Genomic DNA, 55,228 nt, shown 5'->3' with positions numbered 1-55,228 from the left:
GCTGGAAGTACCACTGGGTGCGTTCGCGGTCGTTGGGGGCGGGCAATGCGGCGACCCGGCACACACGGGGGTTGAGGCGCTGGGTAATGCGCTTGATGGCGCCGCCCTTGCCGGCCGCATCGCGGCCTTCAAAAATCACCACCACCTTGTGGCCGGTGGCGACCACCCAGTCCTGCAGCTTGACCAGCTCGCCTTGCATGCGGAACAGCTCACGGAAATAGGTGCGGCGGTCGTTCTTTTGCTCCGCGCTCAGCTCGGGGCTTAAGCCATCGGCCAGCTCGTCCTGGTTGTGGTCGTCGAGCTCCATTTCCAGCTCTTCGTCATAGCTGTCCAACATGTCGCTGCGGATGCGACGGATCATTTCTTCTTCACTGGAACTCACGGGCAACTCCTGAACGGGCAGATTTTTGACACTCTGAGGGTAGGTCCCTCTAATGTCAATTTCATGACAAAACCATGACCACCTCCGGTCGTAAGATGGCTGTATTGCAAGCCGCGCACACTGCGTGCTGCACCCACCCTTATTGATAGAGGAGCCTTGTATGTCCCGTGAAGTCGTCGTCGTCAGCGCTGTGCGCACCGCCATTGGTACCTTTGGTGGCAGCCTCAAAGACATTCCACCTACCGACCTGGCCGCCCAGGTGGTGCGCGAGTCGCTCGCCCGCGCCAACGTCGAAGGCAAGGACGTGGGCCATGTGGTGTTCGGCCATGTGGTGAACACCGAACCCAAGGACATGTACCTCAGCCGCGTCGCCGCCATCAACGGTGGCTGCGCACAAGAGACACCGGCCTACAACGTGAACCGCCTGTGCGGCTCGGGCTTGCAAGCCATCGTCAACGCCAGCCAAAGCATTTTGTTGGGCGATGCCGATGTGGCCATCGGCGGTGGCGCTGAAAACATGAGCCGCGCACCGTTTGCCAGCCTCAACATGCGCTGGGGCGCCCGCATGGGTGACACCAAGATGGTCGACATGATGATCGGCGCCCTGCATGACCCGTTCCACACCATCCACATGGGTGTAACCGCGGAGAACATTGCCGCCAAGTGGGGGATCAGCCGCGAAACGCAGGACACTTTGGCGGTGGAGAGCCACCAGCGCGCCCAAAAGGCCACCGCTGCCGGCTACTTCACCAGCCAGATCACCCCCGTCATGCTCAAGAGCAAAAAAGGCGAAGTAGCCTACGCCACCGACGAGCACTTCCGCCCCGACTGCAAGCTCGAAGACATGACCAAGCTGAAACCCGTTTTCATCAAGGAAAACGGCACTGTGACCGCAGGCAACGCCTCGGGCATCAATGACGCCGCCGCTGCCGTGGTGTTGATGGAAAAAAGCGTGGCCCAGGCCCGCGGCCTCAAGCCACTGGCTCGCCTCGTGGCCTACGCCCACGCCGGCGTCGACCCCCAATACATGGGCATCGGCCCGGTGCCCGCCACCAAGCTGGCATTGCAAAAAGCCGGCTTGACCGTGAATGACCTCGATGTGATCGAAGCCAACGAAGCCTTTGCGGCCCAGGCCTGCGCCGTCACCAAAGATTTGGGCCTGGACCCTGCCAAGGTCAACCCCAATGGCTCGGGCATCTCGCTGGGCCACCCTATTGGGGCAACTGGCGCCTTGATTACCGTGAAGGCTTTGTATGAGCTGGAGCGCATCAATGGCCGCTATGCGCTGGTGACCATGTGCATTGGTGGCGGCCAAGGTATTGCCGCCATTTTTGAGCGCGACCGCTAAGCCGGCACCCGGAGTGTGGACCGCTTAGAACAGGTCCACATCCATCTCGTCGGCGGCTTGCTCGGTGAGCTGGCCCTCGGCCACGAGAAGCTGGTAGTTGCACAAGCGGTTACGGCCATGCTCTTTGGCGTAGTACACCGCCTTGTCGGCCCGGCCGAACGCGCTGCTGGGCGTGTCATTGGGCAGTAACTGCGAGACCCCGATGCTCACCGTGATCGAGCCCACCTGCGGGAACGCGAAATCGCTCACCCGCAATCGCAGGCGCTCCAAGGCGATTTCAGCGTGGCTGGCATCGTCGCAGCGCATTAGCACCACAAACTCCTCGCCACCGAATCGGTAGAGCTGGTCGTAAAACCGGAAGTTGTTGCGCATCAGGCGGGCGAGCAGCAACAGCACTTCATCCCCGATCAAGTGGCCATAGGTATCGTTGACCCGCTTGAAATGATCAATATCAAGCACCGCCAGCCAAACGCCGCCGGCAATCCGGCCCGACTCGCGCCGCTCATCCACGCCCTCAGGCGGGGTGCTGCTGTTATCGGCCGTGGCTTTGAAAAAAGCGCCATCAAAGGTCTTGCGGTTCAACAACTCGGTGAGTGAATCGCGCTCGCCGTAATCCAGCAAGCCCAACAAATTCTGATAGGCCAGCAGTACGCTTTGCAGCAAATCCACGCGTCTGGGGGACAGGGGTTTGGCGGAGGTGACCTCGAGCAAAATACGCAAGCCATCCAGGGTCCCCATCGGCAGTACGGCCACGGGTGCGGGCTGCTCTTCTTGCACCGCACGACCTTTCTCGAAGGCGCGCACACGCAGGGGGAAGTCCATCAAATGAGGCAATTGGGTCCAGTCCGACCACAACACATCATGGGTCGGTTGATCTTGGTCATGTCGCATGGTGGCCAGCGCCAGGCAACGTTGCTCATCGCCATCGCCCAACACGCGAATCAAGTCTGCGCGCGTCACACCCAATCCGGCATGCCGCACGACCAAGCGCACCAGCTCCGTGTCTAACGTATCGCGATCCCGCAAACCGCCCAACGCAGCGAGACCTTGCACCAAAGCATTCATGAGGTTTCAACCCAATTCTTGTAGTTGTCCGGTTCCAACACCCGATCGCACTGCAGTTTGACCCAGCGCAAACCTGCACCAACGCCCAGAACCTAAGCTGCGCGCTTGCAGAACCACCACCATCTTAGACCAGCCCATGAGCAACACCAAGCAGCAAAGCCCTGATATGCCCCCAGAAGCCCTCCACCTGCTGCACCAAAGCGGCCTCAAGGCTTTGCAGATTGCGGGGCGGACGCTGTTGCCCGTGGTGCAGGGTGGCATGGGCATCGGGATCTCCGGCAACCGCTTGGCTGGCAGCGTCGCAGCCGCAGGCGGGGTGGGAACGCTCTCCAGCGTGGATTTGCGCCGCCACCACCCGGACCTGATGGACCGGACCCGCGAGCTGGCGCCCGGTGAAGAAGCCAAAGCCGGCATCAACGCCGCCAACTTGGAGGCCATTGATCGCGAGATCAAAGCCGCCCGCGAGCGCACTGGCGGCAAAGGCCTGCTCGCCATCAACGTGATGCGGGCGGTGAGCGAATACGCCGCCAACGTGACCCGCGCCCTGGAAGCCGGCATTGACGCCGTGGTGGTGGGTGCCGGCTTGCCGCTGGATTTGCCGGACCTAGCCAAAGACCACCCCAAGGCAGCGCTGATTCCCATCCTCTCCGACGCGCGGGGTGTGCAACTGCTCGTCAAAAAATGGGAGCGCAAAAAGCGCTTGCCGGATGCCATCGTGATCGAGCACCCGCGCCTGGCCGGTGGCCACTTGGGCGCTGCCAAGATCGCCGACTTGCAGGACACCCGGTTTGACTTTGAGAACGTGATTCCCCAAGTGCGCCAGTTTTTCAAAGACGCGGGCTACGAGCAACATATCCCGTTGATTGCCGCCGGCGGCATCCGCAGCCATGAAGACATTGCACGCTTGCAGGCCTTGGGCGCCGACGCGGTGCAACTCGGCAGCGCGTTTGCAGTGACCGAAGAGAGTGACGCCCACGCCGAATTCAAGCGGGTGCTGGCCGAAGCACGCGAGGAAGACATGGTCGAATTCACCAGCGTGGCAGGCCTGCCCGCCCGCGCGGTGGGCACGCCCTGGTTGCGCGCCTATATGAAGATCGAGCCCAAGCTGCAGGCTGTGGCCCACGCCAAGAGCCGCTGCACCAAAAGCTTTGACTGCCTGGGCCAATGTGGCCTGCGCGATGGTTTGCCGGGCTGGGGCCAGTTTTGCATCGACAACCAGTTGGCGGCTGCGCTGCGCGGCGATGTGAAAAAAGGCCTGTTCTTCCGGGGTGCCGGCCGCCTGCCTTTTGGCGACCAGATCAAAACGGTGCGCGAGCTCATGCAGCGCTTGCTGACGCCCGGCATGGCAGGCGCAGCGGCATAAGCAGCGATTACGCTATCAATTCAGGAGCTACTCGCGCATTTTCGGCGAGCGCTATAGGACCAAAACCCTTTACGCCTCGCCCTGGAACCCACCGGCGCGCAGGGTCACCACCAAGGTGTCGCGGTAGCCGCCCTCGGCCAAAGGCTGGATCGGTGTGGACTCGTGGATGACACGCTCATCATCCAAGAGCAGCAGTGACCAGGGCTCACTCAGCGTAAAGCGCTGGCCGTTGGGGCCATCGGCCTCAAACACGCGGGTCTCGCCCCCCTTCACACGATCACGGGCCACCATGAACACCGCCACCAGGTCCACCCCATCGCGGTGCGCGCCCTCGGGCGTAGGGCGGCCAATGCCATCGGTGGTGTCGATGCGGAACTGATGCGCCTCGGCAAACCAGGTGTGCGGGCCCTTCAAATCATCTGCCACCCGGCCCAGCCAAGCCAATAGCTGCTGCCAAGGCGCTTGCGCTGTGACGCTGCTGTCCATGGGCTCAAAGTGGCGCTGCATACCGCCGTGCAGCGCGTTGTAAGACAGGGGCTGCCAGTGCGGACGGTGAGGTGCCTGGGTCACGCCATGGCTATCAAGCACAAAGCAGGAATGGCGGCGGCGGCGGTAGCGGCCACCGTCCTTGAGGTAGTTGTCGGGCGGCAGGTCATTCCAGCCGTCGCACCAACCCAGCATGGCGTCCAGCGGCACGCCGGACAAGCCTGCGACTTGCGACGCACCCACTACTGCGTAGCCCTGGCGAAACAGGGTGGCGCCCAGGTCGGCGGGGCGGGCAATCAGGGGAGGCTGGAAGGAAATGGTCATAGCGCAAGATTATCAACCGCCCTGTGATGCCGCCGCCTGATGTGGGTCAATACGTCCAAGGCCTGCGGCCCCTATGCTGGGCCCGATCAAGGAGAAGCCCGATGACCGAAACCCTTACCGCCCCTGCCACCCTCGCCTGGACCGATGCCCTGGTACTCGACATGCCCGTGATGGACGAAGTACACCAGGAGTTTGCAGACCTGCTGGAGCGCGTGGTGCTGGCTGACGATGACATGCTGTTGCCCTTGTGGTCGGCGCTGATTGCCCACACCCAAGAGCACTTCAACCGCGAAGACGAGTGGATGCGCGCCACCGGCTTTGCCGCCAGCAACTGCCACGCCACCCAGCACAAAGTGGTGCTGCAGGTGATGCGCGAAGGCGAAGCCCGAGGACACGGCGGCGACCTCGCGGTGGTGCGGCAGATGGCCGATGAGCTGGGCATCTGGTTTCCGCAACATGCGCAGAGCATGGATGCATCCCTGGCATTGCACTTGCGTTCGGCAGGTTACGACCCGGCGACCGGGGCGCTCGCCCAACCGGACCGTTTGCCGCAAACGGAGATTCATGGCTGTGGCGGCGCTACCTGCTCGGACACCGCCACCGCCTGACTACACTCGCCCGATGCCCCAAACCCCTGACAGCACCACCGACCTGCGTCACCGCCCCACTGAAGACCTGCAAGCCCTTTTGACCGGCACCATTTTTGTGGCGCTGGGGGTCTTGATGTTCAAACAGGTCGGCCTGCTGACCGGTGGCACGGCAGGGGTGGCCTTTTGGCTGCACTACGCCACGGGCTCGAATTTCGGGTTGATCTTTTTCGCGATCAACCTGCCGTTTTACGCACTGGCCTACCAGCGCATGGGGCGGGTGTTTACCGTCAAGACTTTCATGGCGGTAGCCTTGCTGGCGGGCCTGACCAACCTGATGCCGCAGTGGGTGGGCTTTGAGCACCTGCACCCGGCGGCCACCGCTGTCATTGGCGGCCTGCTCATGGGCACGGGCATGTTGATTTTGTTCAGGCACAAAGCCAGCCTCGGTGGGTTCAATGTGCTGGTGCTCTACCTGCAAGAGAAATACGGCTGGCGCGCCGGGCGCCTGCAAATGGCGCTGGACTGCACCATCGTGCTGCTGGCTTTCGGTGTGACTGATTGGCAGCATGTGTTGTGGAGTGTGCTGGGCGCCATCACCCTGAACCAGACCCTAGCGACCAACCACCGCGCCGGCCGCTACATGGCCCACTGAGCGCACGCTCAGGCCACCGGCACCGCAACGCACACCACCGGAGGCCCACATGCCCACTGATAACACCACCCACAAACCGGCAACGGTAGACCAACACCAGCTCGGCCTGCTACGTGAACACCGGCGCAAACACCGCCACAAGCACCCGCCAAAAGTCACCGCCGCGCCAGAGCACTTTGACCTGCCACCGCCCACCCGCGGGCAGCGCATGGCAGACGTGGTGGCGCGCACCGTGGGGTCTTGGCGCTTCATCTTGATCCAGAGTGGCTTGATCGTGCTGTGGATCACCGGCAATGTGCTGACCGGGTCGCACGCGTGGGACCCCTACCCCTTCATCCTGCTAAACCTGCTGCTGTCTTTCCAAGCGGCCTACACCGCGCCGGCCATCATGATGAGCCAGAACCGCCAGTCAGAGCTGGACCGCAAACATGCCGAGAGCGACTACGAGGTCAACGTCAAAGCAGAGTTGGAGATTGAGCTGCTGCACGAAAAAATCGACCTGCTCAAAGACAAGGAGCTCTTGCTGCTGACACAGGCCGTCAAAGAACTGTCGAGCCAGTTGGCCGAGCTGCGCGGCAAGCCCCCGCTTGTCACCTAGGCTACCAAGCTACGCACGGTACGGCGCTACCATCCGCGACCATTGTTGACCCCCTTCCCCCGGAGCCCCTATGACCCAAGCCCTGTCCACCCTGACCAACCACCAGATCCGCCTGGCCGCGCGCCCTGTGGGCATGCCCAAAGCCAGCGACTGGAGCCACACCTCCGAGCCGGTGGCCGAGCCCGCCGAGGGCGGCGTGACCCTCAAAACCTTGGCGCTGAGCCTGGACCCCGCGATGCGCGGCTGGATGAACGAAGGCAAGAGCTATATCCCGCCGGTGGGCATTGGCGAAGTCATGCGCGCTGGCGGCGTGGGCGTGGTGGTGGCTAGCAAGAACGACAAGTTCGCCGTGGGCGACTATGTGAGCGCAGGCTTTGGTGTGCAGGAATACATCACGATTGCCAAAGACGAGATGAAGCGCAACGGCCTGGTCAAGATCGACCTGCGCGCCGGCACCCTGACCCAGTGGCTCAATGTGCTGGGCATGCCCGGCATGACCGGCTATTTCGGCCTGATGGACGTGGGCCAACCCAAGGCAGGCGAAACCATCGTCATTTCTGGTGCTGCGGGTGCAGTGGGCCAAACCGTCGGCCAGGTGGCCAAGATTTTGGGCTTGCGCGTAGTGGGTATTGCCGGTGGCCCCGCCAAATGCGAATGGGTGGTCAAGGAACTGGGCTTTGATGCTTGCATAGACTACAAGGCCGGCCCCGGCGCCGTGCGCGCAGGCCTGAAAGAGCACTGCACGTCCGGCGTCGACATTTACTTCGACAACGTGGGCGGCGAAATCCTGGACGATGTGCTGACCCGCATCAACCGCAAGGCCCGCATCATCATCTGCGGCGCCATCAGCCAGTACAACAACACGACAGCCGTGCAAGGCCCCAAGAACTACCTGAGCCTGCTGGTGAACCGCGCGCGTATGGAAGGCATCGTGGTGTTCGACTACGCCGACCGCTACCACTTGGCCGTGGCCGAAATGGCCGGCTACCTGAAAGACGGCCGCATGAAGAGCAAGGAAGACGTGGTGGTGGGCCTGCAGACCTTCCCCGAGACGCTGCTCAAGCTGTTTAACGGCGAGAACTTCGGCAAGCTGGTGCTGGAAGTCGCCAAGGGCTGATCACGTCGTCGGCAGCAAAAGCGGATTGCTATTATTTTTATAGCTATCTGCGCAATGAAATAGGGGGCTAGAGGCACTTTTTTATAGGTGAATCTAGCCCCGTGAGCTTAGGCTCAGTCGTTCAACGCGGCGTACACCAGGTTGCGGAACAGCGGCCGGTACCAGCTGCGCTGGTTAGGTGCCTGGGTGAGCAGGATCGCGAAGAAGTCTTTGGCAGGGTCCACAAAAAACACGGTGCCGGAGATGCCGCTCCAGTAATACATGCCCTTGCTGCCCAGCTGGCTGCCCAAGCCCTCTTGCAGCCGCACGGCAAAGCCCAAGCCAAAGCCGTGGCCCGGCGGCAGCAGCTCCGCAGCGCGGCCGCTGCGGTTGACCGGAATATCGCCCAGGTGGTCAGCAGTCATCAAGCGCACCGAAGCCGGGCTCAGGATGCGCGCACCGTCCAAGGTGCCTCCACCCAACATGCACTGCAAAAAGCGCGCGTAATCCGCCGCGGTGGAACCTAACCCCGCACCGCCCGCCTGCATGGGCGTGGTTCTGCGCAGATCCATCAAGGGCATTTGCTGGCCACCATCGGGATCGTTGGCAAAGGGCTCGGCAATGCGGTGGTGCTTGTCGGGCGGAACCACAAACGCGGTATCCACCATCCCCAGGGGCCCCAGGATGTGGGCCTGCAAATAGTCGCCCAGCGGCTGGCCGGTGACCCGCTCCAGCAAAGCACCCAGCAGGTCGGTGGCCCGGCTGTATTGCCAGATGCTGCCCGGCTCGTAGCGATAGGGTATGGCGGCCAAAGCGTGCGAAAAGCCGGTGTTGCTGAGCTGGCGGGTGCCTAGCCCGGCAGCCGCATAACGCTGCTGAATGGCGTCGTCGCCCAATATCTCGTAGGTCAAGCCGGAGGTGTGGCGCAACAGGTCTTGCACCGTGGGCTCCCGGGCAGGTGCGCGTGGCGCCGGGGTGTGGCCGTCGTCCACCGGCACCACCGCAAACTCGCTCAAGTGCTGGCCCATAGGGTCGCTGAGCAGCAGTTGCCCGCGCTCGACCAGTTGCATGATCGCCACCGACACCAGCGGCTTGGTCATGGAGTAGATGCGAAAAATACTATCCACAGCCATGGGCGTGCCATCCGCCGGATTTTGCTGGCCCCAGGCACGGTGCAACGCGGTCTGGCCCCGCCGGGCAATCAGGGCCACCGCACCGGGCAAGCGGCCTTTGTCTACCTCGGCTTGCAGCACCCGACCGAGGGATTCCAAGGCAGGCGCGTCAAACCCGGTATCGGGCGTGGTGGCCACCTTCAGGCTCCGTAGCGTTGGCGCGCCAATGCGGCGCCTTGGGCCAGGGCTTCGAGCTTTTTGGTGGCGACCTCACGGCTCATGGGGGCCAGCCCGCAGTTGGTGCAAGGGAAGATGCGGTGGCGCGGCACATGCTGCAGCGCGATGCCGATGGTGTCTGCCACCTGCTCGGGGGTTTCAATCACATCGCTGGCGACATCAATCACGCCCACCATGACGTCCTTGTCTTTGAGCAAAGCCATCAGGTCCGGCGGCACATGCGACTGGTAGCACTCCAGGCTCACTTGTTGGATGCTGCTGGCCGCCAGCGCGGGAAAGACCTGCGCGTATTGGCGCCACTCTTGGCCAAGGGTTTCTTTCCAGTCGTTGTTGGCTTTGATGCCATAGCCATAGCAAATGTGAACCGCCGTGGTGCAGGTCAGGCCGCGGGCCGCAATCTCGAGCGCCTGCACACCCCAGTCAACTGCATCCTGCATATAGACGTTGAAACCCGGCTCGTCGAACTGGATGATGTCCACCCCATCGGCCTGCAGGGCCAGGGCTTCCTGGTTCAGCAGCTCGGCAAACGCAAACGCCATGGTTTTCTTGTCGCCGTAAAAACGGTTGGCCACGGTGTCCACAATGGTCAGCGGACCGGGCAGAGTGAATTTGAGTTTTTTCTTGGTGTGGGCGCGGGCCAATTGGGCTTCAAACGCGTGCACCCGGCCTTTGAGGCGCAGCGCTGCGATGACCTGGGGGACCTGGGCGTCGTAGCGGTTGTTACGGATGCCCATGGTGACTTTGTTGTCGAAGTCGATCCCTTCTACCTGCTCCAGAAAGCCATGCACAAAGTGCTGGCGGCTCTGCTCACCATCGCCTACAACATCAAGGCCCGCGTCCTCTTGGGCTTTGATCCACAGCAAGGTGGCATCTGCCTTGGCTTGTTGCAGGTCGGGGCCGGCCAGTTTCCATTGGGGCCAGAGTTTCTCGGTCTCTGACAACCAAGAGGGTTTGGGCAGGCTGCCGGCAATCGCGGTTTCGAACATGGTGTCTCCTTGTTATGGGGGGCTCAGGGAATGTCGCGGAAATACGGTGACAAGTGTGCCCCACAGTGCAGGCAATAGCGCGCCTCGGGCAAATGCCCCTCCGTCAGGCATTCGTGGCAGGTGCGGGTGGTGGCGGGCGCTGGGGCTCCGCGCAACGAGGCCATCTCGGACGTCACGATGCCAGTGGGCACCGCCAGAGTGCCCCAGCCCAGCAGCATCATGCAAGAGGCGATAAAGCGGCCCAGATCGGTTTTGGGCGTGATGTCGCCAAACCCCACCGTGGTCATGGTGGTCACCGCCCAGTACACCGAGGTCGGGATGCTCGTAAACCCGTTGGCCGGGCCTTCGACGACGTACATCAACGTCCCCATGACCAGCACAATCATCAGCACCGCTGACAAAAACACCGAAATCTTGCGCCGGCTGGCGGCCAATGCGCGGGCCAATGCCTGGTATTCCTGCACATAGGCAGTGAGCTTGAACACCCGGAAGACCCGTAACAAACGCAGCACCCGCACATCAATCAAGGCGGAGACCTCAGGCACCAAGAGCGCCACGTAGGTAGGTAGCAAGGCCAGCAGGTCGATTACCCCGTAAAAGCTCAGGGCATAGCGCATCGGGTGCCGCACACACAGGAGGCGGGCGACGTACTCAGCAGTAAACAGGAGCGTGAACACCCACTCCAGCACCTCAAACCAGATGCCAACCCGGTCAGCCACCGCGCCCACGCTCCCCATGGCCACCACTGCCACACTGAGCAGAATGGCAAAAATGAGGCACTGGTCGAACAGCCGCCCCGCACGGGTATCGGCTTCAAAAATGATGGTGAACAGCTTTAAGCGCCAGCCGTCTAGCGGTTTACCGAGGTAGGAAGAGGTTTCTGTGGGCGTGGTCATGAAACAATGGCAAGTGGCGATGCGTGTGAGGGCTCTACTGTGCCACTGCGCAAAGCCGCTAAGTGGCACGCTTTCTGCTTGCTGCTGTCAGTCATTGGGAGGATTGCGGCGAATTAGGTTATTACTTTTCCGCATACCTTTCGATGGTAAACCCCGATGAGGGCGCGGGCCCACAAAGCTACAGTTCAGCGTCAGAATCGGGGCGCAGACACCAATCTGGTGCACCCTGCTGATTCAATTCTTTGGAGTAATGATTTATGAGCATGAAGAAACTGAAAACACTGGCAACCGTGGTTGCCGCTTTGGGTGCCGTCGTTGCAGCACCCGCCCACGCTGGCAAGACATTGGATGCCGTCAAGGCCCGTGGCCAAGTGGTTTGCGGTGTGAACACAGGTTTGGCTGGTTTCAGTGCTGCTGATTCCAACGGCAAGTGGACCGGTCTCGATGTGGACGTGTGCCGCGCAGTAGCCGCTGCTGTGTTGGGCGACGGCGAAAAGGTGAAGTACGTTCCCCTGAACGCACAAGCCCGTTTCACTGCTTTGCAATCCGGCGAAGTTGACGTGCTCTCCCGCAACACGACTTTCACTCTGACACGTGACGCATCTTTGGGCCTGTCCCAAACTGCCGTGACCTATTACGACGGCCAAGGCTTCATGGTTCCCGTGAAGAGCAAGCTCAAGAGCGCCAAGCAGCTCAAGGGCCAGACCGTGTGCGTGCAGTCCGGCACCACCACTGAAAAGAACTTGACTGACTTCTCCAAGGCCAACGCGCTGAACATCAAGCCTATCGTGTTTGAAAAGCTCGAAGCCGCTGAAGGTGCTTACTTCTCCGGCCGTTGCGTGGCTTACACCACCGACGCATCCGGCCTAGCCTCTACCCGTAACAAGGTTGCCAAGAACCCTGCTGACCACATGATCCTGCCCGAGCTGATCTCCAAAGAGCCTTTGGGCCCTATGGTTCGCCGCGGTGACGACGAGTGGACTGCGATTGTGAAGTGGACCGTGTACGGCCTGTTGGAAGCTGAAGAAGCCGGCATCACCGCCGCCAACGTCGACGACCTGAAGACCAGCAGCCAAGACCCCGTGGTCGGCCGCTTGTTGGGCTCCAAGGAAGACACCGGCAAATTGCTGGGTCTGGACAAAGAGTGGCTGGCACGTGCTGTGAAGACCACTGGTAACTACGGTGAAATGTTTGAACGCAACGTGGGCCCCAAGTCTGCCCTGCAGTTGCCACGTGGTTTGAACAACCTGTGGAACAAGGGCGGCGTGCAGTACGCCCCTCCAGTGCGTTAATGAGAGTAAACGGAAGGCTGTAAACCGGCGTTCCGTGACCGAAAAGGGCAGTCGCATTCACCTTGCGCTGCCCTTTTCACTTGATGAGTGTTTTTCCAGTGAACCCAAGGGCTGACATGTCCACACCCTCCTCCCCTCCCAAAAAGTCCTGGTCCTGGCGCAGCCAGGCATTCCGTGGACTGATGTACCAAGCTATCGCCATTGTGGTGGTGCTGGCTACGGTGCTTTATCTTGCCCACAACACCACCACCAACATGAAGTTGCGTGGCATTCAAAGCGGTTTTGACTTTTTGTCCAACCCTGCCGGGTTCGACATTGGTGAGAGCCTTTTCGCCTTCGACTCTGGTGAGTCGTACTGGCGGGCCTACCTCGTCGGATTTGTGAACACGCTGCGCGTTGCCGTGGTGGGCATCATCCTGACCACCATTCTGGGCACCTTGATCGGTGTCGGACGCTTTTCGCGCAACGCACTGGTCCGGGGCATTTGCGCCGCGTATGTGGAGTTCTTCCGCAACATTCCGGTGCTGCTGCAGTTGCTGATGTGGTACCTGATGTTCACCGAGGTGCTGCCCGCATCCAACGAGCCCTGGGTATTGGGACCCTTCTTTTTGAGCAAGGGGGGTATTAACTTCCCGATTCCTCAGTGGGCGCACGGGCATGTTTGGGGCGCCTGGGGCCTGCTTTTGGGCGTAGCGGCCGCTTGGGCTTACCGCGTGTATGCGCAAAAGTCGTTTGAGCAGACCGGCAAAGCCAAGAGCATGGTGCTGGCTCCGATCGGCATTGTGTTGGCGGTCGGTGTGCTCGGCTGGTTGTTGGGCGGAGCGCCTACTGCGCTCAATATGCCGATCCAAGGTGAATTCGCTATTGAAAACGGCGGCGCCTTGACACCTGAGTACCTGTCTGTGCTGTTGGGCCTGACGATCTACACCGCGGCTTTCGTGTCCGAAGTGGTGCGGGGCGGCATTCAGTCAGTCGCCTTGGGCCAATCGGAGGCGGCTGCCGCTTTGGGCTTGAGCCGTGGCCACACCATGCGCTTGGTGATGCTGCCGCAGGCATTGCGCGTGATTATTCCGCCAGTGACCAACCAGTACCTGAACCTGACCAAAAACTCCTCTCTCGCAGTGGCCATCGGCTACCCGGATGTGGTGTCTATCGCGAACACCGCCATCAACCAAACTGGCCGCGCGGTGGAGTGCATTGCCATCATCATGCTGGTGTACCTGAGCACGTCGCTGTTCACGTCCATCACCATGAATTGGTACAACACCCGCTCTGCGATCAAAGAACGCTAAGGCCTAGTTATGAGCGCAACTACTTTTGAACCTATTCCCGCACGTCCCGCCCCGGTCAAGACCGAAGGTGCGGTGGCCTGGATCCGCAGCAACCTTTTTGGCAGCTGGCAGACCACCATCGGCACCCTCATCATGGGGGCGATCCTGCTCTACATTTTGCCGCCCCTGTTTGGCTGGGCATTGATTGACGCCAAGTGGGCCGCCAACGCCGATGCCTGCAGCGCAGACCGTGCAGGCGCATGCTGGGGCGTGGTGACGGAAAAATTCCGCATCATCATTTTTGGCCGTTACCCCTTTGAAGAGCAGTGGCGCCCTCTGGTAGCCACCCTGCTGCTATGCAGCTTGCTGGTTGCCAGCTGCATGCGCATGTTCTGGAAGGCATGGCTGGGCGCAGCCTGGGTGCTGGTCTTGGGCACCTTCTTTGTGCTGATGCACGGCGATGTCATGGGCTTGTCCCTGGTCGAAACCGACCGCTGGGGTGGCCTGCCACTGACGCTGCTGCTGTCCTCGCTGTCGATGGCCATGGCTTTCCCGCTGGCCTTGATGATTGCCTTGGGCCGCCGTTCCAAACTGCCGGCGATCAAGACCTTCTGCACCATTTACGTGGAGCTGATCCGTGGCGTGCCCTTGATCTCGGTGCTGTTCATGGCGTCCTTCATGTTCCCGCTGCTGATGCCTCAGGGCTTCAACATCGACGTGTTGGTGCGGGTGCTGGCCGGTATCACCCTGTTTGCCGCGGCCTATATGGCTGAAGTGATCCGCGGTGGCCTACAAGCAGTGCCCAAAGGCCAGATTGAAGCGGCCGCAACCCTGGGCCTGAGCTACTGGCAAACCCAGCGCAAGATCGTGTTGCCACAAGCCCTGGCCATGGTCGTGCCCGGCATCATGAACAACTTCATCTCCACCTTCAAGGACACGTCGTTGGTAACCATCGTGAGCTTGTACGAGCTGACCGGTGCCATGAGCCTGGCCCTGAACTCGGACTCCGACTGGCGCCCCTTCAAGATTGAAGGCTACATCTTCATCGCACTCATCTACTTTGTGTTTTGCTTCTCCATGTCGCGCTACAGCCTCTGGATCGAAAAGCAAGTGAACAAAAGCAAACTCCGCTAAGGAACGAATATGTCTGAACCCATCATCACCTTCAACAAAGTCAACAAGTGGTACGGTAACAATTTCCACGTACTGCGCGACATTGACCTGACCGTCACCAAAGGCGAACGCATCGTGGTCTGCGGCCCGTCGGGCTCCGGCAAGTCCACCATGATCCGCTGTATCAACCGCCTCGAAGAGCACCAGCAAGGTAACCTGATCGTGGACGGCGTGGAGCTGACCGACGACGTCAAAGCAATTGACGATGTGCGCAAAAAAGTCGGCATGGTGTTCCAACAGTTCAACCTGTTCCCGCACCTCACCGTGCTGGAAAACCTGACGCTCTCCCCCATGTGGGTCGGCAAAATGCCGAAAAAAGAAGCCGAAGAAAAGGCCATGATCCAGCTGGAGCGCGTGCGCATCGCCAACCAGGCCAACAAGTACCCGCTGCAGCTCTCCGGCGGTCAGCAGCAGCGCGTGGCAATTGCCCGTGCTCTGTGCCTGAAGCCCAAAATCATGCTGTTCGACGAGCCCACATCGGCCCTCGACCCGGAAATGATCAAGGAAGTGCTGGACGTGATGATTGAGATGGCCAGCCAGGGCATCACCATGATCTGCGTCACCCACGAAATGGGCTTTGCCAAAGCTGTGGCTGACCGTGTGATCTTCATGGACCAAGGCCAGATCGTGGAGCAAAACACGCCGCACGAGTTCTTCAACAACCCGCAGAACGAGCGCAGCCGCGACTTCTTGTCCAAGATTCTGGGGCACTAAGGACATGCCATCCGCTGCTGACCTCCACATTGCCGAAGAACAGCTTCAAGCCTTTCAATCAGGTCTGAAGCAGTTTCAGTCAGGGGGGTTGGCGGCGCACGCCTTGTCAGAGATGGCGCGCGGCCAGACAGTATTGCTGACCGCGTTGCCTGAAAAGTTCACCGTCGTACTGCACCAGCTGATGGATCGCCTGGAGTCCAGCGCCCTGTTCAGCGAAGAAAGTTGCTCATTCAGCCAACGTGACTTGATTGACAGCCTTCAGCTGTGGATCGACAAAGCGACCCAGCGCCTCACTCAAAGCTAGAGACCCAGCCTATTGCTTGGCAGCCGCAACAGGGGCCAAGCGGTCGTGGGTCCAACGCAGTAAATCCATCCACATCTGGCGCACTTCTGCGTCTTGGGGCAAACGGCTCGCGCTGGGCAGCTCAATCGTGACCACCGGAATCCGCTGGTGGACGCCGGCATAGTTTCCTAACGACCCCGGAAAGATCCCCACCTGGTCGAGGTAGAGGCGCCCGAGCTTGCTGGGCGGCACCGACGGGCCGTCAAAGTCCAGCACCCCATACGGCGCATGCACGCTCACGATCAAGTTAGGCTTGAAGCTGCCCATTTGCTCCAGCAAAAACCGGGATTCCGGCTCAGACGCCGGTTTGTCACCCGGCCAGCGACGCGGGTCGCGCTTGGTGCGTTGCTCCCAATACACTTTGGCGTCCCGAGCCCAGTTAGGCGTAGGGAAGTTGCGATTCAGGTCCACGCCATCCGCATTGGTGCGCCGAGCCGGTTTGGCAAACAAGCCATCGGGGTTGAGACTTGGGATGAAGCGCCAGTGAATATTCAGCGCAGTGTCGGAGGGAGGGGTCTGCGCCAGCCCCAACCAGTGGTAGACCAGCGACACGGACGACATTTCATCCCCGTGAATGCCCCCCACCACCAACACACGGAAATTAGCGTCCACCGCCGTCACATCGCGGCCCCAAATGACACGGCCTTTATTAGAGCGGGCCTTCAAATCCTGCAGCGAAGCCGCTTCGCACATTGCGGGGCTCACGCTGGGAATTTTGGAAGAATAGTCGCCGCAAGCCCTCTTGACATCTGCATGAGCTGCTATAGAAAATATAGCAAAAACAAAACTAACAATGATTTCCTTGTGCATATCGGGAATTGTAAAGGTCGCCCGTCGCCCATGGTTTTGGGTGGGCCGTCATGGCAAGGCGGTGAAAGCGCGTTAAATTCCAGAGATGACGCCCCCTGCTCGAGCACGATCTGCTATCCCCCCTGATTTTTCCAGCCAAGAATTCCGGCAAGCCCTGGGCATGTTTGCCACCGGCGTGACCGTGGTTACGGCCCAAGCCCACGATGGCACATTGGTGGGCCTAACCGCCAACTCTTTCAACTCGGTGTCGCTCGCGCCTCCGCTGGTACTCTGGAGCCTGGCCCAAAAGGCCGGATCCATGGAAGCCTTCAGCCGCGGCGCACACTATGCGATCAACATCCTGGCTGCTGACCAGCAGGCTTTGGCTATGCAGTTCGCCAGCAAAGACATCGACCGCTATGCAGGCGTCAACTTTAGCCGTGGCGCCCACGGCGCACCGCTCCTGGCCGGTGCGGTGGCGCACTTTGAGTGCTTCAACCGCAGCCAGTACGAGGAAGGCGACCATGTGATTTTTGTGGGCGAAGTGGAGCGCTGTAGCCACCGCGCAGGTGCAGCCCCCCTGCTCTACCATGGCGGGAAGTTCTACACCGAGCACCCGCTCTGAATCGCATGTCACTCCACCTGCCCCGGCCGGTCAAAGCAGCACTCCTTGGATTTTGGGATTTATTCACTTCGGCCAGCCCCTTGCTGTTCGCAGGTGCGGGCCTGATCTGGCTTGCCTATTGGTGGCTGAATCCAATGCCACCCAAACAGCTGACCCTGTTGACGGGCCCGGAGCAAAGCGCCTACGCCGAAATGGGCGATCAATACGCGAAGCTGCTACGCCAGCACGGCATCACGGTCCAACTGGTGCCCACAGAAGGCTCTGCTGACAACTTGCGCCGACTGCAGGCCGGCGAGGCGGATGCCGGTTTTGTGCAGGGGGGGTCTGCAACGGCGCCGACCGATGACGACACGGAAGAACTCCTCACGCTAGGCAACTTGTTTGTGGAACCGGTCTGGCTGTTTTATCGCGCTCAATCTGCGGCAAATATCTCAGAAACGGGCCGGCTGCAGTCCTTGAACCAGTTGAGTTCCTTGCGGATCAACGCGGGAACCGCCGGTAGCGGCGTCCCGCCCTTGATGGACACGCTGCTGGACATGCACCGCATGGATCCCAAGAAAATCAAAATTTCGCACCTGGAGCAAACGCCCGCCACAGTGCAGATGTTGCAAGGCAAGCTGGATGCGGTGGTGTTTGCCTCGGCCCCGCAGGCCCCTATGGTGCAAATGCTGCTGCAAACCCCCGGTATCCGGCTCATGGATTTTCCTCAGAACGAGGCCTATGCACGCCGCCTGCCGTTTATCACCCCGGTCACACTCCCGCGCGGCGTGGTCGATCTGGCGCGCAACATTCCAGCGCAAGATGTACACCTGATTGCCACGACCACCAGCATGCTGGTGCGTGAGAGCCTGCACCCGGGCTTGCGCCAATTGCTGTCTCAGGCAACGGTACAGACGCACGGGCAATCGGGCTGGTTCCAGCGCACCCGAGAGTTTCCCAACGCATCCAACAGCGAGTTTCCGTTGGCACCCGAAGCCGAGCGCACTTTGAAAAATGGCATCCCCAGCCTGCAGCGCTACATCCCGTTTACCTTGGCCAATCTTGTAGAGCGCATGTGGCTGGCACTGGGCATCATCATTGCCGTACTCCTCCCGTTGGGAAAAATAGCGCCTCCGCTGTACGCCTACCGCGTGCGGTCTCGCGTTTTCCGTTGGTATGGCGAACTCCGGGATATTGAAAGCCGACTCGAAGCCCACCCCGAAGACAAAGAAAAATTGTTGGAAGAGCTGAACGAGATTGAAGCCAAGGTGGAAAAAGTCATCCTGCCCCTGTCCTACGCGGATGAACTCTATGCACTACGCAACAACATCGGCCTCGTGAGACAGCGCTTAACTACAGCTTAGCAATCACGCTGTTTTTCATGGCCTGCTGGGCTACCGCGTCCAGCGCAGCATCCAGCACGGTCTGTGCCGATATCACCCGTAATTGACCTGCAGCCACTAACTTGTCATGCGTGCGGCGGGTCATGGACTGTGTAGAGCCCGATGCGCTGGTAAACAAAAACAGCGTTCCATGCGGACTCGCCCAGGTGAGCTGCGTCCGGACCCAATCGTCATTGGACTGCAGCTCCACCCAAGAACCGAGTGGCAAACTGCCCGCGCCGTTGCCGGAGACGGGCACTTCCGCTTCCTGCGCCGTGGACGTCGATGACTCTGGTGCAGTGCTGCTGGCAGAGGACGCGTCGTCGAGCTCCAGCAGATTCGACTCGCTGGCTTCAGAGGGTGCAACCCAAGGGTCGCCATCTTCCACCGGGCGATGAGGCACTGCCAAAGCGACAGCGCGCGCGGGTGTCTCGGGCGCCTCCTTAGAGCGGGTCCAGGGATCCCGGTGTACTGCCCGGAAGGCCGCTTGGTGCAAGCCCATCAGTGCTTCAAAAAATGCACCTACCTTGGTGGCGGGGTATTGGATGGTCTCCAGCCCGTCACGCAAGGTTCCCAGCAAGAGCGGAACCAGCTTGGTGAGTTTAGGAATATTCTTGGGCGCCAGATCCGGATGGGTGCTCCACAACAGCGCCGCGATCAGTGCTTGGTACCGGTCTGCCGCCGCAGAGCGACTGCCGCCTGCGAGTCGCGCTTGCGCAACCACTTGCGCCCAGGGGCCGCATAAAAAATGCAAGACCACTTCGGGTACTTTGTTGGCATCCCGGTGCCCGTCGATTTCCCGGGCAATCTTTTCAGCCAGCAAGTTGCGCTGTTCGGCCTTCTCCAAGGCCCTGACAGCCTGAGCCCTCAAGGCGGCTTGCTTGGAAGCCTCGTCGTCCCAGAGTGACTGCAGATGACTCAGAACACGCTCAAAATTTTCAGGACCCGCGTGCTCGTCCATCAAGGGAGCAATGGCCTCCCGCGCTTCGTCCAAATACGCCAAAAAGCCGGGACTCCCGACCTTCGCGAACGCCAAGCTGCGATGCGTCAATTCTTGGACCAGCATCCGGGCAGCGTGCTCTTTATCGGTAAAAAAGCGCGGATCGGCCAAAGCCAAACGCATCAGAGCGGGCTCCAGCCCGCGCACCAAGCCCTGCACTGATTCCAACAAACGCGGATCGCGCGCTATGTTGTCCACCATCAGGCTCACCACTTCCAAACTCAAAGCCTGCGCAACCCCATTGACGGTACGACGGATTTTTTCACGCACATCGCCATCCACCCCCGCGCGAATTTCGGGCGTAGCACTGCGGCGCTGCTCCAGCCGCTGGACCACACGATCGACTTGCCGCATTTCGGCCAAGGCCTCGAAGGCCGCAGGAACGGTTGCCGCAAAGTCGGTAGGCTCGGCTTCGTGTGCCCGATACCCCGCTTGCGGCGATTCAAAGTCGCGCTCGAACTGTTTTGCAAATGCAGCGACTCTGTGCGTCGTGCCTGCAGAATCCAGTTCACCCGCCAGCAGCAGGCGCAGCCTGTCCAGGGTGAGCAAACCGGGATCAACGACAGGCTTAGGGCGGCTCAACTCTTGGGCTATCAAGGCCTCCCGCTCCGCACTGCCCGGTGCGCCATAGCGGGTGGTCTCCATCTGCGCGGAGCCAGCGCCTTCAGCGCGTTTAAAGCCAGCGGCCCCCACGCCGGGCGTGGCACTTTGCGAGACCGCATAACTTGCGGCCACCACACCTTGCGCGCGCAACCGGACCACGAGATCACGGTACAACGCTTGAAGCTCACTGCCTAAAGCAGTTCCCATGACGGTGAGCCAGTCCAAGCGCATCGACGAAGGAGCGGGCGTGCGCTCCACGGTACTGCGCAATGCCTGGATATAGGCCTCCGGGCGCAAGGGGTTGCGCTCCGGGCGAACCGTAGGTAAGCCCAAAGCTGCACACATCAAGGCATTGAGTTCAGACAGGCTTGCCTCCGCAGCCAGCATGACCATTTGCTGCGCTCGCGCCATGTTGACGCTCTCTTGCACCTGAAGCTCGTCCATCAGCTCCAGTTGATCAAACTGCACATCAGCGATGCTGGGCATCGACGTGCGAGGCGTATCGACCGGCTTGATGAACTGCTCCATCAATGCTGCTTCGAAGCCCTTTTCCAGAATAGCCTCATGAGCAAACAGCTGCCGCAAGGAATCCGCGTGAACTTCCCGCTCCCTGAAGTCACGCGCTGCGCCTTCGCGCAAATGCAAGTCGCGGCGCAGTGCAGCGACCAGTTTGGCCATCAGGGCAGGACCGGCCGCCGCAGCTTCCTTGACGGTCGCTTGAAACAAGGGCGGCGGGGGCGAGTGTCGATTTTGCATGCAGCAGCGTGGACTCTCTCAGTACCAAAGAGGCTTACTTCAAAGCCTTGTAGCGCACGCGCTTGGGCTTGGCACCCTCTTCGCCCAGACGCTTCTTCTTATCGGCTTCGTACTCTTGGTAGTTGCCATCAAAGAAGGTCCACTGGCTGTCGCCTTCGGCAGCCAGGATGTGGGTAGCAATACGGTCCAGGAACCAGCGATCGTGGGAAATCACCAGCATGGTGCCGGCGAATTCCAGTAACGCGTCTTCCAAAGCACGCAAGGTTTCCACATCCAAGTCGTTGGACGGTTCATCCAGCATCAACACGTTGCCGCCTGCGATCAATGTCTTTGCCAAGTGCAAACGACCCCGCTCACCACCGGACAACATGCCTACTTTCTTCTGCTGGTCGCCGCCGTTGAAGTTGAAGCGACCGCAATAGGCGCGGCTGGCCATCTGGAACTTGCCCACGTTCAGGATGTCGAGTCCACCGGACACGTCTTCCCAGACGGTTTTTTCATCCGACAGCGCATCGCGGTGCTGGTCCACAAAAGCCATCTTGACGGTAGAGCCAATGACGACTTCACCCGAATCTGGCTTCTCGCGACCGGCGATCAGCTTGAACAAGGTCGATTTACCGGCACCGTTCGGGCCGATGATGCCGACAATCGCGCCGGCAGGGATGTTGAAGCTCAGGTTGTCGATCAACACGCGGTCGCCAAAGGACTTGCTCACGCCCTTGAATTCGATCACCTGGCTACCCAGACGGTCTGCTACCGGGATAAAGATTTCGTTGGTTTCGTTGCGCTTCTGGTATTCGAAGTCGCTCAACTCTTCAAAACGGGCCAGACGGGCCTTGCTCTTGGCTTGGCGCGCCTTGGGGTTCTGGCGGGACCATTCCAATTCCTTCTTCAAGGCCTTGGCACGGGCTTCTTCGCCTTTTTGTTCGGCTTCCAAACGGGCGCCCTTCTGGGTCAGCCAGTCAGAGTAGTTGCCCTTGTACGGAATACCGGAGCCGCGGTCCAGTTCCAAAATCCACTCAGCAGCGTTGTCCAGGAAGTAGCGATCGTGGGTGATAGCCACTACGGTGCCGGAGTAGCGCTGCAGGAATTGCTCCAGCCAATCCACTGATTCAGCGTCCAAGTGGTTGGTCGGTTCATCAAGCAACAACATGTCGGGCTTGGAGAGCAGCAAACGGCACAAGGCCACGCGGCGTTTTTCACCACCGGACAGCACACCGATGTTGGCATCCCACGGGGGTAGGCGCAGAGCGTCAGCGGCAATTTCGAGCTGGTGCTCGGAATCCGTGCCGGCGGTAGCGATGATGGCTTCCAGTTCAGCCTGCTCAGCAGCCAGTGCGTCAAAGTCGGCGTCTTCAGCGCCGTAGGCCGTGTACACCTCTTCCAAGCGGGCCTTGGCAGTGAACACTTTACTCATACCGCTTTCCACGGCTTCACGCACGGTGTGGGTCGGGTCGAGTTGGGGTTCCTGGGGCAGGTAACCGATGTTCAGGCCGGCCATGGGAATGGCTTCACCCTCAATTTCCTTGTCCACACCGGCCATGATCTTGAGCAGGGTGGATTTGCCGGAACCGTTGGTACCCAAGACACCGATCTTGGCACCGGGGAAGAAGGAAAGGGAGATGTCTTTAAGAATGTGCCGCTTGGGGGGCACGATCTTGCCGACGCGGTTCATGGAGAAAACGTATTGAGCCATTGCGATTCTGGTTATTCAGCGGTAAAGCCATATTATCGACTGCGCGGCAACCAAGCGATCAAGGGTTGCGGTCTGATGGGGTTTCAAACGCGTTTTTTACATCGTTTCGCAGGGCCTCACGAGCCACGGCATCGAGGGCGTTGTCCATGACATGGCCATCAGACACCAGCCGGATCAAGCCCAGCCCCCGCAGGCGGTCCATGGTGCTGCGCGACATGGAATGCGTCATGCCGCTGGCCGACAAAAACATGAACAGGGTCCGGTGCGGGCTCGCCCACGACAGCTGGGCACGCACCCATTCGCTACCCAAGGCCATATCGACCCAAGACCCGGTGCGCAGGCTCTCTGCACTCCAAGCATCGTGTAGCGCTTGGTCTGCCACCTCGGATGGCTCGGCCGTGACCTTGCGGGACACCTGCTGGCCGTTGAAAAAGCCGGAGTCTTCAGCCTCCATCTCGGCGAGCCAAGGATTGTCTTCCGGTGTCTCTGACCCGGTAACGGCCTGTGGGCCTCCGGCAGGCGTTGCGTTCTGTGCATCCCGGTGGGACACGTATTTGGTGTTGTCAAAAGCCTGCTCATGGATATCGATCAGGGCATCAAAAAACGGCGGGATCCGGTCTTCGGGTTGATCCACCAAAGCCAGCCCTTGCCGGATTTTCACCAGCATCAGCGGCACCAGTTCGACCAGGCGCGCCCTGTTTTTACGTACCAAGCGGGGCTGCACACTCCAAATCAGGTCATCCACCAGTGCGAGATAGCCTTCTGCATCGTCCGACCCACCGGCACTCCGCAACTGGTACTCGGCCACCACCTGCGCCCACGGCCCCCGCAAAAATGCCACCACGATGTCCGGTGCATTTTTAAAGGTCATGCGCTGCACAAACTCCTGGGCCAGGCGCTGGGCCAGCATGTTCCGCTGCTCCACGTGCATAAGGCCACGCGCAGCCTCGGCGGCGGCCTGCTTGTGCAGATGGTCTTCCTGCCCCCACGCTTCGTCCAACTTTTGCAAAACTCGCTCAAAAGTGGCGGCACTTCCCTCGCTCCCCAAAAGCGCGGAGATGGCGTTTTCCATGTTTTGCCGGAAACGCGCGTAGCCCGGGGCCTCTTCGCTCTGGAACGCCAGACTCCGGTGCGTCATGCGGTCCAGAAAAACGCGCGCAGGGTGCTTGCGGTCGGCGAAAAAGCGGGAGTCTTGCTGAGACATCCGCTGCAGCAAGGGCTCCATACTCAGCACCAATTGCCGCACACCGGGCAACAGGCGGCGGTCTTGCATCAAATTTTCCAGCATCAGGCGCACGACTTCCTGACCCAACTCCTCGCCCAAGGCCTTGCCTTGCAGCGCCTCCCGCGCTGACGCCCTGGCGCGAGGCCGTGGCTGCCCGGCGCCCGCATCGGCCACGACTGCGCGCTCCGAGAGGCGCTTGAGCATCGGCTCGACCAGCTTCATATCCTCCAGGGCCAAGAAAGACGCGGGCACGGTGTGGGTGAAATCTGCATTCCCGGCTGCTGCAGGCCGCGGATCGAGCTCACCAGAGAGCAAACGACGCAATTTGTCCAGCGTGAGCAAGCTGCGTGACACGGAGGACGCCGGGGCGCTGGAAGTCAGGCCGAAAGGATGTGTCGTGGGGCCATACATCGGCACCGGCTCTACGCCCTGGGACTTCAGCCACTCGATCAACTCGCGGTACATCTGGTCCAGCGCGCTACCCAACAAACCGGCGGCAGGCGCCATCACCGACAAGCGCGCCTCATCCTCGGGCACCACTTGGACAAACGCCTCGCGCAAGGCGTGGACGAAAGCTTCCGGTTTGAGTGGGTTCAAATGGGCCTGCACGCTGGACCAGCCCATCAAATTGCTGATCAAGGCGTTCAGATTCGGCAGAACCGCCTCCACAGACCGGGTGACCTCCTGCTCATTGACGGCCAACTCAATGTTGGCATCGATCTGCTCTTCTTCCAGAAACTGGAAATCGTCAAATCGCACAGGGCTGATGTTGGGCTTGCGGAAAGAGCCGCCCCCGTACACCGCGCTGCGCAACTCCACACGAAACACCGCTTTCAACTCCGCAGAACGGGCCAACAGTCGTTCGACGGTAACCTGCCGGACGGGATGCAGCTTGGCATGCAGGGTTTTGCCCCCGCCCACTTTGAGCATGGACTTTAGGCCTTCGAGCACATCATCCAACAGCGGGTCGCACTGCTCCAGCACTGCATCGATACAAGCAGACAGCGTGGGCTTGGTGTTGCCGATTTCGTGGGCAACTCCCAGGCGCCGCAACAAGTATTTCTTCATGGTGACCGTATTCTCAACGCCGCTAATGGGCTTCGCCAGTGTATTGACAGATTGTTACCCGCGCGTAACCCGTGCGCCTGTTTCCGTGTCAACAAACCGACACCAGGCCAAGCCGTGCGACAATATGGGCCATTGCAGCTATTCAGTTGCCTGCAATATCAGCAACTTGCTGGGGATCGCTACGTGACAGGGCATCCCACTTTTGAATCCATCTGCCTTTGACTGACTGCGCACCGAGTGTCCGCAGAACGGCTGATTCCCAAGCGTCCCGGACGGACGCATCTATCCAATGAACTTTGAAGAATTGAAGCTGGCACCTGCCATCGTGAAGGCCGTGCGCGAGCAAGGTTACGAAACGCCCACCGCCATCCAAGCGCAGGCTATTCCCTTGGTGCTCGAAGGCCACGACCTGCTGGGCGGAGCTCAGACCGGTACCGGCAAGACCGCTGCCTTCACCCTGCCCCTGCTGCACCGCCTCTCGATGAGCCGCAGCGCGGAGAACAAATTCGGTGGCACCGGCATCCGCGCCTTGGTGCTGACCCCTACCCGCGAACTCGCCGCCCAGGTGGAAGAGTCCGTGCGTCAGTACGGCAAGTATCTGCAACTCAGCTCCACCGTGGTATTCGGCGGCGTGGGCATGAACCCGCAAATCTCCAAGGTCAAAAAAGGCGTGGACATTCTGGTAGCCACCCCCGGCCGTCTGCTGGACCTGGCCCAACAAGGCATGTTGGACCTGGGCCAAGTGCAAATGCTGGTGCTCGACGAAGCCGACCGCATGTTGGACATGGGCTTCATCCATGACGTGAAAAAAGTGCTGGCTTTGGTGCCTAAAGAAAAGCAAAGCCTGCTGTTCTCTGCGACCTTTAGCGACGAAATCCGCGAACTGGCCAACGGCCTGCTCAAGAACCCGCAAAGCGTGCAAGTCACACCGCGCAACACCACGGTGCAGCGCATCACCCAGGTGATTCACCCCGTGGGCCGCGGTAAGAAAAAGGCATTGCTCGCCCACATCATCAACGAGCAAAACTGGAGCCAGGTGCTGGTGTTCACCCGCACCAAGTTCGGTGCCAATAACGTGGCAGAGTTTCTGGAAAAGAACGGCATCACGGCCATGGCGCTGCACGGCAACAAGAGCCAGGCAGCCCGCACGCAAGCCCTGTCCGGTTTCAAGAGCGGCGATGTGCGCGCTTTGGTGGCCACCGACATTGCTGCCCGCGGGATTGACATCGACGACCTGCCGCACGTGGTGAACTACGAAATCCCGAACGTAAGCGAAGACTATGTGCACCGCATCGGCCGCACGGGCCGCGCAGGTGCCGATGGCGCCGCTGTGAACCTGGTGTGCCTGGACGAAGAAGGCTTCATGCAGGACATCGAGCGCTTCACAAAGCAGAAGATTGAAGTGAAGGTCATCGAAGGCTTCGGCCCCGAGCCAGGCGAGAAGGGCGAGCCCATCGCAATGGGTCGCCAGACCATCTGGGGCGGTGCAGGCAAACCCCCAAGCCGTGACGTCATGCAGGCAGCCGCCAAGGCTGCCCGCACCGAAATGTTGCAACGCGTGCGCGACAACAAAGCCGCACAAGGCGGCGGTCGTGCCCCAAGCGGCCCGGGCGCAGGTGGTAATGGCGGCGGCCGTGGTGGCCAAGCCCCACGCGGTAACGGTGGCGGCAATGGCGGTGGTGGCCGTGGCCCCGATCGTGGCGGCGACTTCCAGCAACCACGCGCACAGGGTCCACGCCCAGCGCAAAACCGCGGCCCACGCCGTGATGGCGGCAGCGCTGAGTTCCAGCCGCCCGCAGGCTTCACCCACGAAGGTCGCGCACCGCGCCCTTCTACGGCCCAACCTGACCCGATGCGCACCAGCGTCGATATGATGGCTGGCCGTGGCGCCCGCCGCGGTGGTGGCGGTGGCTTTGGCGGCGGTGGTCGCAGTGGAGGTGGAAATGGCGGCGGATACGGTGGTGGTGGCGGAGGCGGCTTCGGCGGCGGTGGACGCTCGGGTGGCGGTGGTCGCGGGGGCAACGGGCCTCGTGGGCCGCGCGGTCCTGGCGGCTCTTCTAGCCGATAAACACACCAGCGCGGTACACAGTCTGGGGCGGCGCACGCTGCCCTTGACCCACCCTAAGCTGACCCAACACATCGTCGACTTTGCGGCGCTCCCTGAGCTGCCGCAGATCGACGATGTTTTTATTTGTCTGGGTACCACCATCAAGGTGGCCGGCAGCCAAGCCGCGTTCCGTGCGGTGGACTATGACGCTGTTTTGGCTGTAGCCCAGGCGGGACGTGCGCGGGGTGCTACGAAATTAGGAGTAGTCAGCGCCCTGGGCGCGGATGCCCAATCCGGCGTGTTCTACAACCGTGTCAAAGGCGAAGTCGAAGACGCGATTGCACAGCTGGGCTACGCCAGTGTCAGCATCGTTCGCCCTTCCCTATTGGTGGGCGACCGCGGCCCACTGAACCAACCCGAGCGCCCCGGCGAGCGCATCGGCCTGATGGTGAGCAAACTATTCAAGCCACTCATTCCTGCAAATTACCTGCCCGTGCAAGCTGAGGACGTGGCCGCGGGCTTAATTCAAGCTGTCAAAGCGGGCAAGCCCGGCGTGCAGCGCATCTTGTCGGGTGCGTTGCAAGGCGCAGCGGCGCGCGCTGCTGCGGTTTAGCCCCGCACAAACAGGGTGACCAAAGGCTGGTCACCCACCTGGCGGCTCCAGTGGCCGTGGATGGCGGGGTCAAACGTGGCGCCTTCGGGCAGCAAATCTGCCGAGTAAAAGTGCTGGCCGGGCCCGAACACGCGCGAACTGCCGTGCACGCCGATCTCCATCTGCCCTTGCAAGATAAAGCACCACTGGGTGTGCCCCGAGCAATGGAACTGGCTGCGAAAGCCCACCGGGCTGGTGCGCAATTGGTAGCCGCCCGACGCAAACACCTCCGAGAGCATGGACTGCGGATTGCCCTCGTTCAAAGGAATTGTTTCCTCGCGGAACTTGGCAAAACCATCGGTGTCGGTATACAAAATGACTTGGGTGAAGGTGCTCATGGTGGGCCTTTGAAAGTTGGCCGGATTATTCACCATGCACAGACAGGGCAAAGGCCCTCGTGCACAATTTGGCGCATGCAATTCCTCCACACCATGCTGCGCGTTGGCAACCTTCAACGCTCCATCGATTTCTACACCCACGTGCTAGGCATGCAAGTACTGCGCACCTCAGAAAACCCCGAGTACAAATACAGCCTCGCCTTCCTCGGATTCGATGGCGGCAACCCCGCGCAAGCCGAGATCGAGCTCACCTACAACTGGGGCGTGGAAAGCTACGAGCTGGGCACCGCCTACGGCCACATCGCCTTGGGTGTGCCCGACGCCTATGCCGCGGTGGAAAAGATCAAGGCTGCTGGCGGCAACGTGACGCGCGAGGCCGGCCCGGTCAAAGGCGGCAGCACGGTAATTGCCTTTGTGACCGACCCGGACGGCTACAAGATCGAACTGATCCAGAAGGCACCGCAAGAAGCGGGCGTGGGCCTGCGGTAACGCAAGGCAGTTCATTGCAGCAGGCTTGGCAATTTCGTAGCTGGCAAACATACACGCTACAAATTTCATAGCTGCTTACGCAATAAAAAAGGGCGCTAGAGCGCCCTTTTTCTTATAAACCGTCTTGCGCCTTACTTGCGCAGTGCCTGCGTGTCTTTGGCCAGCTGGGTGATCTTGTCCCACTCGCCCTTGGCCATGGCGTCGGCCGGCACGATCCACGAGCCGCCGACGCACACCACGTTGGGCAGCGCCAAAAACTCAGGTGCGTTCTGCAGGGTCACGCCGCCGGTGGGGCAGAACTTCACGTCGAAGAAAGGGCCGCTCCAGGCCTTGAGCATGGCGGGGCCGCCGGCTTGCATGGCGGGGAAAAATTTGAGCTGGGTGAAGCCGTCTTCCTGCGCCATCATGATTTCGCTGCCGGTGGCTACACCTGGCAACAAGGACAGGCCCAAGTCACGGCAAGCCTGGCCCACGGCGCTGGTATAACCGGGACTCACCGCAAAGCGGGCGCCCGCGTTGGCAGCCGCTTGCGCATCGGCCTTGCTGCGCACCGTGCCGGCGCCGACCACGGCTTCGGGCACATCGCGGGCGATGGCTTCCATGCAGGCCAGGGCTTGGGGGGTGCGCAGGGTCACTTCCAGCATACGCACACCGCCGGCCACCAGGGCGCGGGCCATGGGCACGGCGTGGGCCACATCGTTGAGCACGATGACGGGAATGACGGGCGCGTCCTGCATGACTTGCAGGGCGGTAAAGGCGGGAGCGTTAGACATTGAAAAGTTCCAGATCGACGTTATTGGGGGTGGGCTCAGAGCCAGGTGCAGGCACCTTCTTCGGCGGCCAGTGCATTGCGGCGGAAGTTGGCAAATAGTTCGCGACCCATGCCGATGCCATTGGCAGCGCGCAGGGCTTCGGGCATGGTGTCCAAGGGGCGTGCGGCCCACTCGGCGTCACTCACCAGCACTTGCAGGGTTTCGGCGTTGGCGTCCAGGCGGATGATGTCGCCATCGCGCACCTTGGCCAAGGGGCCACCGGCAGCCGCTTCAGGCGACACGTGGATGGCAGCAGGCACTTTGCCGGAGGCGCCGCTCATGCGGCCATCGGTCACCAAGGCCACACGGTAGCCTTTGCCTTGCAACACCGCCAGGGGCGGGGTGAGTTTGTGCAGCTCGGGCATGCCGTTGGCCTGCGGGCCTTGCCAACGCACCACGCAAATCACGTCGTGGTTGAGTTCATCGGCGCTGAAGGCTTTGTGCAGTGCGTCTTGCGAGTCGAACACTCGGCAAGGCGCTTCAATGATGTGGCGCTCAATCGGCACGGCAGACACTTTGATGACGCTGCGACCCAGGTTGCCCTTGAGCAACTTGAGGCCACCGCTGGCGCTGAACGGGCTGCTGGCAGGGCGCACCACGGTCTCGTCCTTGCTGGCACCTGCATCGGCCCACTGCAAGCTGCCATCGGCTTTGGCGGACGGAATGGCGGTGTATTCACGCAGACCACCGCTGCGTACGGTCAACACATCCGCGTGCATGAAGCCAGCGTCCAGCAGCTCGCGGATCACGTAGCCTGGGCCGCCTGCCGCCTGGAACTGGTTCACGTCGGCGCTGCCATTGGGGTAGACACGGGTCAGCAAGGGCACGACATCCGACAGGGACGAGAAGTCGTTCCAGTCAATCACGATGCCGGCAGCGCGGGCCACGGCCACCCAGTGGATCAAATGGTTGGTCGAGCCGCCGGTAGCCAGCAGGGCCACCATGGCGTTCACGATGCAGCGCTCGTCCACCACCTCGCCGATAGGCGCAAAGCGTTTGGCCTTGGTGATGCCCAGCACGGTGCGCACGGCTTCGCGGGTCAATTCCTGGCGCACTCCGTCACCGGGGTTGATGAAGGCGGTGCCGGGCACATGCAGTCCCATGGCTTCGAGCAGCATCTGGTTGCTGTTGGCAGTGCCGTAAAAGGTGCAGGTGCCTTCGCCGTGGTACGCAGCGCTCTCGGCGGCCAGCAGCTCGGGGCGGCCGACCAGACCTTGGGCGGCTTTTTCGCGCACCTTGGCTTTTTCGTTGTTGGGCAGGCCCGAAGTCATGGGGCCGGCGGGCACAAACACGGTAGGCAGGTGGCCGAAGTGCAGTGCGCCAATCAGCAAGCCGGGCACGATCTTGTCGCACACGCCCAGCATCAGGGCGGCGTCAAACACATCGTGGCTCAGCGACACGGCAGTAGCCATGGCGATGGCGTCGCGGCTGAACAGGCTCAGCTCCATGCCGGCGGTGCCTTGGGTCACGCCGTCGCACATGGCGGGCACACCGCCCGCCACTTGGGCTGTTGCGCCGTGCTTGCGGGCTTCTACCTTGACCAGATCAGGATAGTGCTGCAAGGGGGCATGGGCGGAAAGCAGGTCGTTGTAGGCGTTGACGATGCCGATGTTGGCACCTTTTTCTTCCATAATTTTGAATTTATCCAAGCCGGTGACGCGGGTCTTGTCGGCGTCGGGCATCGCAGCAAAAGCGTGGGCCACGTTAGCGCAACCCATGCGGTCGGCACCGGGCTTGCGGTCGGCCATGTGCGCGACTTGGGCCAGATAAGCGCTGCGGGTGGCGGCGCTGCGCTCCACGATGCGGCGGGTTACCGCCTCCACAACAGGGTGCAAAGCGACGGGGGTAGAGGTGGTGTCTGGCATAGATTTTCTGTAACTAAATTACACCTCTGATGGTAACTTGGAATCAAACCTTTGTGCCAGCCCCTAGTTACCAGAAGGGTACCAAGTCAGCTCGGCGAGGCGAGGCAAAGTAGCCGCACCATGCAAAAGGCCCGACTGAATCGGGCCTTTTGCATGAGATCGAAACGATCTGATTTATTTCACAACCACTTCCACGCGGCGTGCTTCATTGGCGGGGCCTGTAGCCATTGCTTCTTCAGGCTTTTTCAACTCGACTTTGTCTTGGGGAACACCCAGGGCCACCAGGGCATCGCGAACCGCGATGGCGCGTTGCTTGGCCAACTCAGCGTTCTGAACGGGGTCGCCGCTCGCGTCATGAAAACCACTGATCACCGCTTGCTGACCGGCAGAAACGGCGGTCACTACGTTGGCAAGGGCTTCGTTAGCACCCATGGCAACTTCTGCTTTGCCTGTAGCAAAAAAGAACTTCACCACACCGTCTTCAACCCGCACACTGGCTGCGTCTGCCACCTCAACAACCGCTGCCGCAGGTGCAGGCTTTGCGCCAGACCGGCTGACGGCAAAACCAATCACAGAAGCCAGAATGGCGACGATGATGGTGCTCACGACGATGGCAACGACTTTGGTACCGGTATCTTCCTGCTCAGACATGTCAAACACTCCCTTAAAAATGGAGCGTATTGTAGGTTGTCGCAGCATGGGCTTCTCCTGCCCATGACCCAACGCAATTCACGGAAAGCCTGTAATTCCTATACTCCGGCTATGACATCCATTGCCGACCTCCGCAAAAGTTACGAACGCGCCGAACTCGATGAGCAGGCTTCGCATGCCGACCCCATGCTGCAGTTTGACCGCTGGCTGCAAGAAGCCATCCAGAGCGAGGTGCCTGAGCCCAACGCCATGACCCTGGCCACCGTGGGCAGCGACCTGCGCCCCAGCACCCGGGTGGTGTTGATCAAAGGCTTTGATGCCCGCGGCATTGTGTGGTTTACCAACTACGAAAGCCGCAAAGGCAAGGCCCTCGCGGGCAACCCGTATGCCGCGCTGCAGTTCCATTGGGTGGAGCTGGAGCGGGTGGTCCGGATCGAAGGCGTGGTCGAAAAAGTCAGTGACGAAGAGAGCGACGCGTACTTCCACAGCCGCCCGCTGGACTCGCGCATCGGCGCATGGGCCTCCCCGCAAAGCGAGGTCATTCCCGGCCGCACGGTGCTGGTAACGAACGCGGCCAAATACGCCGCCCAATTTCTGCTGCAGCCGCCGCGCCCGCCACACTGGGGCGGCTACCGCCTCAAGCCGGACCAGTGGGAGTTCTGGCAAGGCCGCAAGAGTCGCTTACATGACCGGCTGCGTTACAGCCAAGGTACCGACGGCGCATGGTTACGCGAGCGACTGGCGCCCTAGCGCGCACGGGGCTTAGACCCCTGCTCCTCAAGGTGCCGATTTGGGTAGGTACTGGTCCGAAGTGACGCCCATGGAGACGTAAATGCTGGTGACGGCCTCCATGCCGATCTCGGCCGGTTCCACCCAGTCGGGTGGCACATACAGCAAGCCGCCCCCCACCGGAACCGGTGCCGTAGGCACCAGCACCCCCAGATAAGGCACGCCGCCAATCATGACCGCCTGGGGCGTTGACAGGAAACCGAGCACTGCGGTTCCTTGTTTGCCAGCTCCGCCAACGGTAGCGGCACTAGCAGCGTCCGGCTGTGGCTTGCCACCGAAATACAGCCACACCGGGGACAGCGACTGCAGCTCTGCCCCCTCTTTGCGGCCCAGCAGACCGACCAGCTTTTGCACCACGTCGTACACGGTGCGGACCACGGGAATGCGTTGCAAAAGCGTTTCCAGCAGTCTGGCAGCGCCCTGCTCCAAGCCCCGCTCCACCATCAAGCCAAACGCGTAGACCAGCACCACCACCAGCAACAAGCCCAGCAGGTAGCCGATGATCTCGGACTCGGTCAGCCCCAGGCCAATGCCGGTGAGCATTTGCCCGAACGCGCTCACCGGCCCGAGCCACACCGCGAGCAGGCTCAACAACCACGACAGCAAGAGCAAGGTCGCGGCCAAAGGCAAGAGCGCCAGCGCCCCGGTGAGCAGGGTGCGCAGGGGGTGTTTCAGCTTGAGGTTCATGTCTCGGAATTTCCTGCAAAAAGTGACCGGCAGCGCAAGTGCGCCCACACCGCCACGGCAGCGGTCCCCAGGGCAATGCCAACGGCATCAGCCAGCCAGTCCATCCAGTCGCCCTGGCGCCAACCGGTCAAAGCCTGTGCGCATTCAATGCCAGCACCGAACAGCAACAAACCTGCCAGCACACGCGGCACAGCCAAAGGGTAGGCCAGCAAGCCGAGCAACGCGAGTGCTGCGAAACCCAGGGTGTGCTGCGCCTTGTCCCAAAACACCAGGCTCGAGGGCACCTGCTCGTTGGGCATCAGGGACATGACAGTCGTCAAGACCACCAGGGCCCAGAAGGCGACTTTCCAGAATACACGGACTCGATTCAACGTCACAAACACCCCTTCATTCGATTCAGCCAACCCACAAGGGCAGCAGGTACATCACCAGTGACACGGTAAACAGCGCCATCACGGTGGACACCACCACGCTGGCGGTGACCAACTCTTCCGCCTTTTGGTAGCGCTGGGCAAACAAAAACACGTTGGCGCCGATCGGCAAGGCGGCGGTCATCACCAGCACCGTCAGGGTGATACCGCGCAGGCCGGCGGCATAACCCAACAAAGTCATCAGCAAGGGGTGCAGCAGGTTCTTGATGCTGGAGATCACGAGCGCTGCCCGCAGGTGCTGGCCAATGGACGTTTTGGCCAGTGTCACCCCCATCAGCACCAGCGCCACCGGGCTGAACGCATTGGCCAGCAGTTGCAGCGGGCGGTCTACCACCTCGGGCAGCACCCAGCCGGTTTGCGCAAACAACAAGCCGGCAATGATGGGCATGGGCACCGGGTGAAAGATGGCGTTGCGCACCGCCAGGCCGATGGTGCGCAAGTGGCCGCTCCGGGTGTGCCCCGCATGGGCTTGCTCGCGGGCGCTGCACAGCTCCAGCACCACCGTGGTCATGGTCAGCAGCACCAGTGAGTGCATCGAGATCAGGGTGAACAGCACCACCAACGCCTCTTTGCCATAAGCCAGGCCAATGAGCGGAATACCAATCGTGGCGGTATTGCTGAAAATGCCGGAGAGCGCCAGCACCGCCGCGCGACTGCTACCGCCCTGCGCCACCAGCAGCACAAAAAACAAACCGGCCGCGGTAGCGAGGTAGATCGACAGGGCGCTGAAGTCGAGATGCGCCACATCCACAGCGCACATGGTGCGAAACAGCAGCGCCTGGATCAGTACCAAAAAGACCAGATTGCTCAGGTCGCGCACTGCCTCCTGGCGGATGACATTGAATCTGCCACTCAGGTAGCCCACCAAAATCAGCAGGACGACCGGCAGCAGGGAAGAGAGTACGGGGTTGTCGAGTGGCATCCTGCTGCGGCTACTTCACAGCCACAGCGTCTGTCATGCGGTAGTACAGGCCATAGGGGTCGTCGTTGAGCACCGCGAACTGGCCCTCCACCACGACAGCTTCCATCGAATATTTGACGGCGGTTTTGGTCTTGACCTCGATCATGCTCTCAGGGCCACCGGCCACGCAAAACGAGCAGGTCAAGGGCACCGAGCTGATGAGAAAGTGTTTTTGCTTTTCACCGGGTTCGAGCGGCATCATGAAACCCTGAATCCGCTGGGTTTTTTTATGGAGCGCCTGGATATCTGCCGTGAACACCGGCAACAAGCGGTTCTTCTCGGTTTTGGTTTTGACGGCTGTCAGCACGGACCAGGGCAGCACATCGGCCCGCTCTTTGAGCGGTGCAAACGGGCTGTTGGCGCCATGCACGCCCGCGCCAGTACCGGCAGGCACGCCCGGCACACCCGGCATCGGGGAACTGAGCTGGGCCAAGGCCGGGGCCGCCCACACGACAGCGGCACACATCAGTGCCAAACGACGGCGGCCAGAAAAAACAGAGTCAACGCGCATAAAACACCTCGGGAGAGGCCTACAGTTTAGTGGGCCGGCAAAAAGCCCCCACCGCTGGGGGCCATGGGCATGGGCTCGCTCAGTGCTCGTGCTTCATGCCGCAGAACTTGCCGATGGCAATGCCCTTGCAGGCGGTTTGCAGCTCCTTGTTGCACACCGCTTCGCCTTTGCCGGCCTCGCGGCACTTGGCAGCAGACTCGTGGGCAGCGGCCATGGCACGGTGCTTGGCGATGTCCTCGCGGGTTTCTTTGTCCGTTTCTGCTGCTACAGAAAACATAGCGGCTTGCGCAAGCAATACGGCGGCTAGAAGGCTTTTTTTCATAAATTTCATCGATAGAGAGTGGTAAAAATCAATACGGGGTCAGTGGCTCTGCAGCAGACGCAACACGCTCACCCGGTAGGCTGCCACCGTGGGTAGCAAAGCCGAGGCCAAAGACACCACCAAGGCCAGTGCAGGCACCACCCACAAACCGGCCGGCCACACCATGCCGCCGATCAGCAGCGAATGGTCCAGGCTCAAAAACAAAGCCAGCGCCTGCGCAAAACCCTGGCCCAGCAACACACCCAGCACCGCTGCGAGCAAGCCCAGCCACAAGGCCTCGCACAACAGCAAGGCAGCCACTTTGGCAGGCGGTGCACCCAGCATGCGCAGCAAGGCAAGGTCGGTGCGCCGCTCGCGCACCGCACTCCACAGCGCAATAAACACGCTCAGGCCCGCGGTCAGCAGCAGCACCCCGGCAAAGGCGCGCAACACATCGGTACCCAAGCCCAACATGCTCAGCAAACGCGTGATCTCCAGCGCCGGGGCAGCGGCCTGCATATCGGTTGTGCTGTTCACAAAGCGCGGAAAGCTCACTGCCGCCATGGGTGTGCTGTAGCGAATCAGGGCCATGGTGATCTCGCGCTCGTCTTCCATGACGCGGCGGTCGTCATCGTCCACGGCGGTGTAGTCCTCATGCACCTTCCAGACGGAGGCGGTGTCGGTCAGGATCAACCGGTCCAGCACGCTGCCGCCGGGCGCCAGAATGCCGACTACGGTGTAAGCACTGTCGCCATGCGGATGCCCGCCGGCGCCCAGACCGTGCGTGCCCACAAAAGTCTGCCCCACCTGAATGCCCATGGCTTTAGCGGCCGCGGCACCCAGCACTGCCTCCATGGGCGCGGTCCACAAGCGGCCTTGGGTGAGCTGGGCTTCATAGTGGGCCGGATAGTCGAGCGAGGTGCCCACGATCCGGTAGCCGCCGAAGTTGTCGCCCAGGCTGATCGGGATCACTTGCTCCACCAGCGGGTTGCGGGCCAACTCCTGCACCGCCTTGATCGGCACATTGCCGGGTGGCACATCGAGGTGCAAGACCCCGGAGAGGATGAGCTGCATCGGGCTGCCCTTGGCACCCACCACCACATCAATACCCGCCAAATCGCGCTCAAAGGCTTTGCTGAGCTGTGCCCCTACCAGCAGCAAAAACGTGATGGATGCCAGCCCCAGACTGAGCAGCAAGAGATTGAGAGCCGCCCCCAAAGGCCGGGACCACAGGTAGCGCCACGCAAAGAAAAGTGTCGTCATGTCGCTATGATTTTGATAGCTGCTCGCGCGCCAAAGACAAGCGCGAGAAGCCGATTTGACCCCAACCACCGGCCTCCGGCGCTGAAAGCAGGCTGGCCACCCTCGCATCGTGGGTGGCAATCACCAAGGTGGCGCCGTGCTGCTGCGCCGTGGTGTGCAAGAGCTGCACCGCTTGGGCGGCGGCATCGTCATCCAGGCTGGCGGTGGGCTCGTCGGCCAGCACCACGCGGGGTTTGAGCAACACCGCGCGAGCCAGGGCGACCCGCTGTGCTTGCCCGCCAGACAGCTGATTGGGCAAGCGGCCAGCCAACTCGGCCACGCCCAAGGCCTGCAGGGTGGCGTGGATGCGGGCCTTGTCCTCCGCCCGACCGGCCGCCCATTGGGCCATGGCCAGGTTTTGCTGCACCGTGAGCGCTGCGCTCAAATGCAGCTTTTGCGGCAAAAAGCCGATGTGGGCCGCCCGCCAGGCATCTGCCGTGGCACCGCGCAAGTCGCCCATGGCTTGGTCTGCCACATGCAGCGTGCCTGCCGAAGGCGCTACCAGCGCAGCCACCAGGGCCAGCCAGGTGGACTTGCCACTGCCCGACGGACCGCTGAGCAGCAGCACTGCGCCGTGGGGCACATCTACATCCGGAAAACGCAGCTCACCGCCACCGGGGTAGCGGTAGCAGAGGCCCCGTGTTTGGATCATGCCGCCGGACCTGCGTTGGCCATGCCGCCGGGCACGGTGCCTGTGGCGCAATCTGCGCAGACGCCGCGCACTGCAAAGTCGAGGTGCATGTCGGTGTAACCCAGTGCGCGCAAGGATTCGATGGCAGTTTGCGCCGCCTTTTCCAGGTCCACCGCGTGCAAGGCGCCGGCCAACGGACTGTCGCGGTGGCAGGTCTGGCACTCAAAGTGGGGGGTGGCGTGCACGCTGGCAGGCATGGCCTGGTAGCGACGCACCCGTTGGCTGTCCACCCGGCACAAGAGCAGGCCCACTTGGGTCAGGCGGTCGATCAGGCGGTAGAGGGTGACGCGGTCCAGCGGCTCAGCGTGGTCGCCCGCCAAAGACTCCTGCAACTGCGCGTGGGTGTAACTGGTCTCGGGGTGAGCCAACAACCAGCCCAGGACGCGGCGCGCAGCCGCCGTACGGCGCAGACCGTGGGCGGAGAGCAGTGCGTCGATCGGGTTGTCACCCTCGAGCACCGGGGTCACGGGGGGTTGGACTGAAGCCATGGAACCATCCTGAAAATGCAATTCAGTTGCATTAATTAATAAATGCAACCAAGTTGCGTTAGACTATATCGCAATCGAGTTGCATTATGAGTCATTTTCGTGAACCTGCCTGAACCCCGCCGCCAGCGCACCAGCGTCTTGGCCCTGCCCGCTTGGCAACGTGTGCTGTGGATCCTGCCGGCACTGGCCCTGTTGTGGCTGGGCGTGTGGTGGGCTTGCCTGGAGGCCGCCCCGCTATGAGCGCACCTACCCACGCGCCTGACCACGCGCCTGACAACACGCGGTTGGCCGGCGCTGCGGCCATCGAACTGCACAACCTCACCGTGAGCTACCGCCGCCACCCGGCTCTGCACCATGTGAGTGGTCACTTTGCGCTCGGCTCCCTCACTGCGGTGATCGGACCCAACGGTGCCGGCAAAAGCACCCTGCTCAAAAGCCTGGCCGGGCTGGTCAAGACCGAGCCACACGGGCACATCACCCGCGCACCGGGCTTGCGCCTGGCCTACCTGCCCCAGCACAGCGAGCTGGACCGCAGCTTCCCGCTGAATGTGCGCGACTGCGTGCTGATGGGCCTGTGGACGCAGACCGGTGCCTTTGGCAGCGCCACACCGGCCATGCTGGCGCGGGTGGATGCGGCGCTGGAAGCGGTGGGCCTGCAAGGCTTTGAGCGCCGCCCGGTGGGCACGCTCTCCAGCGGACAGTTGCAGCGCACCCTGTTTGCGCGCCTGCTGGTGCAGGACGCCGACCTGATTCTGCTGGACGAACCCTTCAACGCGGTGGATAGCAAAACCACCGCCGGTCTGCTGACATTGGTGCAACAGTGGCACCGCCAAGGCCGCACCGTGGTGGCCGTGCTGCACGACGACGCGCAGGTGCAGGAGCACTTTCCCCAAACCCTGTTGCTGGCACGCGAGTGCATCGCCTGGGGTGCCACAGGCGATGTGCTGACAGACGCCAACCTGCAGCGCGCCCGCGCCATGGCAGAGGCTTGGGACGAGACGGCCGCCATCTGCGACATCGACGGCGAAGTCAACGGCTTGGACTTCGACACTTTGCTGGCCCGGCGACTGGCCACCACCCCCACCGCCCCTTAAGGATGCCCATGGACTTGTTGCTGGGCCCGATGTGGGAGGCCTTGATTTCCCCTTTTTCCGAATTCGCCTTCATGCGCCGCGCGCTGGTGGCGACGCTGGCGCTGTCACTAAGCGCCGCGCCCTTGGGCGTGTTTTTGACCTTGCGCCGCATGAGCCTCTTGGGCGACGCGCTCAGCCACGCGGTGCTGCCCGGTGTGGCCATCGGCTTCATGGTCAGTGGCCTGTCGCTCACCGCCATGGCGCTGGGTGGCGTGCTGGCGGGCATGGTGGTGGCAGGGCTTGCCGGTGCGGTCAGCCGCTTTACCACCTTGAAGGAAGACGCTAGCCTCGCCGCCATCTATCTGGTGGCACTTGCCCTTGGGGTGACGCTGATTGCGGGCCATGGCACCCAGCTCGACTTGCTGCACATTTTATTCGGCAGTGCACTGGGCGTGGACAACAGTGGCCTGCTGCTGGTGGCGGGTGTGGCCACTGTCAGTGTGCTGGCCTTGGCGCTGATGTACCGCGGGCTGGTGCTGGAGACCTTTGACCCGGTGTTCATGGCGGCCCACCGCAGTGGGGTGCCGCCCTGGGTGTGGCAACAGGGTTTTTTGATGCTGGTGGTGCTCAATCTGGTCGCCGGCTTTCAGACCCTGGGCACGCTCATGGCCGTGGGCTTGATGATGCTGCCCGCCGTGAGTGCCCGCCTCTGGCACGACACCCTGCCCGCGCAACTCATCAATGCCAGCCTGCAAGCGGCGCTGGCCGGCGTGGCCGGGCTGCTGATGTCGTACCACTTTGACACGCCTTCGGGCCCCACCATCATCGGCTGCGCGGGGGCGCTCTATGCCGCCTCCCTCTTGCTCGCGCCCGGCGGCTGGCTGCCGCGCTGGTGGGTCACCACCCACCGCGTGGCTTGACCAGCCAGCCCTCCCCCCACCCCCTGTTTTTCCACCCTCCACGGACTATCGCCATGACCTTGCTCGACACCTTCCCATTGACCGCCCTGCCGCGCCGCTTTCTACTGGCCAGCGTCACTGCTTTCGCTTTGCTGGGCAGCCACGCGCATGCTTCCGAGAGGCTCCCGGTGACCGCGAGCTTCAGCATCCTGGGCGATCTGGTGCGGGTGGTGGGCGGCGACCGGGTGGCAGTGACCACGCTGGTGGGCGCCAATGAAGACGCCCATGTCTTTGAAGCCAAGCCCTCGGACGCCAAAATGCTGCTCGCCTCCAAGCTGGTAGTGCTCAACGGTCTGGGTTTTGAGCCATGGGCGGGCAAGCTGCTCAAGTCTTCGGGCTACAAAGGCGAGACTGTGACCGCTGCCAAGGGCGTGAAAGCCCGCGCCATGCAAGAAGAAAAAGGCCATGGCGCCCACGCCGGCCACACGCATGAAGAAATGGATCCCCACGCTTGGCAAAACCCCAACAACGTGGCGCTGTACGTGCGCAACATTGCAGCCGGTTTGGCCAAAGTGGACGCCGCAGGTGCTGCTACCTACCAGGCCAACGCCGAGGCCTATGTCAAAGAGCTGCAGTCGCTGGACGCCTGGGCCCAAGCGCAAATTGCCACCATCCCCGCCGATAAACGCAAGGTGATTACCTCGCACGATGCGTTTGGCTACTTTGCCGCGCAATACGGCGTGAAGTTTCTGGCCCCGCAAGGCGTGAACACCGAGGCCGAGCCCAGCGCCAAGCAAGTGGCGCAGCTGATCAAGCAAATCCAGCGCGAAAAAATTCGCGCGGTATTTGTGGAAAACATGAGCAACCCCAAGCTCATCGCCCAGCTCAGCAAAGACGCCGGCGCCACCTTAGGCGCCAGCCTGTATGCCGACGCCCTGTCCACCGCCGACCAGCCCGGCGCCACCTACTTGCAAATGATGCGCCACAACGTCACGCAGCTGGTGACCGGCATGAAGCGCAACTGATACCCATCGCTATCAATTTAATAGCTACCTGCGCAATCTTGATGAGCGCTAGGACCTGATTTGACCTAAAAACCTCTGCACCATGACACTTGCACCCCCTCCATCCGCCCTGCGCCGCGCCCTGCTCTTGAGCGCGGCCGTATCCGTCTCCACGGCCATGGCCCAGACCGGTCCCACGACCAACGCCCGTGTACTCAAAGTCGCCGCCCCCTGGGAAATCGGCAGCCTGGACCCGTCCAAAACCGGCTACATCTTCACCCGCCTCGAAGTCACCGAAACCCTGGTCGATGTGGATGCCAGCGGCCAACTTGCGCCCGGCTTGGCTGTGCGCTGGGCGGTATCGCCCGACCAAAAAACCTGGCGCTTTGCCCTGCGCCCGGGCGCGGTGTTTCATGACGGCAGCCCGGTCACCCCGGAGGCGGTGGTGCGCAGCCTGCAGCGGGCACTGGCGCAACCGGGCATTCTGAAAAACACCCCGGTTCAACGGATTGCCGCAGTCAACGGTGAAGTGCAGATCGAGCTCAAACAAGCCTTCACCGCCCTGCCGGCTTTTCTGGCCCACAACAGCACCCAAGTGCTGGCCCCCGCTTCGTTTGCGGCAGACAACAGCGTACAGGCAGTGGTGGGCTCAGGGCCCTATAAGGTCGTGCGGGTCAATGCCCCGCAGAAGCTGGAGACGGCTGCCTTTGAGGGCTGGACCGGCAAGCGCCCTGCAGTGCAGCGCGTGGAATACCTGGCTACCGGCCGGGGCGAAACCCGGGGCATGCTGGCCGAGAGCGGTCAGGCGGACCTGGTGTTCACCCACGACGCCGTCGCCATCGAGCGGCTCAAGCGCAACCCCCGGCTGCAGTTCCACACCCTGCCGATTCCGCGCACCCTGTACCTCAAGGTCAATGCCGCGCACCCGCTGCTCAAGGACATCAAAGTGCGCCAGGCCATCAGCCTCGCGATTGACCGGCCCGGCATCGCGCAGGCGATTCTGCGGGAGCCCAAAGCCGCGGCCACCCAGCTTTTCAGCCCCGGCATGGCCGAGTGGCATGTGCCGGGTTTGCAGCCGCTGGTGCGCGACCCCGGCCGTGCCCGCCAGCTGCTGCAAGAAGCCGGCTGGGTTGCCGGCGCAGACGGCCTGCTGCGCAAAGACGGCCGCCCCTTCAAGCTGACCTTGCGCACCTTTTCAGACCGCCCCGAGCAGCCGCCCATGGCCACTGCCATTCAGGCGCAACTGCGGGAGGTCGGGCTGGACGTGGCGGTCGCCATCATGAACGCCAGTGACATTCCCGCCGGCCATCAAGACGGCTCGCTGGAGCTGGCCCTGGTCGCCCGCAACTACGCGCTGGTACCTGACCCGATCGGCAGCTTGCTGCAAGACTTCAGCCCCCAAGGCGGTGACTGGGGCGCCATGGGCTGGCAGAGCGCGCAAGTCACCAGCGCACTCGAGAGCCTGAGCACCACCAACGACCCGGCCCGCCGCTCCCGCTTGCGCGGCGCACTGTCCACCGTATTGCAGGCAGAGCTACCGCTGATTCCGGTGGCGTGGTACCAGCACACTGCCACCCACAGCAAACGGGTGGGCAACGTGAGCATCGACCCGCTGGAGCGCAGCTACCGCATCAGCCACATCACCTGGGGGCTATGAACATGGGCTGGACACTGGCTGCCCGGCAGGGCGCACGCCTGCTGGGCCAAGGCGCATTGGTCGCCGGCGCTGTCGGAGTGCTGAGTTTTGCCATGACCCGGGCGCTGCCAGGCGACGCGGCCTACCGCATCGCCGCCGGCCGCTATGGCTATGACATGGTCGACACCGCGGCCGCCGACGCGGTGCGCAGCGAACTGGGCCTGGACCGCAGCGCTGCCGAGCAACTGCTGGCCTGGCTGGGTGATCTGGCCCACCTGCGCTTGGGGCAGTCGATGGTGTCGGGCGACCCGGTGCTGGAAGAAATTGCGCACCAGCTCGGCCACACCCTGCAACTCTCGCTGGTAGCGTGGTTGGCCGCCATGGTGCTGGGCTTGCTGCTGGGCACCTGGGCCGCCCTGCAGGGCAGGCACTGGAGCACCCGCTGGATTGACCCGGCCTGCACCGTACTGCGGGCCAGCCCAGCCTTTTTGCTGGGCGTGGTGCTGATGCTGGGCTTGGGAGTGCACCTCGGCTGGCTGCCGGTGGCCGGCCACGGCGAGCCGGTTCATCTGGTGTTACCCGGTCTGGCACTGGCCTTGACGCTGCTACCCGGCATGACCCAGGTGGTGCGCACCCGGCTGCAACAGGTGTTGCGCTCAGACGCTTTTGAATTCGCCCAAACCAAAGGCTTGCCCCTCCCGGCGGCCCTGTGGCGCCATGCAGCAGCACCGCTGGCACTCGGCACCCTGGCCTATGCGGGCATGCAGCTGGTATTGCTGGTCGAAGGCGTGGTGGTGATAGAGAGCCTGGTCGCGTGGCCCGGTATCGGGCATGCATTGGTGCACGCTGTCATTTCGCGCGACGTGCCCATGATCCAAGGCACCGCGCTGGCCATGGGGCTGCTTTTTGTGCTGCTCAACGGCGTGATGGATGCCGCCGTGCAGTGGCTGGACCCGCGCCTGCGCGAGCCCGCGGGAAGGAGTGCCGCATGAGCACCATGACTCACATGGCGACACCGCTGCCCGCCGTCCGACACTCTTGGAGCTGGGGCCTACCGGTGCTGATGGCGGTTTTGCTGCTCGGCCTCATCAGTGTCTGGCTGGGGCAAAACCCGGCTCACCAAAACCTGAGCAACACCTTGGCTGCGCCCGGCCCCGCCCATTGGCTGGGCAGCGACCATTTGGGCCGGGACCTGATGGCGCGCTTGGGCGAGGCAATACGCGTTTCACTCTGGCTGGCGCTAGGCTCGGCCTTTTTGGCAGTCACCTTGGGCACCCTGCTGGGCCTGTGCGCCGCGTGGCGACGGGGCCTCACCGACCGGCTGCTGTGCCTGTGTGCGGACGGTGTAGCAGCAGTACCCGGCCTGCTGTGGGTGCTGCTGGTAGCCGCACTGGCGCCCGGCCAGAAGTGGGCGCTCTACAGCGGGCTGGTGCTGACAGCGTGGGTGGAGTTCTTCCGCCTGGTGCGCAGCCAAGCCCTTGCCACACTGGCCGGTGATGGCGTGCAAGCCGGGCGCTTGCTGGGCTTTGGCGCACCCTATTTGCTGCGCTGGTATGTGCTGCCGCCCATGGTGGGCGACTTGCTGCGCCTCTGGAGCTACGCCATTGCCAATGCAGTTTTGGCCGTGGCAGCGCTGGGCTTTGTGGGTGTGGGCTTGCGCCCACCGACCGCCGAACTAGGGTTGATGATGACCGAAGCCCTGCCCTACTACGACGCAGCGCCATGGCTGCTGGCAGCCCCGGTCGTTGTGCTGGTGCTAGTGGTCAGCGCCCTGCAATCCGCCACCCGGCAAGCTTTGAAAGACAGCGTATGAGCGCCCCCTTGTTACAGGTCGATGACCTGCGTATTCACCTGGCAAGCGCATCGCCCGGGTCTCACGGACGCGCCTTGCTGGAGGCCTGCAGCTTCAGCCTGCTGGCCGGTGAGCGGCTCACGCTGGTGGGCGAGTCCGGGGCGGGCAAGTCTTTGTTGGCACAGGCCATCATGGGTACCCTGCCCCCTGCTTTGCAGGCCAGCGGGTCCATCGCCATCGACGGCGTGGCCACCCACGGCCAACGCGAGCGCACGCTGCCCCTGTGGGGCCGCACAGTGATGATGCTGCCGCAGGAGCCGGGCACGGCACTCAACCCGCTGATGCAGGTGCACAGCCAGGTCGCGGAGGCCGGCCGGTACGCACGCGGCTTGCAGTGGCAGCACGCCCGGCAGGACGCGGAGCAGCAACTCCACTCTCTAGGGCTCGGTGCCGCCGCCCGCCTGTACCTGCACCAGATATCAGGCGGCATGGCGCAGCGCGTGGGGGTGGCCTGCGCCAGTGCTGCCGGTGCCCGCCTGCTGATTGCCGATGAGCCCACCAAGGGCCTGGACCCTGAAGCCTGCGCCCAGGTTGCTGCCTTGCTGATGGCCGCCCAAACGCAAGGCCAAGGCCTGCTCACCATCACCCATGACCTGGAACTGGCGGCCCACTTGGGCGGGCGGATCGCGGTATTGCGCCATGGCTGTATCGTTGAGCAAGGCCCTGCAACCGCGGTGCTGCAAGCCCCCCGCCACCCTTACACCCGCGAGCTGATGGCAGCCCAGCCGCAACACTGGCAGCCTTACCCGTTTGCAGCGGCTGCAAGCTCAGCGCCGGTGTTAGAGGCCCAAGGTCTTACCAAGCGGTATGGCGCGCGCACCCTGTTCGAGAACCTCGACTTGACGCTACACGCCGGCGAGGTGCTTGCCATCAGTGGCCCCAGCGGCTGCGGCAAGACCACCCTGGGCAATATGCTGCTCGGCCTGAGCCCGGCAGACGCGGGGAGCGTGCGGCGGCCCGGGCCAGCTGCCCCCTGGAAATACCAAAAGCTGTACCAAGACCCGCCTGCCGCCTTCTCGCCATTCCGCACCCTCGGACAGGCTTTGGACGATGCGCGCCACCTGCACTATTCCGGCTCTTCGCACCGCGCCCCGCAGTCGCCTGAGAGCGGGCAAGCGAAGTGGATGCAAGCCTTGGGCCTCTCCGACGCGCTGTTGGCACGCAAGCCCCATGAGGTGTCAGGCGGGGAGCTTCAGCGTTTTGCGCTGTTGCGGCTGATGCAACTGCAGCCGGCCTTTATTTTTGCGGACGAGCCGACCTCGCGCCTGGACCCAATCACCCAGCGGGACACCATGCGGGTGATCTGCGACAGCGCCGCCCAACAAGGCTGTGCGGTGCTACTGGTCAGCCACGACGCCCACCTTGCCCGCCACAGCAGCCACCGCCATGTGCAAATGGCGGACCTGACGATGCAGGCCGCGGCCACTCCAGCCTGAGCACCCTGCGATGGCGCGCGGGGGTGCCATCGCAGCTCAGCGGCCCTTTTTGCTATACATTCAGGAGCTCTACCTGTAGATTCAACGGGCGCTCAAAGCGCTTGACCTTGTTATCCCCAAGACTGCTATGCCTGATAAAAAAGAACCCAAGCTCTGGCTGACGATCCTCAAGCTGGTGGGCGGTGCTGCGGTGCTGGTCACCGCGTTTTGGCTTTTTTTGACATTTTTGGACGGCTACTCCGAGGACACCTCCCCCGCACCCACCAGCAGGTCCAAGATGGACTGGGGTATCGCCAACGACTCACCAATCCCGAGCCGCCGCTAAGGCCTGCTGCGGGCCGGCCACCACCCGCAGCCCGGGCTCACGATTTTTGCAGGCGGGCAAAGGTCTTGCGAAACTTTGCCACCTTGGGTGCTGCCACCGCCATGCAGTAACCCTGATTCGGGTTGCGTGCGAAAAAATCCTGGTGGTAGGCCTCAGCGGGCCAGTAGTTCTGCAGCGCCGACACCTCCGTCACAATGGGCCGGTCGTAGTGCTTGCTAGCCGTCAACTCGGCCAACAGATCGCGCGCCACCGCCTCTTGCTCGGGCGTTGAGACATAAATGCCACTGCGGTACTGGGTACCTGTGTCATTGCCCTGGCGGTTCAGGGTGGTCGGATCGTGGATGACAAAGAAGATTTCCAGAATCTCGCGGGTGCTGATGACCGCCGGGTCATAGACCAGCTTCACCACCTCGTTATGGCCGGTGGTGCCGGTGCACACCGCTTCATAGCTGGGTTGGTGCACATGGCCGTTGCTGTAGCCGGACTCCACATCCACGATCCCTTGCACCTCTACAAACACCGCCTCTGTGCACCAAAAGCAGCCGCCGCCCAGGGTGATAGTTTGGAATGTGTGGTTCATCAGTTACTCCGGAGTTGAAAGACAAGGCCGCGCCCGCGACCCATGCAGTTCAGTCGGCGGGCCGGCCTGCATCTTACGGAGGCGCAGTGCACCGCGGCTACGGCACCTGCAAAGCACCTGAACTTTGCACAACTTTGCCAAGGCCCTCGCACCCCGGGGGCCGCTTGGATTGACACTCCATGGGGGCTCCGCTACATTAATAACCAATCAGTCAGTAATTTATGCCCAGCCTTCCTAGCCTCTGTGAAATCACCGCCCAAGCCCGCGCCAAGCGCGAGCGCCGCAAAGATGCGCGCCCCGGCGAACTGCTGGAAGCGGCCTTGGAGCTGTTTGTAGAAAAGGGCTTTGCAGCCACCCGCGCAGAAGAAGTAGCCAAGCTGGCTGGCGTCTCCAAAGGCACCCTGTTTTTGTACTTCTCGAGCAAAGAAGAGCTGTTCAAGGCGGTGGTGCGCGAAAACATTTCGGGCCGCTTCACCGAGTGGAGCGCCGAACTGGAGGCTTTCGAGGGCAACAGTACCGAGCTGCTGCGCTATTGTTTGATGGCATGGTGGGAACGTGTGGGCTCGACCAAGGCCTCCGGCATCTCCAAGCTGATGATGAGCGAAGCGGGCAACTTTCCCGAGCTGGCGGCGTTTTACCAGGAAGAGGTGGTCCTCCCGGGCAACGATCTGATCCGGCGGGTGCTCCAACGTGGGGTAGACAGCGGTGAGTTCCGCCAGCTTGATGTGGAATACGGTGTGTACCTGTTGCTCGCCCCCATGATGTTTTTGGCGCTGTGGCGTCACTCGATCGGCTTGTGTACCGCGCACGACGCCACGCTGGACCCGGTGGCCTACCTCAACACCCATATAGACAACCTGCTGTTGGGCCTGCGCGTGCGGCCGGAAGCAGGCTCTTAATTTTCGGCACTGACCATGAAACCTTGGATCAAATGGACATCGGCAGCACTCGCTGTGGCGGTACTCGCCGGCGTGGGCCTGCGCTTGGCTGCAAGTAACAAAGCAAAAAAAACCACCCTGGAGGCACAACAAGCCGCCCTGCAGGTACCGGTGCGGCTGGAGCTGGCACCGGGCGACCTGATCCAAGCGCGGACGTTAGACCTCACCCGCAGCCTGCCGGTCTCCGGCCCGATCAAGGCCGTCAACTCCGCCTTCGTCAAAGCCCGTGTGGCCGGCGAATTGCAAGGCCTCACGGTGCGCGAAGGTGACCGGGTGCAAACCGGCCAGGTTCTGGCAAGGGTGGACGCCACCGAATACCAAGCCCGCACACGCCAGGCCCAGCAACAGGCTGAATCGACCAAAGCCCAAGTTGACATTGCCCGCCGCAGCTTCGACAACAACCGCAAGCTAGTGGATCAGGGGTTTATTTCGCAAACCGCGCTTGAATCCTCCAGCGCCAGCCTCGCCGCCGCCGAAGCCTCGTATCGCGCAGCCATGGCCGCAGCTGACATCGCCCGCAAATCGCTGGACGACACCGTCCTGCGGGCCCCGATCACCGGCCAGGTTGCGCAGCGCCTGGCACAACCCGGCGAGCGCGTGGCCATTGACGCCCGGGTGCTCGAAGTGGTGGACCTGAACCGCCTGGAAGTGGAAGCCAGCCTCGCTGCGGCCGACTCTATCGGGGTGCAGGTCGGCCAGGCCGTGCGCCTGAATGTTGAAGGCTCCAACCGCAGCCTGACCGGCAAAGTGGTGCGCATCAACCCCAGCGCCGTCGCCGGTAGCCGGTCCGTGCTGGCCTACCTGAGCCTGGACACGACCGAAGGGCTGCGCCAAGGGCTGTTTGCCCAGGGCAGCATTGCCATTGGAGTCAGCCGCGCCCTGGCGGTACCGGTCTCCACCATTCGCACCGACAAACCGCTGCCCTATGTGCAATGGGTACAAGACAACAAGGTCGCCCACCAGACCGTGACCCTGGGCGAGCGCGGCGAAGCCGAAGGCGTGCCCATGGTGGCGGTGACCGGGCTGACAGAAGGCAGCCAAGTGCTTTCGGGCGCCGTCGGCGCACTGCGTGCGGGTACCGCTATCAAAACCGTAGCGGGTAGCAACTGATGTGGTTCACCCGCGTTAGTTTGCAAAACCCGGTGTTTGCCACCATGGTCATGCTGGCCCTGGTGGTGTTGGGCATGTTCTCCCTGCAGCGTCTGCAGGTAGACCAGTTCCCCAGCATCGACTTTCCAGTGGTGGTGGTGATTACCGACTACCCCGGCGCATCCCCCGAAATTGTGGAGAGCGAAGTCTCCAAAAAGGTGGAAGAAGGCGTGAACGCCATTGCCGGCATCAACGCGCTCACCTCGCGCAGCTACGAAGGCCAAAGCCTGGTGATCATCGAATTCGGCCTGCATGTGGACGGCCGCAAAGCTGCAGAAGACGTGCGCGAGAAAATTGCCACCGTCAAACCCCTGCTGCGCAGCGAAGTCAAAGAACCCCGCGTCCTGCGGTTTGACCCCTCGTCCCGAGCCGTCTGGTCGGTAGCAGTATTGCCCGACACCCAAAGCGGCACCGCCCTGAGCGCGGTAGAGCTGACCAACTGGGCAGAACAGAATTTCAAAAAGCGGCTGGAGAACGTGCGCGGCGTGGGCTCGGTCACCCTGGTGGGGGGTACCAAGCGCGAAATCAACCTCTACCTGAACCCGCAAGCGCTGGAGTCGTTCGGCATCACGCCCGACCAGGTGGTGAGTGCGGTCGCCGCGGAGAACCAAGACCTGCCCTTGGGCACCCTGCAATCTGACACCCAGGAGCGGGTGATCCAGATCCAAGCGCGTATGCAGCGCCCCGAAGATTTCGGCCGCATCATCGTGGCCCGTAAAAATGGCACCCCGGTGCGGCTGGACCAGGTGGCCCGTGTGGCCGATGGCGCCCAGGAGGCCGAGACCCTGGCCCTCTACAACGGCCAGCGCACCCTGCTGATGAATGTGCAGAAGTCGCAAGACGAAAACACGATCGTGGTAGTGGACGGCCTGGTCAAAGCACTGGCGGAGATGCAAAAACAGCTGCCCCCGGGCGTGCGGCTGGAGCAAATTACCGATGGCTCGCGCCAGATCCGGGTGTCGGTCAACAACGTGCGCCAGACGCTGATTGAGGGCGCGGTGCTCACCGTGCTCATCGTGTTCTTGTTCCTGAACTCGTGGCGCTCCACCGTCATTACCGGCCTCACGCTGCCGATTGCGCTGATCGGCACCTTTCTGTTCATGGATGCCTTCGGGTTCACCATCAACATGATCACCCTGATGGCCCTGTCGTTGTGCGTGGGCCTGTTGATTGACGATGCGATCGTGGTACGCGAAAACATCGTGCGCCACGTGCAGATGGGCAAAAACGCCTATCAAGCGTCGCTGGACGGCACCCAGGAGATTGGTCTCGCGGTGCTGGCCACCACGCTGTCCATCGTGGCGGTGTTTCTGCCCATCGGGTTCATGGGCGGCATCATCGGCAAGTTTTTTCACGAATTCGGCATCACCATCGTGGCGGCGGTGCTGATTTCGATGTTTGTGAGCTTCACCCTCGACCCGATGCTCTCCAGCATCTGGCACGACCCGAGCATTGAACACCACGGCAAAGCGCGGGATGGCAGCCAAGGCCCCTTGGGCCTTTACGACAAGACGATTGGCCGGGTGACCGGTTGGTTCGACCGCGGCACCGAGACCTTGGCAGAGGGGTACCAAAGCATCCTGCGCTGGGCGCTGCTGCACAAGCTGGCCACGGTGTTGATAGCGGTGGCCATCTTTGTCGGCAGTGTCTTCATGGTGCCTTTGCTGGGGACGGAGTTTGTGCCCAAGTCCGACTTCTCTGAAACCTCGCTGACCTTCAACACCCCGGTGGGCTCGTCGCTCGAGGTCACCGAAGCCCGGGCCAAGCAGGTCGAAGCCATCATCCGCGAGTTTCCGGAGGTGCGCTACACCCTCACCACCATCAACACCGGCAACGCCCAAGGAAAGATTTACGCCAACATCTACATCCGGCTGGTAGACCGCAAAGACCGCAACCAGAGCGTGGACCAGATGTCGGTGACGCTACGCCAACGTCTGCGCAATGTGGCGGGCATTACCGTCACCCACGTGGGTCTGCTGGACTCGGTGGGGGGCCAGAAGCAAATTCTGTTCTCCATCCAAGGACCGGACACCCGGGAGCTGGAACGCCTGACCACCCTGGCCTTGGAGAAGGTGCGCGATGTGCCCGGCCTGGTGGACCTCGACTCCAGCATGAAGCCCAACAAGCCTACGCTGGAAGTGCAGGTCAAACGCGAAGCCGCCTCGGACCTCGGGCTGAACGTCACCCAGATCGGCAGCAGCCTGCGCACCCTGATTGCCGGCAAGACCGTCGGCAACTGGCGCGCACCGGATGACCAGACCTACGACGTGAACGTGCGCCTCGCACCCGATGCGCGCAATGCCGCGGCGGACCTGGAGCGACTGCCCTTCACCGTGGGCAGCAATGCCGATGGCAGTGCACGCATCGTCCGGCTCAACCAGGTGGCGAATGTGCGTGATTCCACCGGCCCCAACCAGATCAACCGGCGCGACCTGACCCGTGAAGTCTCCATCAGCGGCAACGTGTCAGGCCGCTCGGCGGGCGAAGTGTCTGCCGACATCCGCGCCGCCATGGACAGCATCAGCCTGCCGCCCGGCTACAGCTACAAATTCAGCGGCTCCACCAAAGACATGGCAGAGGCCTTTGGTTACGCCATCTCAGCGCTGGTGCTGGCCATTGTGTTCATCTACATGATTCTGGCCAGCCAATTCAAGAGCTTTTTGCAGCCGCTGGCGCTCATGACATCTCTGCCGCTCACGCTGATCGGCGTGGTGCTGGCGCTAATGATGTTCAACTCCACGCTCTCCATGTTCTCCATCATCGGGGTGGTGATGCTGATGGGCCTGGTCACCAAAAATGCGATTTTGCTGGTGGACTTTGCCATCCGCGCCCGTGAAGACAGCACCGACGCGCAGGGCCGCACGGTACCGGGCCTGCCCCGCTCGGAGGCCTTGCTGCTGGCCGCCAAAGTGCGCTTGCGCCCCATTTTGATGACCACCCTGGCCATGATCTTCGGCATGGTGCCGCTGGCCTTTGCCCTGAGTGAAGGTGCCGAAATGCGCGCCCCCATGGGCCAAGCGGTGATCGGCGGGGTGATCACCTCCTCGCTCTTGACGCTGGTGGTCGTGCCGGTGGTGTATTGCTACATGGACGACCTTGCGGCCTGGGCCCTGCGCCTATGGCGCAAAGCGCCCGCCCCCGGCCGGTAAAATTTGTCACACCTGTTTAACGTGACCCAAGGAAACTTCGCCATGCATTCGAACCAAGCCCGCTTCAACATGATCGAGCAACAAATCCGTCCCTGGAATGTGCTCGACCTCCAGGTGCTGGAGTTGCTGGGCACCATCCACCGCGAAGACTTTGTGCCGGAAGCCCACCGCGCCCTAGCTTTTGCCGACACTGAGATCCCGCTCCCTGCAGGCCAATGCATGCTGGCACCCCGTCTGGAAGCCCGCATGCTGCAAGACCTGATGGTGCAGCCCCACGAAACCGTGTTGGAAGTCGGAGCAGGCTCCGGCTTCATGGCCGCCTTGCTGGCGCACCGCGCACGCCAGGTGTTGACCCTGGAAATCGTGCCGGAACTCGCCGCCATGGCCCGTAGCAACCTGGCCAAAGCCGGGCTGGGCAACGTCACCGTGCGTGAAGCCGATGGCTCCAAGCTGGGTGCGTCCGAAGGCAAGTTTGATGTGATCGTCCTCAGCGGCTCGGTCGGCCAGGTTCCACAAGACCTGCTCAAACACCTGACCATCGGCGGTCGCTTGGGCGTGATCGTGGGCGATGACCCGGTCATGCAATGCACCATCGTGACTCGCACCAGCGAAACCGACTTCCGCAGCTCGGCCACCTGGGAAACCGTGGTCCAGCGCCTGCAAGGCTTTGCAGAACCAGCACGCTTCCAGTTCTAAACCCCGAAACGAATCGCATGATCAGTCAAATCCGTCCCACCGACCTCGAGGCCTGGTACGCCAGCGTCGAAGGCAGCGGCCAGCCCTTGGTGCTGGATGTGCGCGAGCCCCACGAGCTGGCTTTGGCTAGTGTGGTGCCGGACGGATTCGAAGTCATAGGGATTCCCATGGGGGTGATACCGGTGCGCCTGACCGAGCTGCCCACCGACCGGCCGATTGCCTGCTTGTGCCACCACGGTGCGCGCAGCATGCAAGTTGCCATGTTTCTGCAAAGCCGCGGCTTCGCAGAGCTGGCCAATATCGCCGGCGGTATTGAGGCCTGGTCGGCCGAGCGCGACAGCACCGTGCCACGCTACTGACCGCACCGCCCCGAGACCCTGTTTTTTGACCTTCCGACTGAGAAAGCCCTTCATGCACCGCCTTTTCACCCCTCGCCTGCCTGTGTTGACCATGGCGCTGGCCGTCGCCGGTTTCGGCGCCGCCGTGCCGGCATCGGCCCAAAGCCTGCAAGACCTCTACACCGCTGCGCGCGGTTATGACGCCAGCTACCAGTCCGCCAAGAGCTTGTTTGATGCCAACCTGGCCAAAGCAGAGCAAGCCAAAGCCTTGTTGCTGCCCAGTGCCAACTTTGCCCTCGGCGCAAGCCGCTCCAACCAGGAAGTGCTGCCCAACCCCGATCGCAGCTTTGGCGCGCAAACTGCCACGATCAGTGCCTCGCAGCCTCTGTACCGCCCTGTCAACAAGGCCAATTACGACCAAGGCATGAAGAGCGTAGAAGCCGCAAAAGCCCAGCTGCAGTCCGCCGAACAAGACCTGATCGTGCGGGTGAGCCAAGCCTATTTTGATGTACTGGCCTCCACCGACAGCCTGACCTTCGTCAAAGCCCAGAAAGCGGCTGTGGCTGAGCAACTCGCGTCTGCCAAGCGCAATTTCGAGGTGGGCACCTCCACCATCACCGACACCCGCGAAGCCCAGGCCCGCTTTGATCTGGTGGTCGCCCAGGAACTCGCGGCGGAGAACGATCTTCGAGTCAAAACCATCGCCCTCAACCAGCTGGTCGGCATGAGTAATGCCAGCCCCAAGCCCTTGGCAGCGCCGGTCGTTTTGGCACCGCTGGAGCCGGCCAACCCCGAAGCCTGGGTGCAGCAAGCGGATGCCCAGCATCCGGCGCTGACCCAACTCAAGGTGGCGCTGGATGTGGCCCAACTCGAAACCACCAAAGCCGAAGCCGGCCACAAACCCACCCTCGACCTCACGGGCAGCTACTCCGCGGTCAACAACAACGGAACCTCGACCGCCGTGGCCGATACCCGGGTGAATGTGGCGACCGTGGGCTTGAGCTTCAACCTGCCTTTGTTTGCCGGCTTTGCCACCCAAAACCGCATCAAGGAAACCCTGGCGCTCGAAGACAAGGCCCGCACCGACCTCGAAGCCAGCCGTCGCACGATCGCGCAGGCCACCCGCACCGCATTCTTCGGAGTGCAAAGCGGGCAGGCACAGGTCAAGGCGCTGGAAGCTGCCGAGGCCTCCAGCCAGAGCGCTTTGGAGGCCAACAAGCTGGGCTACCAGGTAGGTGTGCGCATCAACATCGATGTGCTCAACAGCCAGAGCCAGTTGTTCAGCACCAAGGCCAGTTTGTCCAAGGCGCGTTACGACGTGTTGGTCGGCGGCCTGAAGCTCAAGCAGGCAGCCGGCACCCTGAAGGCCGACGACCTCGCGCCCATCAACAGCCAGCTGGTGCCGTAATAGCGATCCGGCGCACGACAGCGGCCACTTCGGTGGCCGTTTTCAATGCAGCGCCGCGGTGCGCGGCACCCAAGCCCAGAGCCGCGTCTTGCATGCCGTGCAAGCGGGCAGCATCACCCGCCGTTGCCGCCGCTTCCGTCACGGCGTGGGCGATGCCCTCGCACCGCTGGGCGGCGCCGGCCTCCGCCGCCAGCGTGGAGGCTTCTGTGAAATTGAAAAGGTGCGGGCCCATGAAAACCGGCACACCGCAGGCCGCTGCCTCGATCAGGTTCTGCCCGCCCAAGGGCGCAAAGCTGCCACCCAGCAAAGCCACATGGGCCATGCCGAAGTACAGCGCCATTTCACCCAGCGAGTCGCCCACCCACAGGTCCGCATTCTCTGGTCCTTCACCCCATTGGCTGCGGCGGGACACGGTGTAACCGGCATCGGCAAACAACTGCGCGACTTCGGCAAAGCGCTGCGGATGGCGTGGCACCACCAGCAGCTGGAAGGGCATTCGTGCGCTGGTTTGCGCGCTATTTGCTATCGATTCAGGAGCTGCTTGTGCAATATCCACCTGCGCTAAAGGCCACTTTTGTTTCAAAACGTCGAGCAGCATCTGCTCTTCGCCTTCCCGCGAGCTGGCAAACATCAGCACCGGGCGACCCGCGCCTGCGCGCCAAGCACGGCCCTGGGCCAG

General features: G+C 62.1%; 56 protein-coding genes (2 of these 56 cut by a window edge). 32 read left to right on the top strand and 24 right to left on the bottom strand.

Features of this window, described 5'->3' with window-relative positions; translation table 11 throughout:
• Nucleotides 1-361, bottom strand: partial view of a polyphosphate kinase 2 gene (gene ppk2 / locus RAE21_RS02465; RefSeq protein WP_313882636.1) — the 5' end (the start) only. The gene continues 536 nt to the left of window position 1, outside the view; 361 of the gene's 897 nt are visible here — the first part of the coding sequence; the start codon lies at nucleotides 359-361; its stop codon lies beyond the left edge, outside the window.
• Between the two features lie 181 nt (nucleotides 362-542).
• Here ppk2 and bktB point away from each other — a divergent pair, with 181 nt between their 5' ends.
• The gene (gene bktB / locus RAE21_RS02460) at nucleotides 543-1,730 is read left to right on the top strand and encodes a beta-ketothiolase BktB (RefSeq protein WP_313879986.1); all 1,188 of its coding nucleotides are present in this window, start codon (nucleotides 543-545) and stop codon (nucleotides 1,728-1,730) included.
• A 24-nt stretch (nucleotides 1,731-1,754) separates the two neighbouring features.
• Here bktB and RAE21_RS02455 read toward each other — a convergent pair whose 3' ends face one another.
• Nucleotides 1,755-2,795 carry a GGDEF domain-containing protein gene (locus RAE21_RS02455; protein WP_313879985.1) on the bottom strand — a complete coding sequence of 347 codons (1,041 nt, stop codon included), beginning with the start codon at nucleotides 2,793-2,795 and terminating at the stop codon, nucleotides 1,755-1,757.
• A 136-nt stretch (nucleotides 2,796-2,931) separates the two neighbouring features.
• Between RAE21_RS02455 and RAE21_RS02450 the strand changes: the two genes are divergently transcribed.
• Nucleotides 2,932-4,158: an NAD(P)H-dependent flavin oxidoreductase gene (locus RAE21_RS02450; RefSeq protein ID WP_428983957.1), complete on the top strand. Its 1,227-nt coding sequence runs from the start codon at nucleotides 2,932-2,934 to the stop codon at nucleotides 4,156-4,158.
• Between the two features lie 69 nt (nucleotides 4,159-4,227).
• Here the strand turns inward: RAE21_RS02450 and RAE21_RS02445 are convergent, their stop codons facing one another.
• Entirely contained in the window at nucleotides 4,228-4,968 is a 741-nt protein-coding gene (locus RAE21_RS02445; RefSeq protein ID WP_313873712.1) for a 2OG-Fe dioxygenase family protein, read from the bottom strand.
• Between the two features lie 101 nt (nucleotides 4,969-5,069).
• On the opposite strand from RAE21_RS02445, the gene RAE21_RS02440 reads away from it, so the two are divergent.
• The 4 genes from RAE21_RS02440 (at nucleotide 5,070) to RAE21_RS02425 (ending at nucleotide 7,925) form a co-directional block, all read left to right on the top strand.
• On the top strand, nucleotides 5,070-5,576 hold the full coding sequence (locus tag RAE21_RS02440; RefSeq protein WP_313879984.1) for a hemerythrin domain-containing protein: 507 nt from the start codon (nucleotides 5,070-5,072) through the stop codon (nucleotides 5,574-5,576).
• A gap of 13 nt (nucleotides 5,577-5,589) precedes the next feature.
• A complete protein-coding gene (locus RAE21_RS02435) occupies nucleotides 5,590-6,210 on the top strand; it encodes a YitT family protein (protein WP_313879983.1) in 621 nt (206 codons plus the stop codon).
• A gap of 49 nt (nucleotides 6,211-6,259) precedes the next feature.
• Entirely contained in the window at nucleotides 6,260-6,808 is a 549-nt protein-coding gene (locus tag RAE21_RS02430) for a DUF1003 domain-containing protein (RefSeq protein ID WP_313879982.1), read from the top strand.
• 70 nt (nucleotides 6,809-6,878) lie between these two features.
• Complete coding sequence (locus tag RAE21_RS02425) at nucleotides 6,879-7,925, top strand: NADP-dependent oxidoreductase (RefSeq protein WP_313879981.1); 1,047 nt, start codon at nucleotides 6,879-6,881, stop codon at nucleotides 7,923-7,925.
• 113 nt (nucleotides 7,926-8,038) lie between these two features.
• On the opposite strand, the gene RAE21_RS02420 is transcribed toward RAE21_RS02425, so the two are convergent.
• From RAE21_RS02420 to RAE21_RS02410, 3 genes are read right to left on the bottom strand one after another with little or no spacing between them, the layout of a single operon-like run.
• Nucleotides 8,039-9,214 (bottom strand): serine hydrolase domain-containing protein, encoded by a 1,176-nt coding sequence (locus RAE21_RS02420; RefSeq protein ID WP_313879980.1) that lies wholly within the window; start codon nucleotides 9,212-9,214, stop codon nucleotides 8,039-8,041.
• A 2-nt stretch (nucleotides 9,215-9,216) separates the two neighbouring features.
• A complete protein-coding gene (locus RAE21_RS02415; protein WP_313879979.1) occupies nucleotides 9,217-10,239 on the bottom strand; it encodes a methionine synthase in 1,023 nt (340 codons plus the stop codon).
• Nucleotides 10,240-10,262: 23 nt separating this feature from the next.
• Nucleotides 10,263-11,135, bottom strand: coding sequence for an ion transporter (locus RAE21_RS02410; protein ID WP_313879978.1), 873 nt, complete (start codon nucleotides 11,133-11,135; stop codon nucleotides 10,263-10,265).
• Between the two features lie 257 nt (nucleotides 11,136-11,392).
• On the opposite strand from RAE21_RS02410, the gene RAE21_RS02405 reads away from it, so the two are divergent.
• From RAE21_RS02405 to RAE21_RS02385, 5 genes are all read left to right on the top strand, one after another.
• Nucleotides 11,393-12,427 (top strand): amino acid ABC transporter substrate-binding protein, encoded by a 1,035-nt coding sequence (locus RAE21_RS02405; protein WP_428983956.1) that lies wholly within the window; start codon nucleotides 11,393-11,395, stop codon nucleotides 12,425-12,427.
• Between the two features lie 116 nt (nucleotides 12,428-12,543).
• On the top strand, nucleotides 12,544-13,719 hold the full coding sequence (locus tag RAE21_RS02400; protein WP_313873720.1) for an amino acid ABC transporter permease: 1,176 nt from the start codon (nucleotides 12,544-12,546) through the stop codon (nucleotides 13,717-13,719).
• Between the two features lie 9 nt (nucleotides 13,720-13,728).
• On the top strand, nucleotides 13,729-14,832 hold the full coding sequence (locus RAE21_RS02395; RefSeq protein ID WP_313879977.1) for an amino acid ABC transporter permease: 1,104 nt from the start codon (nucleotides 13,729-13,731) through the stop codon (nucleotides 14,830-14,832).
• Between the two features lie 9 nt (nucleotides 14,833-14,841).
• Nucleotides 14,842-15,585 carry an amino acid ABC transporter ATP-binding protein gene (locus RAE21_RS02390; protein ID WP_087494649.1) on the top strand — a complete coding sequence of 248 codons (744 nt, stop codon included), beginning with the start codon at nucleotides 14,842-14,844 and terminating at the stop codon, nucleotides 15,583-15,585.
• A gap of 4 nt (nucleotides 15,586-15,589) precedes the next feature.
• On the top strand, nucleotides 15,590-15,889 hold the full coding sequence (locus RAE21_RS02385; protein ID WP_313879976.1) for a hypothetical protein: 300 nt from the start codon (nucleotides 15,590-15,592) through the stop codon (nucleotides 15,887-15,889).
• Between the two features lie 9 nt (nucleotides 15,890-15,898).
• On the opposite strand, the gene RAE21_RS02380 is transcribed toward RAE21_RS02385, so the two are convergent.
• Entirely contained in the window at nucleotides 15,899-16,633 is a 735-nt protein-coding gene (locus RAE21_RS02380; protein WP_313879975.1) for a M14 family murein peptide amidase A, read from the bottom strand.
• A 190-nt stretch (nucleotides 16,634-16,823) separates the two neighbouring features.
• Here RAE21_RS02380 and RAE21_RS02375 point away from each other — a divergent pair, with 190 nt between their 5' ends.
• A complete protein-coding gene (locus RAE21_RS02375; RefSeq protein ID WP_313873724.1) occupies nucleotides 16,824-17,342 on the top strand; it encodes a flavin reductase family protein in 519 nt (172 codons plus the stop codon).
• A gap of 5 nt (nucleotides 17,343-17,347) precedes the next feature.
• Complete coding sequence (locus tag RAE21_RS02370) at nucleotides 17,348-18,685, top strand: TAXI family TRAP transporter solute-binding subunit (protein ID WP_313879974.1); 1,338 nt, start codon at nucleotides 17,348-17,350, stop codon at nucleotides 18,683-18,685.
• Here RAE21_RS02370 and RAE21_RS02365 read toward each other — a convergent pair.
• Genes RAE21_RS02365 through RAE21_RS02355 form a run of 3 tightly spaced genes read right to left on the bottom strand, consistent with a single transcriptional unit; the run spans nucleotide 18,675 to nucleotide 25,051 of the window.
• Nucleotides 18,675-21,062: a DUF1631 family protein gene (locus RAE21_RS02365; RefSeq protein WP_313879973.1), complete on the bottom strand. Its 2,388-nt coding sequence runs from the start codon at nucleotides 21,060-21,062 to the stop codon at nucleotides 18,675-18,677. The two genes, RAE21_RS02370 and RAE21_RS02365, sit on opposite strands and share 11 nt — an antisense overlap.
• 34 nt (nucleotides 21,063-21,096) lie before the next feature.
• Complete coding sequence (gene ettA / locus RAE21_RS02360) at nucleotides 21,097-22,758, bottom strand: energy-dependent translational throttle protein EttA (protein ID WP_313879972.1); 1,662 nt, start codon at nucleotides 22,756-22,758, stop codon at nucleotides 21,097-21,099.
• 58 nt (nucleotides 22,759-22,816) lie between these two features.
• Nucleotides 22,817-25,051: a DUF1631 family protein gene (locus RAE21_RS02355; protein WP_313879971.1), complete on the bottom strand. Its 2,235-nt coding sequence runs from the start codon at nucleotides 25,049-25,051 to the stop codon at nucleotides 22,817-22,819.
• Nucleotides 25,052-25,340: 289 nt separating this feature from the next.
• On the opposite strand from RAE21_RS02355, the gene RAE21_RS02350 reads away from it, so the two are divergent.
• Nucleotides 25,341-27,119, top strand: coding sequence for a DEAD/DEAH box helicase (locus RAE21_RS02350; RefSeq protein WP_313879970.1), 1,779 nt, complete (start codon nucleotides 25,341-25,343; stop codon nucleotides 27,117-27,119).
• Complete coding sequence (locus RAE21_RS02345) at nucleotides 27,010-27,711, top strand: Rossmann-fold NAD(P)-binding domain-containing protein (protein ID WP_313882634.1); 702 nt, start codon at nucleotides 27,010-27,012, stop codon at nucleotides 27,709-27,711. The genes RAE21_RS02350 and RAE21_RS02345 overlap by 110 nt, the downstream gene beginning before the upstream one ends.
• Here RAE21_RS02345 and RAE21_RS02340 read toward each other — a convergent pair.
• Nucleotides 27,708-28,088 (bottom strand): cupin domain-containing protein, encoded by a 381-nt coding sequence (locus RAE21_RS02340; RefSeq protein WP_313879969.1) that lies wholly within the window; start codon nucleotides 28,086-28,088, stop codon nucleotides 27,708-27,710. The two genes, RAE21_RS02345 and RAE21_RS02340, sit on opposite strands and share 4 nt — an antisense overlap.
• 75 nt (nucleotides 28,089-28,163) lie before the next feature.
• Here RAE21_RS02340 and gloA point away from each other — a divergent pair, with 75 nt between their 5' ends.
• The gene (gene gloA, locus RAE21_RS02335) at nucleotides 28,164-28,577 is read left to right on the top strand and encodes a lactoylglutathione lyase (protein ID WP_313879968.1); all 414 of its coding nucleotides are present in this window, start codon (nucleotides 28,164-28,166) and stop codon (nucleotides 28,575-28,577) included.
• A gap of 131 nt (nucleotides 28,578-28,708) precedes the next feature.
• Here gloA and eda read toward each other — a convergent pair whose 3' ends face one another.
• From eda to RAE21_RS02320, 3 genes are all read right to left on the bottom strand, one after another.
• Nucleotides 28,709-29,350, bottom strand: coding sequence for a bifunctional 4-hydroxy-2-oxoglutarate aldolase/2-dehydro-3-deoxy-phosphogluconate aldolase (gene eda / locus RAE21_RS02330; RefSeq protein ID WP_087494665.1), 642 nt, complete (start codon nucleotides 29,348-29,350; stop codon nucleotides 28,709-28,711).
• Between the two features lie 35 nt (nucleotides 29,351-29,385).
• Entirely contained in the window at nucleotides 29,386-31,254 is a 1,869-nt protein-coding gene (gene edd / locus RAE21_RS02325; RefSeq protein ID WP_313879967.1) for a phosphogluconate dehydratase, read from the bottom strand.
• A gap of 174 nt (nucleotides 31,255-31,428) precedes the next feature.
• Nucleotides 31,429-31,905 (bottom strand): OmpA family protein, encoded by a 477-nt coding sequence (locus RAE21_RS02320; RefSeq protein WP_313879966.1) that lies wholly within the window; start codon nucleotides 31,903-31,905, stop codon nucleotides 31,429-31,431.
• A 111-nt stretch (nucleotides 31,906-32,016) separates the two neighbouring features.
• Between RAE21_RS02320 and pdxH the strand changes: the two genes are divergently transcribed.
• Nucleotides 32,017-32,655: a pyridoxamine 5'-phosphate oxidase gene (pdxH, locus tag RAE21_RS02315; RefSeq protein ID WP_313879965.1), complete on the top strand. Its 639-nt coding sequence runs from the start codon at nucleotides 32,017-32,019 to the stop codon at nucleotides 32,653-32,655.
• A 27-nt stretch (nucleotides 32,656-32,682) separates the two neighbouring features.
• Here pdxH and RAE21_RS02310 read toward each other — a convergent pair whose 3' ends face one another.
• From RAE21_RS02310 to RAE21_RS02275, 8 genes are all read right to left on the bottom strand, one after another.
• On the bottom strand, nucleotides 32,683-33,381 hold the full coding sequence (locus RAE21_RS02310; RefSeq protein WP_313879964.1) for a DUF502 domain-containing protein: 699 nt from the start codon (nucleotides 33,379-33,381) through the stop codon (nucleotides 32,683-32,685).
• The gene (locus RAE21_RS02305; RefSeq protein WP_313879963.1) at nucleotides 33,378-33,758 is read right to left on the bottom strand and encodes a VanZ family protein; all 381 of its coding nucleotides are present in this window, start codon (nucleotides 33,756-33,758) and stop codon (nucleotides 33,378-33,380) included. The genes RAE21_RS02310 and RAE21_RS02305 overlap by 4 nt, the downstream gene beginning before the upstream one ends.
• A 19-nt stretch (nucleotides 33,759-33,777) precedes the next feature.
• Nucleotides 33,778-34,734, bottom strand: coding sequence for an AEC family transporter (locus RAE21_RS02300; RefSeq protein WP_313879962.1), 957 nt, complete (start codon nucleotides 34,732-34,734; stop codon nucleotides 33,778-33,780).
• Nucleotides 34,735-34,744: 10 nt separating this feature from the next.
• Nucleotides 34,745-35,284, bottom strand: a complete 540-nt coding sequence (locus tag RAE21_RS02295) for a hypothetical protein (RefSeq protein WP_313879961.1) — start codon at nucleotides 35,282-35,284, stop codon at nucleotides 34,745-34,747.
• A gap of 79 nt (nucleotides 35,285-35,363) precedes the next feature.
• Complete coding sequence (locus RAE21_RS02290) at nucleotides 35,364-35,606, bottom strand: hypothetical protein (RefSeq protein WP_428983955.1); 243 nt, start codon at nucleotides 35,604-35,606, stop codon at nucleotides 35,364-35,366.
• A 39-nt stretch (nucleotides 35,607-35,645) separates the two neighbouring features.
• Nucleotides 35,646-36,848 carry an ABC transporter permease gene (locus tag RAE21_RS02285; protein WP_313879960.1) on the bottom strand — a complete coding sequence of 401 codons (1,203 nt, stop codon included), beginning with the start codon at nucleotides 36,846-36,848 and terminating at the stop codon, nucleotides 35,646-35,648.
• A 4-nt stretch (nucleotides 36,849-36,852) separates the two neighbouring features.
• Nucleotides 36,853-37,539 (bottom strand): ABC transporter ATP-binding protein, encoded by a 687-nt coding sequence (locus RAE21_RS02280; protein ID WP_313879959.1) that lies wholly within the window; start codon nucleotides 37,537-37,539, stop codon nucleotides 36,853-36,855.
• On the bottom strand, nucleotides 37,536-38,066 hold the full coding sequence (locus RAE21_RS02275; RefSeq protein ID WP_313873761.1) for a Fur family transcriptional regulator: 531 nt from the start codon (nucleotides 38,064-38,066) through the stop codon (nucleotides 37,536-37,538). Before RAE21_RS02275 ends, RAE21_RS02280 begins: the two co-directional genes overlap by 4 nt.
• A gap of 99 nt (nucleotides 38,067-38,165) precedes the next feature.
• Here RAE21_RS02275 and RAE21_RS02270 point away from each other — a divergent pair, with 99 nt between their 5' ends.
• The 9 genes from RAE21_RS02270 (at nucleotide 38,166) to RAE21_RS02230 (ending at nucleotide 46,291) form a co-directional block, all read left to right on the top strand.
• Nucleotides 38,166-38,306, top strand: coding sequence for a hypothetical protein (locus tag RAE21_RS02270; RefSeq protein ID WP_313873762.1), 141 nt, complete (start codon nucleotides 38,166-38,168; stop codon nucleotides 38,304-38,306).
• A complete protein-coding gene (gene aztA, locus RAE21_RS02265; protein WP_313879958.1) occupies nucleotides 38,303-39,160 on the top strand; it encodes a zinc ABC transporter ATP-binding protein AztA in 858 nt (285 codons plus the stop codon). The genes RAE21_RS02270 and aztA overlap by 4 nt, the downstream gene beginning before the upstream one ends.
• 8 nt (nucleotides 39,161-39,168) lie before the next feature.
• Complete coding sequence (locus RAE21_RS02260; RefSeq protein WP_313879957.1) at nucleotides 39,169-40,059, top strand: metal ABC transporter permease; 891 nt, start codon at nucleotides 39,169-39,171, stop codon at nucleotides 40,057-40,059.
• Nucleotides 40,060-40,112: 53 nt separating this feature from the next.
• Nucleotides 40,113-41,063, top strand: a complete 951-nt coding sequence (locus RAE21_RS02255) for a metal ABC transporter substrate-binding protein (RefSeq protein WP_313879956.1) — start codon at nucleotides 40,113-40,115, stop codon at nucleotides 41,061-41,063.
• An 82-nt stretch (nucleotides 41,064-41,145) separates the two neighbouring features.
• Nucleotides 41,146-42,699, top strand: coding sequence for an ABC transporter substrate-binding protein (locus tag RAE21_RS02250; protein ID WP_313879955.1), 1,554 nt, complete (start codon nucleotides 41,146-41,148; stop codon nucleotides 42,697-42,699).
• Nucleotides 42,696-43,670: an ABC transporter permease gene (locus RAE21_RS02245; RefSeq protein ID WP_313879954.1), complete on the top strand. Its 975-nt coding sequence runs from the start codon at nucleotides 42,696-42,698 to the stop codon at nucleotides 43,668-43,670. Before RAE21_RS02250 ends, RAE21_RS02245 begins: the two co-directional genes overlap by 4 nt.
• Entirely contained in the window at nucleotides 43,667-44,491 is an 825-nt protein-coding gene (locus RAE21_RS02240) for an ABC transporter permease (protein ID WP_313879953.1), read from the top strand. The genes RAE21_RS02245 and RAE21_RS02240 overlap by 4 nt, the downstream gene beginning before the upstream one ends.
• Nucleotides 44,488-45,966 carry an ABC transporter ATP-binding protein gene (locus RAE21_RS02235; protein WP_313879952.1) on the top strand — a complete coding sequence of 493 codons (1,479 nt, stop codon included), beginning with the start codon at nucleotides 44,488-44,490 and terminating at the stop codon, nucleotides 45,964-45,966. Before RAE21_RS02240 ends, RAE21_RS02235 begins: the two co-directional genes overlap by 4 nt.
• 127 nt (nucleotides 45,967-46,093) lie before the next feature.
• Complete coding sequence (locus RAE21_RS02230) at nucleotides 46,094-46,291, top strand: hypothetical protein (RefSeq protein WP_313879951.1); 198 nt, start codon at nucleotides 46,094-46,096, stop codon at nucleotides 46,289-46,291.
• 37 nt (nucleotides 46,292-46,328) lie between these two features.
• On the opposite strand, the gene msrA is transcribed toward RAE21_RS02230, so the two are convergent.
• Nucleotides 46,329-46,871, bottom strand: a complete 543-nt coding sequence (msrA, locus tag RAE21_RS02225) for a peptide-methionine (S)-S-oxide reductase MsrA (protein ID WP_313879950.1) — start codon at nucleotides 46,869-46,871, stop codon at nucleotides 46,329-46,331.
• Nucleotides 46,872-47,092: 221 nt separating this feature from the next.
• On the opposite strand from msrA, the gene RAE21_RS02220 reads away from it, so the two are divergent.
• The 6 genes from RAE21_RS02220 to RAE21_RS02195 are packed head-to-tail and all read left to right on the top strand — an operon-like array spanning nucleotide 47,093 to nucleotide 54,549.
• Nucleotides 47,093-47,770 (top strand): TetR/AcrR family transcriptional regulator, encoded by a 678-nt coding sequence (locus RAE21_RS02220; protein WP_313879948.1) that lies wholly within the window; start codon nucleotides 47,093-47,095, stop codon nucleotides 47,768-47,770.
• A gap of 15 nt (nucleotides 47,771-47,785) precedes the next feature.
• The gene (locus RAE21_RS02215; protein WP_313879947.1) at nucleotides 47,786-48,919 is read left to right on the top strand and encodes an efflux RND transporter periplasmic adaptor subunit; all 1,134 of its coding nucleotides are present in this window, start codon (nucleotides 47,786-47,788) and stop codon (nucleotides 48,917-48,919) included.
• Nucleotides 48,919-52,107 carry an efflux RND transporter permease subunit gene (locus tag RAE21_RS02210; RefSeq protein ID WP_313879946.1) on the top strand — a complete coding sequence of 1,063 codons (3,189 nt, stop codon included), beginning with the start codon at nucleotides 48,919-48,921 and terminating at the stop codon, nucleotides 52,105-52,107. The genes RAE21_RS02215 and RAE21_RS02210 overlap by 1 nt, the downstream gene beginning before the upstream one ends.
• A gap of 42 nt (nucleotides 52,108-52,149) precedes the next feature.
• The gene (locus RAE21_RS02205) at nucleotides 52,150-52,803 is read left to right on the top strand and encodes a protein-L-isoaspartate O-methyltransferase family protein (protein ID WP_313879945.1); all 654 of its coding nucleotides are present in this window, start codon (nucleotides 52,150-52,152) and stop codon (nucleotides 52,801-52,803) included.
• A 17-nt stretch (nucleotides 52,804-52,820) separates the two neighbouring features.
• Nucleotides 52,821-53,162, top strand: coding sequence for a rhodanese-like domain-containing protein (locus RAE21_RS02200; RefSeq protein WP_313879944.1), 342 nt, complete (start codon nucleotides 52,821-52,823; stop codon nucleotides 53,160-53,162).
• Between the two features lie 52 nt (nucleotides 53,163-53,214).
• Nucleotides 53,215-54,549, top strand: a complete 1,335-nt coding sequence (locus RAE21_RS02195; protein WP_313879943.1) for a TolC family outer membrane protein — start codon at nucleotides 53,215-53,217, stop codon at nucleotides 54,547-54,549.
• On the opposite strand, the gene RAE21_RS02190 is transcribed toward RAE21_RS02195, so the two are convergent.
• Nucleotides 54,527-55,228: the 3' portion of a 3-deoxy-D-manno-octulosonic acid transferase gene (locus RAE21_RS02190; protein WP_428984053.1), read on the bottom strand. Its footprint extends 681 nt past the window's final position; 702 of the gene's 1,383 nt are visible here — the last part of the coding sequence; its start codon lies beyond the right edge, outside the window; it ends in the stop codon at nucleotides 54,527-54,529. The two genes, RAE21_RS02195 and RAE21_RS02190, sit on opposite strands and share 23 nt — an antisense overlap.

This window comes from Rhodoferax potami (assembly GCF_032193765.1).
Lineage (GTDB): Bacteria > Pseudomonadota > Gammaproteobacteria > Burkholderiales > Burkholderiaceae_C > Allorhodoferax > Allorhodoferax potami.
Note: the sequence above shows the minus strand (reverse complement) of the source record. Positions and strands in the feature narration are given on the sequence as shown.

Coding starts and splice junctions, on each gene's coding strand:
- bktB (WP_313879986.1), top strand. CDS start 543: ATGTCCCGTGAAGTCGTCGTCGTCAGCGCTGTGCGCACCGCCATTGGT.
- RAE21_RS02455 (WP_313879985.1), bottom strand. CDS start 2,795: ATGAATGCTTTGGTGCAAGGTCTCGCTGCGTTGGGCGGTTTGCGGGAT.
- RAE21_RS02450 (WP_428983957.1), top strand. CDS start 2,932: ATGAGCAACACCAAGCAGCAAAGCCCTGATATGCCCCCAGAAGCCCTC.
- RAE21_RS02445 (WP_313873712.1), bottom strand. CDS start 4,968: ATGACCATTTCCTTCCAGCCTCCCCTGATTGCCCGCCCCGCCGACCTG.
- RAE21_RS02440 (WP_313879984.1), top strand. CDS start 5,070: ATGACCGAAACCCTTACCGCCCCTGCCACCCTCGCCTGGACCGATGCC.
- RAE21_RS02435 (WP_313879983.1), top strand. CDS start 5,590: ATGCCCCAAACCCCTGACAGCACCACCGACCTGCGTCACCGCCCCACT.
- RAE21_RS02430 (WP_313879982.1), top strand. CDS start 6,260: ATGCCCACTGATAACACCACCCACAAACCGGCAACGGTAGACCAACAC.
- RAE21_RS02425 (WP_313879981.1), top strand. CDS start 6,879: ATGACCCAAGCCCTGTCCACCCTGACCAACCACCAGATCCGCCTGGCC.
- RAE21_RS02415 (WP_313879979.1), bottom strand. CDS start 10,239: ATGTTCGAAACCGCGATTGCCGGCAGCCTGCCCAAACCCTCTTGGTTG.
- RAE21_RS02410 (WP_313879978.1), bottom strand. CDS start 11,135: ATGACCACGCCCACAGAAACCTCTTCCTACCTCGGTAAACCGCTAGAC.
- RAE21_RS02405 (WP_428983956.1), top strand. CDS start 11,393: ATGAGCATGAAGAAACTGAAAACACTGGCAACCGTGGTTGCCGCTTTG.
- RAE21_RS02400 (WP_313873720.1), top strand. CDS start 12,544: ATGTCCACACCCTCCTCCCCTCCCAAAAAGTCCTGGTCCTGGCGCAGC.
- RAE21_RS02395 (WP_313879977.1), top strand. CDS start 13,729: ATGAGCGCAACTACTTTTGAACCTATTCCCGCACGTCCCGCCCCGGTC.
- RAE21_RS02390 (WP_087494649.1), top strand. CDS start 14,842: ATGTCTGAACCCATCATCACCTTCAACAAAGTCAACAAGTGGTACGGT.
- RAE21_RS02385 (WP_313879976.1), top strand. CDS start 15,590: ATGCCATCCGCTGCTGACCTCCACATTGCCGAAGAACAGCTTCAAGCC.
- RAE21_RS02375 (WP_313873724.1), top strand. CDS start 16,824: ATGACGCCCCCTGCTCGAGCACGATCTGCTATCCCCCCTGATTTTTCC.
- RAE21_RS02370 (WP_313879974.1), top strand. CDS start 17,348: ATGTCACTCCACCTGCCCCGGCCGGTCAAAGCAGCACTCCTTGGATTT.
- RAE21_RS02365 (WP_313879973.1), bottom strand. CDS start 21,062: ATGCAAAATCGACACTCGCCCCCGCCGCCCTTGTTTCAAGCGACCGTC.
- ettA (WP_313879972.1), bottom strand. CDS start 22,758: ATGGCTCAATACGTTTTCTCCATGAACCGCGTCGGCAAGATCGTGCCC.
- RAE21_RS02355 (WP_313879971.1), bottom strand. CDS start 25,051: ATGAAGAAATACTTGTTGCGGCGCCTGGGAGTTGCCCACGAAATCGGC.
- RAE21_RS02350 (WP_313879970.1), top strand. CDS start 25,341: ATGAACTTTGAAGAATTGAAGCTGGCACCTGCCATCGTGAAGGCCGTG.
- RAE21_RS02340 (WP_313879969.1), bottom strand. CDS start 28,088: ATGAGCACCTTCACCCAAGTCATTTTGTATACCGACACCGATGGTTTT.
- gloA (WP_313879968.1), top strand. CDS start 28,164: ATGCAATTCCTCCACACCATGCTGCGCGTTGGCAACCTTCAACGCTCC.
- eda (WP_087494665.1), bottom strand. CDS start 29,350: ATGTCTAACGCTCCCGCCTTTACCGCCCTGCAAGTCATGCAGGACGCG.
- edd (WP_313879967.1), bottom strand. CDS start 31,254: ATGCCAGACACCACCTCTACCCCCGTCGCTTTGCACCCTGTTGTGGAG.
- RAE21_RS02320 (WP_313879966.1), bottom strand. CDS start 31,905: ATGTCTGAGCAGGAAGATACCGGTACCAAAGTCGTTGCCATCGTCGTG.
- pdxH (WP_313879965.1), top strand. CDS start 32,017: ATGACATCCATTGCCGACCTCCGCAAAAGTTACGAACGCGCCGAACTC.
- RAE21_RS02310 (WP_313879964.1), bottom strand. CDS start 33,381: ATGAACCTCAAGCTGAAACACCCCCTGCGCACCCTGCTCACCGGGGCG.
- RAE21_RS02300 (WP_313879962.1), bottom strand. CDS start 34,734: ATGCCACTCGACAACCCCGTACTCTCTTCCCTGCTGCCGGTCGTCCTG.
- RAE21_RS02295 (WP_313879961.1), bottom strand. CDS start 35,284: ATGCGCGTTGACTCTGTTTTTTCTGGCCGCCGTCGTTTGGCACTGATG.
- RAE21_RS02290 (WP_428983955.1), bottom strand. CDS start 35,606: ATGAAAAAAAGCCTTCTAGCCGCCGTATTGCTTGCGCAAGCCGCTATG.
- RAE21_RS02285 (WP_313879960.1), bottom strand. CDS start 36,848: ATGACGACACTTTTCTTTGCGTGGCGCTACCTGTGGTCCCGGCCTTTG.
- RAE21_RS02280 (WP_313879959.1), bottom strand. CDS start 37,539: ATGATCCAAACACGGGGCCTCTGCTACCGCTACCCCGGTGGCGGTGAG.
- RAE21_RS02275 (WP_313873761.1), bottom strand. CDS start 38,066: ATGGCTTCAGTCCAACCCCCCGTGACCCCGGTGCTCGAGGGTGACAAC.
- aztA (WP_313879958.1), top strand. CDS start 38,303: ATGAGCGCACCTACCCACGCGCCTGACCACGCGCCTGACAACACGCGG.
- RAE21_RS02260 (WP_313879957.1), top strand. CDS start 39,169: ATGGACTTGTTGCTGGGCCCGATGTGGGAGGCCTTGATTTCCCCTTTT.
- RAE21_RS02255 (WP_313879956.1), top strand. CDS start 40,113: ATGACCTTGCTCGACACCTTCCCATTGACCGCCCTGCCGCGCCGCTTT.
- RAE21_RS02250 (WP_313879955.1), top strand. CDS start 41,146: ATGACACTTGCACCCCCTCCATCCGCCCTGCGCCGCGCCCTGCTCTTG.
- RAE21_RS02245 (WP_313879954.1), top strand. CDS start 42,696: ATGAACATGGGCTGGACACTGGCTGCCCGGCAGGGCGCACGCCTGCTG.
- RAE21_RS02240 (WP_313879953.1), top strand. CDS start 43,667: ATGAGCACCATGACTCACATGGCGACACCGCTGCCCGCCGTCCGACAC.
- RAE21_RS02235 (WP_313879952.1), top strand. CDS start 44,488: ATGAGCGCCCCCTTGTTACAGGTCGATGACCTGCGTATTCACCTGGCA.
- RAE21_RS02230 (WP_313879951.1), top strand. CDS start 46,094: ATGCCTGATAAAAAAGAACCCAAGCTCTGGCTGACGATCCTCAAGCTG.
- msrA (WP_313879950.1), bottom strand. CDS start 46,871: ATGAACCACACATTCCAAACTATCACCCTGGGCGGCGGCTGCTTTTGG.
- RAE21_RS02220 (WP_313879948.1), top strand. CDS start 47,093: ATGCCCAGCCTTCCTAGCCTCTGTGAAATCACCGCCCAAGCCCGCGCC.
- RAE21_RS02215 (WP_313879947.1), top strand. CDS start 47,786: ATGAAACCTTGGATCAAATGGACATCGGCAGCACTCGCTGTGGCGGTA.
- RAE21_RS02210 (WP_313879946.1), top strand. CDS start 48,919: ATGTGGTTCACCCGCGTTAGTTTGCAAAACCCGGTGTTTGCCACCATG.
- RAE21_RS02205 (WP_313879945.1), top strand. CDS start 52,150: ATGCATTCGAACCAAGCCCGCTTCAACATGATCGAGCAACAAATCCGT.
- RAE21_RS02200 (WP_313879944.1), top strand. CDS start 52,821: ATGATCAGTCAAATCCGTCCCACCGACCTCGAGGCCTGGTACGCCAGC.
- RAE21_RS02195 (WP_313879943.1), top strand. CDS start 53,215: ATGCACCGCCTTTTCACCCCTCGCCTGCCTGTGTTGACCATGGCGCTG.